This is a genomic window from Meiothermus sp. CFH 77666, assembly GCF_017497985.1.
Lineage (GTDB): Bacteria > Deinococcota > Deinococci > Deinococcales > Thermaceae > Meiothermus.
Genome location: NZ_JAGDFV010000011.1, coordinates 1 through 57,079, shown reverse-complemented (window position 1 = coordinate 57,079; position 57,079 = coordinate 1). Strand labels below are relative to the sequence as shown.

Sequence of the window (57,079 nt, the reverse complement as noted above, 5' to 3'; positions counted from 1 at the left end):
AACTACCACCTGCCCCGAATATTGGGTTATGCAAAAGCCTTCGAGCTATCGGTGCTCTCGCCCCGCCTGAAGGCCGAGGAAGCCCTGGCCCTGGGCCTGGTGAACCGGGTCATGGCCAGCGAGACCTTCTCGGAGGAGGTTGGGAAGCTGGCCCTCGAGCTTGCCCAGGGGCCCACCAAGACCTACGGCCTGATTAAGCGGGCCCTGCGGCGCAGCGCCAGCGCCACCCTGGAAGAGATGCTCGAGTACGAGGCATTGCTACAAGAGGTAGCGGGCCGCACCGAGGACCACCAGGAGGGTGTACAGGCCTTCTACGAAAAACGCCCCGCCCGGTTTCAGGGAAAGTAGACTATCGGCGTGGTTCGCTACCTCAGAGGAACGGTACTCAAAAAGTCCCAGAGCAGCGCCGTGTTGCTGGTAGGGGGTGTGGGTCTGGAGGCCAGTTGCCCGGCCTCCACGCTAGCCCAGCTCAGCGAAGGGCAGGAAGCCACCCTGCACACCAAGCTCGTCGTCCGCGAGGACGACCTCTCGCTCTTTGGCTTCGCCGACGAACGCAGTCTGGAGCTATTTGAGCTACTGCTCACGGTCTCGGGGGTGGGGCCCAGGGTGGCCCTCAACCTGCTCTCCTCGCAAACCCCAGCCCTGCTGGCCAGGGCGCTGGCCGAGGGCGATTTGCGCTTGCTCACGGCGGCCCAGGGCGTGGGCAAGAAGCTGGCCGAGCGGATTGCCCTCGAGCTGCGCGGCAAGGTACCGGCCCACCTGATGGGCGAAGGGGGCGCCATCGTTCGCAGTACCCATACCCAGGAGGCCGAGCTGGCCCTGGTCACGCTGGGTTTCCGCGAGGGTCAGGTGCGCAGTGTGGTGGCCGAAATTGCCCAGAAAAACCCCGAGGCCAGTACCCAGGAACTCATCAAGCTGGCCTTGAAGGCGCTGCGTTAGGGGTCTCTCGAGCAGGTTGGCGGGATATCAAAGTCACTAGAAATAGCGCTCCCGCATCTGGCTCAGGAAATCTTCGCTCAGATGTATACCCGAAGCCGAGCCCAGCACAGCATCCATGCCGCAGTAGGGGCACAGCGCGGTCTGGCCTTCGTCCACCCACTCTTCGATTTCGCCGGGGGGAAAAATACGCAGGCAGTAGAAGCAGCCGCACAGTTCACTCTGCAAAACCTCCGAGCGGTGGTGGGAGGAGTGCCGATAGGCTTCGGGATACGTCATTGCGCCTCCAGCCAGGGGAGCATCTGTAGCAGGTTGGTCACCTCGAGGTCGGCCTTATGTTGGGGGTCTTTGGGCTTGAAGCCGCGCTCCACCCAGACCGATTTCATGCCCGCATTGGCCGCCCCTGCAATATCGCGTTCGGGGTTGTCCCCCACCATCACGCAAGCTGCAGGATCTACCTCGAGCTCCTGGCAGATGTGCTCAAAAATGCCCGGCTGGGGCTTGCCGATGTCCAGCTCACCCGAGACCACAATGGCCTGAAAGCGGTCTTGCAGAAGGGAGCCCTCGAGCTTCTCTCGCTGCAGGTCGGGCACCCCGTTGGTCACAATGCCCAATTTGTAGCCGGTGAGGGCCTTAAGCAGCGCATCTACTTCGGGATAGCGTGGGTACAGTCGCCGCTCGCTCAGGTAGCGGTGGGCCAGGGCTTCGCTGAGAGCGTCGTCGTGTATGTCCTGTTCGGCCAGCGATTCATTCCAGACAGCTACCCGAAAGGCTGGGGCCCAGTCGTGGAGGGTTTTCAGGGCGGGGTGGGTCTGCACTTCGTAGCGGGCCCAGAGCCCCTCCCCCGCACTATGACCGATGCGCTGGGTGTAATCAAATACCGGCGAGGATTTCCACAGGCGCACCGACGTCTGTTCGGCAGTCTGAATCAGGCGGGGAATGTCCAGACTGTACCAGGAAGCCGCATAAAAGGCGCAGCTTCGCAAGGCGTGGAGCGAGACCGGGTGATCGAGGATGAGGGTTTCGTCGAGATCGAACAGAATAGCGCGAACCACGCCTCAATCTTACGGGAAAACCACCCCCCCTGAACCAGCGGCTTTGTGTTCAACGAGCCTGCTCGAGTAGCACCTGCGCCCCTTCCTTAAGCGCCTCTTGCTCGTTCTGGGTCAGTTTGAGCCCTTCCCACAGCGCACTGAAGTAGCTTTCTTGCATGAGGGCGATTTCAATGGCCATGATTTTTTCAAAGGCCGTGATGGCCGCCAGGATATCAGCCCCCCGCAGCGCATTGCGGAGGTGCTCGAGGGTCAGCTCCTGCACGATGCCCACAGCGGGAATGAAGTGCCCAGGGCGCACCCCCACCCGCGCATGCACCAATCCAATCTGAATACGGCGACGGGCATACGCACCATCGTACTGCCCGGAAAAAAGCTCCCGATACCAGACCGCAAACGAACGGTACAGCCGTTCAACCCGGCCCGGCACACTCCACAAAATTTCGTGCATCTCGGGGTCGCGGCCCAGATAATCATAGAAAGCCAGGGCCACCTCGGGGGCCAGGGGGCCTGCAATGGGCTCGAGGCTCCGCAGGGTATGTATATGCTGCTGCGTGAGCCCTGTTCGGCGCACCAGGGTTTGCAGCAGCTCTTCGGCCTTCATCCAAGGGATTCTACTTCAGGGACGCCGGTGGCTCATAGTCAGTAGTCAGTTGTAAGAAGCGGGCTAAAGCCACCGAATGATAAAAAGCACGTTTATCTAGCCCTTGACATTAGACTCTTGACCCCTGACTCACCAGTTCAGTTGGCTTTTCCCAGCATGGCCCGGGCCCCCGCCACCAGGGCTTTCTCCTGGTCGGCAGCCACCCCCAGGCGGTAGCCGTACTCCATGGCCTGCATGTAGCTATCCTGCATCAGGGCCGCCTCAATAGCCATGATCTTCTCGAAGGCTTCCACCGCGCTAAAGATTTCGGGTGAACGAAGGGTATTGCGCAGGTGCTCGAGGGATAACTCCTGCACAATGCCAAAGGCAGGCATGATGAAACTGGGTTTGACCCCGATGGCCGCGTGTACCAGGCCGATGCGGGCACGTCTCTCGGCATACTCAGCATCGTACACGCCACAAAAAAGCCCGCGGTACCAGTCGGCAAAGCTCTGATAAAGCCGCTCGACCCTGCCAGGGGTCTCCCACAGTATGGCTCTCATCTCTTCATCCCGGCCCAGGTAATCGTAGAAGGCAAGAGCGATTTCCGAAGCCATGGGGGCCATCAGGGGTTCAAGCCTGCGAAGCATCTGAACATGTTGCTCCAGCAGTCCGGTACGACCTATTAGCTTACTCAGCAAAGCCTTGGCTTCCATTTGGGACAATTGTACCTTGACATAAAACTATCCAGAAGACCTGCATGAAAAGACTGAATCCTGGTACAGAATAAGTCTTGGACGCATTCCAGTAAACCGATTCAATCACTTCAACTCCAACAACAGAAGGGGCAGCCTGATGGCTACCCCTCTCAATAAGGCGGTTTACTCGGTACTGACTTCCTGTACCACTTGCTGATTGGTGGGCAACACCATACGGAAGTGGGTCGCAGGGTCGGCCAGTAGTTTCATCAGACGCTCGGCCTTGTCTTCGCGTTCGGCATCGCGCAGGGCATCCAGGTACGCGCTCATCAGTTCGCGCACATCGGCAATCCCGCGTTCATCGAGCTTCTGGATCGCCACCTTTGCGCCTTTGGCCAGACGTCGGTGCATGGCCTCTTCGTTGAGGCCCATCTCGGGCCAGAAGCGCAGGTAAACCCGCCCGCCGGTCATACCGGAGCAGATCCAGGGACCTGGGTCACCCAGCACCACCGCCCGCCCGCGGGTCATATACTCAAAGGCAAAGCCTTTGGCCTGAGCACGGGCTGCAATGTTGCCTAGTTCGTCCTGCACGGGGCGATCCGGCTCTCCAGCAAGCACCACATCCGCGCCCGAAAGGCGAATGCAGAAGCGGCTGTCGGCCTGCCCTTCCACAATAAGCAAGCCGCCGATTGCGCCATAGGCGAAAGATTTGCCTACCGAGCCGTCTACGTACTGGCCAAAGGGGTTGCGCCCCTTGAGGATGGCCACCTTGCCGCCGTAGGCGTTCTTGGCGATGCCGTCCTGGGCCCCACCCTCCACCACGATGTCCAGCCCTTCCACGTTGAACGCAGCAATCCCGTTGCCGGCTACGCTCCCCGCATCGAAGCGGAGCTCTACCCTGGCATCCCAGCCTTTTCCATACAGGCGGCGGCGGGCAATCTCCCCGGCCAGGTGGGTTCCCAAAGCCCGGTCGGTCGAGCCTACCGGCCCTTCCTGGAACAATAGCTCACGCCCGCCTTCTGCATACGCGCCGGTGACCACCTCGGTAATCGAGCGGGTGAGCTGGTTCAGGGGTTTCCGCAGCACATGTGCCGAGCGTTCACCCAGCCAGTCGGGCGCCGAAACGGGCTCGAAGAAGTAGCTTAGATCCAGTTCTTCGTGATGACCTTCCTGTACCAGCAGGTCGCTGCGACCCACCAGATCGCGCAGGCTCACAGCGCCCAGGGCTGCCACCATCCGCCGCAGCTCGTCACCCTTTGCACCAAAGAAATGAACCAGTTGTTCAATGGCACGGTCTTGCTCCTGAGGTACGAACCGCTTCAGGCCGTGGGCCTGGGCTTGTTCAACGGTTTCGATCTGGGTGGCAATTCCCACATGGCAGGTGTCCATCTGACACTGGCGGCAGATAGTGCAACCAATCGCCACCATGGCCATGGTGGCCATGCCCACCCGGTCGGCCCCCAGCAGCACCATCCGCAGGGTGTCGTAGGCGGTTTTGAGGCCTCCATCCGCCCAGAGCTCTACCTTGTCGCGCATGCCAGCCCGTACCAGTGCCCGGTGAGCGCGGCGCACGCCGATTTCTACAGGTAGACCCGCATACTTGAGCGCATGCCAGCGGGCTGCGCCGGTGCCGCCCTCGAAGCCGGAGAGGGCGATTACATCGGCCCCGGCCTTGGCGATGCCCACCGCGATGGTGCCGATACCCGGAATAACCGGTACCTTGACCGAGACCTTGGCCTTGGGGTTGACCGTTTTGAGCTCTTCGATGAGCTGGGCCAGGTCTTCGATGGAGTAGAGGTCGTGGTTGTTGGAGGGCGAGATGAGGTCTACCCCCGGCACCGCGTTGCGGGCCGCGGCTACCTTGGCCGTGACTTTTTTGCCTGGCAGGTGACCGCCCTCGCCCGGTTTGGCCCCCTGACCAATTTTGATTTCGATGAAGCCCGCCGAGTTCAGCATATAGGCATGAGCACCAAAGCGACCCGAGGCCACCTGTTGCCCGCGCCAGTGGGTGTACTTGCCCAGCATGTCGGGGATTTCACCGCCCTCCCCGTTGATGCAGACCATGTTGAGCTTTTTGGCGGCCTCGATGTAGGCCCGGAAGCTGGCTTCGCCCTGGGAACCAAAGCTCATGGCGGTAATTACGAAGGGTAGCGAGTGTCCGCCCACGCTCAGATCCACTTCTTCGGGGTTAATAGGGGATTTGCCCACCGACTTGATGCCAAGCAGTTGACGGGCAGCCACTGGCGATTCCTGCTCGAGCCCGCGCACTTTCTCCTGGAAATGCTCGTAGGGGGACTGGCCCGAGGAAACCTCCATGGCCGCCTTGAAAATGCGGGGGTTGAAGCGGAAGTCCTTGGCAGGCAGCACTTTTTCGGCGTTCAGCAGATTGAGGCGCTCCAGGAGGGTGCGCTCGAGTTCCAGCAACCCATAGCCCGCCCGCTCCGAACCCAGGAAGTTGCGGATGCCAAACTCTTGGGCCAGTTCGGGCTTGAGGCCGATGGCGCTGAAGATGCGCCCGTAGCCGCGCACCTCGTGAATGCCCATAGTGGAGATAACCTTCTCTAAACCTTTCTTGAGGCCCTCGAGCAGGTTCTGCAAGCCCAGCGCACCCTTTGCGGCCTGGGCTTTGTGCTGCATCAGCCAGGGCGCTACCGCATCGGCCCCCAGACCCAGGCAGACCGCCACGTCGTGCAGGTTGCGCACCCCGCCCGAGTGCACCAGCAGCGAGGTGCGACGGCGAAGGGATATTCCTTCCTCGTCGCGGGCCTCCTCCAGCGACTTACCAATAGCCGCCAGGGCCAGGTACACATCCAGCCAGACCCCCCCCTCAAAGGCCCCTTTATCGGTGAGCGCCAGCAGTTCGGCCCCATTGCGAACCGCCTCAACCGCGCTTTCCTGGAGTCGTTTGAGCCCTGCTGCAATACCTTCCTCCACCGAGAACTGCAGGGGCAGCAAAACGTGTTTGAAGCGGCGCAGGGCCTCCTCATAGGTCAGGGTTCCCTGGCCCTGCGCGATAGCCTGTACCGTGGCAGAGGTCTCTTCCAGCAGCACGGGCACCACCAGCTCTTCAACATGGCCTGCCCCGCGCCCATCCGGCAGGGGCCGGCGGCCCAGGATGCTGCGGGTAGAGAAATGTTCAATCTCGCGCTCGCGGTCAATGGCCGGGTTGGTTACGACCGCCACGGTCTCCTTGAAGAACTCTGAGAGGTTGGGTTTTTCGGGGTTCAGCGCCGCGATGGGGCCGTCGTAGCCGAGCGAGCCGATGGGCTCGTTGCCGTTTTCGGCCAGAGCCTCGAGGTAGCCTGCGTCCCAGCGATCCCAGCCATAGGCCCGCTCGAGGTTCAGCGAAGGCGGCGCTGGCTTTTCTTCCACCTGGGCTTCACTGCCCCCGGCCACCGGCGGCACCGAGCTATAGCGGGGCCCGGCCAGATGGGCTCGGTAGCCCTCGAGGCTATGGGTTTTGGTCAGGATACGCTCCAATACCTGACGCTGGTGGCGGTCAAAGGGAAAGAGCCGCGTTCCATCGGAGGTTAGACGCAGGTACATCTTCTCCCCTGGGGCAAAGGGGCGCGGCTCTGAAACAAACTCCTCCACCGTGAAAACCCCCCGCTCCGAACTGAAGACGTACTCCGAGTCGGTCTCGACGAACCACAAAGGGCGCAGCCCCATGGCATCGGTGCCAAAAACCGCCTCTTCGCGGTGGCGCGTCACCAGGGCCGCCGGGCCCTGGGCCAGCGGGCCAAAGCGCTGGCGCAGGTTCATGTACAGGTCTTGCAGGGCCGGAGAGTAGTTTTTGATCTCACCCAGAATGGGCGGAAAGACCACATCCATGGCCTCCGGTAGGGAAAGTCCGAAGCGGTAGAGCAGGCCCTCGAGGATGCGGTTCAGGTCCTGCGAATCGGAGCCGCCGGTAAGCGGGATATCCAGAAAACGCCCTTCGCGGCGTAGTCGCTCAATGGTGTTGATCTCGCCGTTGTGGCCCAGCAAGCCAAAGGGCTGTACCGCCTCGAAGGTAGACATGGTGTTGGTGGAGTAGCGGTTGTGGCCCAGGGTGATGGTGGATTTATACTCCGCCCGCGACAGCTCTGGGAAGTAGCGCTTGAGAATCTCGGCGGAGCCGCGCACCTTGTAAACAACGGTAGCCGTGGAGAGCGAGACCACATGCACAGGGAAACGCTGCTCCAGGAGCAAGCCTAGCTCCCACAAGGGGCCGTCGCCATCAGTGGAAAGCCCGGCCACCTGATAAAAGAGCGGCTCGGTGCGCTTGCCCACCGGCCCCAGTACACTGCTGTTGGTCTCCCCTTTGCGCTCCAGAAGCAGCTTGATGCCCCGCTTTGAACCCTCCACCCGGAACAAGTCGAACAGCTCCTGAACCCGGGCGCTTTCGTTTTTGGGTATGAACAGGTGGCCCACAAAAAAACGGGGGTTCTGGGCCAGGTTGCTGTCGAGCCCCGCTTCGTATAGGTAACCCGCCCAAAGCTCGCGCGGGAGGTCGGTCTGGATACCGGTGCCATCGCCCTCCCCCCGGATCAAGCCAGCCCGGTGGGCCATCTTGTAGAGGCTTTCGATGGTACGCTGCACGTTGGCATGGCTTGGGCGTGCGCTCTTTTCGGCGATGGCGATAATGCCGCAAGCATCGCGTCCGTTTGGTATACCAGGGTATGCCTCACTAAATTTCATCTGCCAGACCTCCAGAACTGAGCGAAACGTATGGGGGGAAAATCTTCGCATAACTTTGCGAAGATTTGAAGCAGTATACGAATCACCCCTGCCTGCGTCAATATAATCAAGGTGGTGTAGAAATCCGGCTTTTCGTGGTTTTGGGACAAGAATACCCATCTTGGTTATTCTGCTGCTTCAAGCCATGCCAAGAGGTTAGTAAAGACCCGCCAAGAACGCATTTTCTTGACATTGCTTTACCGTTGCTCCTACAATGCGGTAGGGAGCTTCGCCTAGGGAGGTATCGTGGAAACGCTCCGTGTGTCCGGCAAGTCACGTCCCAACTCCGTCGCAGGAGCTATCGCTGCTCTACTGCGCTCCCAGAGCGAGGTCGAGGTTCAGGCTATTGGCCCCGAGGCGGTTAATCAGGCGGTCAAGGCTATCGCTATCGCCAGGGGATATATTGCCCCCGATAACCTCGATTTAGTTGTGAAACCGGCTTTTGTGAAGCTCGAGCTCGAGAGCGAGGAACGCACCGCCCTTCGCTTCACCGTACGTAGCCAGCCCCTGCAACCCTAGAACCCCTATAGCTTTCATGTTGTTGCAGCACTTCGGATTATTTTGGCAAAGTTTTGAGCCAGAGCAGTGTGCCGAGCAGAGGAAACCTCAGGTTGCGAGCCTAGTTGGTCTGCCCTTTGCGCTTCAGCATTTAGCCCTATGGTCACCCACAAGATTGCCTTCCGTTGTGATCCTTTGCACCCAGTTCGAGCAAGTGACCCAGGACTCAGAGCCCTCATGTGGCGTCTGCTACCTTATACGTGTAGGAGGGAGGAATGACGATAACGTTCTTACTGATGATTGTGGTTTTTGTGGCAACGCTGTTCATACAGTTCTGGCTCCAGCGCACCTATGCCCGCTACAGCCGGGTCGCCAACAGCCGGGGGGTGACGGGGGAGCAGGTAGCCCGCGCCATCCTGGACGCCTATGGGCTTCACAACGTGCGGGTGGAAATGGTACCCGGCGCTTTGACCGACCACTACGACCCGATTGCAAAGGCAGTACGCCTCTCTGAGCCCAACTTCCACTCCCCTTCCGCAGCCGCCCTCGCCGTAGCAGCGCACGAGGTGGGGCATGCCATCCAGGATGCCAAGAGCTTTGCCTGGTTGCGGGTTCGGCATAGCATCCTGCCGGTGGCCAATATCGGCAGCATGTTTGGCCCCTGGATCTTCATTGCCGGGATGTTCATGGGGGCTACCGGCCTGATGAGCATTGGTATCTGGCTCTTTGCCGCTGCAGCTCTGTTCCAGCTCGTAACCCTGCCGGTAGAGTTCGATGCCTCCAACCGGGCCCTGAACATCCTTAAAAAGATGAATTTCCTGGACAACAGCGAGATGGGGGGTGCTCGGGCCGTCCTGACCGCTGCCGCGATGACCTACGTAGCTGCCCTGGCCAACTCGGTGGCCACCATCCTGCACTACGTCGCCATCATGATGTCCAACCGCGAGTGACCTCGAGCCGACCCAGGTTTAGCCCCGCTTGCTGCGGGGCTTTTGTTTGGACCAATCTTGCTTCAAAGAGTCATGTCCTGCGGCTTGCCGTGCAACCAGACTTCCTGGCGCAAAATGCCCTCGAGGGTGAATCCCAGCCGCTCGGGAATGGCGCGGCTTTTGAGGCTTTTGGTGCTGGCCCTGATCTCGAGGCGGTTGAGGCCCATCTCGAAAAATGCATAATTTATCAGCGCCTCCACCCCGCGAGCCATCAACCCTTTACCCTCAAAAGCCGCGCCCAACCAGTAGCCAATCTCGGCAGTACGGTGAGGGGGCTTGATGTCAAACAAGGTAAGTGTTCCGGCCAGCTTTTTCCGATACCAGACCGTCAGGGGCAGTTGTTCGCCCCTGGCGAAGCCATCCAGAGCTCCCTGGATAAAGGCTTTGGTATCTTCCAGTGTGGTATTGGCATCCACCCAAGGTAAAAAGCGCCGCAGATGCTTGCGATTAGCGTTGGTGAGAGCGAACAATGCTTCGGCAAAGTGGGGCAGCAGCAAGCGGAGTTCGCTATGCTCGTCGAGCAGATAGCTGAACATGAATACAAGGATCAGACCTCAACTCTCTCAGTAGCATTCCCGAGTAAGAATTTTTCGGTCTGATGGAACGGTTTCCTCGAAGATGACTCGATCAACTTGAGCTTCGGACGAACCACTCCTGGTCGGTGATGGCGTAGAGGGCGTGGTCGCAGGGCTTGCCGTGAAGTGTACCGTCGTTACGCAGCAATCCTTCTAGTTGCAGGCCCAGCCGCTCCGGTATGGCCCGGCTACGCAGGTTGTCCACATGCACTTTGATCTGAACCCGGTGCAGTCCGACTTCACCAAATGCGTAATCGAGTAGTGCTCTGACGCTACGGGTCATCAGGCCCAGGCCCTCGAATTCCTGGCCCAGCCAGTACCCAATCTCGGCCTTCCGGGCAGCCTGGTCAAGGTCGTACAGACCCACCACTCCGGCTATACCACCTTTATGCCAGATCGAGAGGCTGTAGCCCTGACCAGCAGCCAGCGCCTCCAGGCGGCCACGAATGAAATTCAACATGAACGAGAGATCGTGGGCGCTATCCACCCACGCCAGCCACGCGCGCAGGTGGGTGCGGTTGCGGTCGGCCAGTGCGTAAAGCGCCTCTGCGTGGTGAGCTTGCAGCAAGCGCAATTCGCTGTCCTCATCCAGGCGGTGGGCAAGCATCTACACGTCAACCTTCCATTTGGGGCCTTCGCGGGTGTCCTCAACCACCACCCCCAGTTCGGTCAGGCGATCCCGAATGCGATCCGAAAGGGCAAAATTGCGGTTGCGGCGAGCCTCTTCCCGGATGTCCAGCAGTAACCTGACCAGACCCTCGAGCAAAGCGCCCCCCAACTGGTTTTGTAGCACTCGAGCAGGGAACAGCCCCAACACCCCCTCGCCCAACTCTGCGAAAACCTTCTCGGCTTTTTGCAGGCTCTCCCTGCCGGGCCGCTCGGTCAGGGCTTTATTGAGCTCGGTAACGAAGTTAAACAGCGCAGCAATGGCCTGGGGGGTATTCAGATCGTCGTCCAGAGCTTCTGCAAAAGCCCGATGCACCTCTTCCACCGCGTGCTCCAGGCCTGGGTGTTTGCCACCGGGCGCCGTGTGGACGAGCCGGTGTACCTCCCGGTAGGCATTCAGCAAGCGCAGGTAGCCGTTTTTGGCAGCCTCCAGACCTTCGTCGGTAAAGTCCAGTACGCTGCGGTAGTGGCTGTTGAGCAAGTAGAACCGAATGTACATCGGTTCGTACCGGGCCCGTAGCTCGGCCAGCGAAACCAGGTTGCCGGTACTCTTGGCCATTTTTTGGCCGTTCAGGAGCACGTGATAGTGGTGCATCCAGTAGCGGGCAAAGGGGTGTCCGGCTGCCTCGGCCTGGGCAATTTCGGCCTCGTGGTGGGGGAATTGCAGGTCTACACCCCCTGCGTGAATGTCGAAGCCGTCGCCCAGGTATTTGAGGCTCATGGCCGAGCATTCAATATGCCAGCCCGGAAAGCCCACGCCCCAGGGCGAGTTCCAACGCATAATGTGCTCGGGGTCGGCCCTCTTCCACAGGGCAAAGTCCCGCGGGTCTTCCTTTTCCTCGCGCACCTCGACCCGGGCCCCGGCCTCCTGTTCTTCGATGTCGCGGTTGGAAAGTTTGCCAAACTCGGGCCAGCTCCGAACCCGGAAATACACCGAACCGTTCGCCACGTAGGCATGACCCCGCTGGAGCAGGGTCTCGGTCAGCTCAATCTGCTCGGGAATGTGCCCGGCGGCGCGGGGGGTGATGTCGGGGCGCAGAACGTTTAGAGCCTGCATCTCGTCGAAGTAGCTCCACATGTATTTTTCGGCTACTTCCATGGGCTCCAGGCGCTCGAGTTTGGCTCTGCGCTGGATTTTGTCCTCGCCCTCGTCGGCGTCGTCGGTCAGGTGGCCCACGTCGGTAATGTTGGAGACGAAGCGCACCTTATAGCCCTGGTAGCGCAACCAACGTCGCAGCACGTCGTAGACGATGGGACCGCGGGCATGCCCAAGGTGGGGGTCGGAGTAAACCGTAGGGCCGCAGACGTAGATGCCCACATAGCCGGGGGTAGCCGGCGTGAAGGTCTGTTTGGCCCTGGCGAGGGTGTTATAAATCTGCAAAGGCATTGGACTGCTCCATTCTTAGTCTGGGCGTTGCTGGCCCAGCGCAGGATAAACAAAAGACCGCCTGGCGATGAAAAAAGCCGGGATGGAGGCCCTAGGCACACCACAACCCCGGCAGAAAGGCAGGCTTAACATCGCGGAGCAAACGTCATGGGTAGAGTATAGCACCTCACGCCGCAGTGCAGCGCTCCTTCAGGCCACGCAACAGGTCGTCTATGTTTTCCTGCATGAGCTTTTTGACCAGTTTTTGCAGCAGGCCACCAAAGATAGGAATGTTGAGTTCGTACTCGAGCTTCAATACCGCCTTGGTGCCCTCGCCCTCGGGCAAGAAGATCCAGGAACCCCGGTAGACATCGAAGTCGCCCTCTTTACTATCAAATTCGTTGCGGAACTCGGCATCAAACCAGCGCTCATCCTCAATCCAGTGCACCTTTTTGCCCATCGCAACAGCCACAAACCGGGTGCGCGAGGTGGTTCCGTGGTCTTCCAGTACCTCCAGGGTTTCTACATCCTTGAGGTAGGGTTTGAGGCCCGCAAGATCCCGAGCGGCAGCGTAGACCTCCTGGGGGGGTTTGGGAATGTAGAGTTCGGACATGACTTCCGGCATAGCGCTAGTTTACATGAGGGGCTCGAGGTTCGCCCTGTAGGGTAGGCTGATGGGCATGTCAGCCAGTTTCCAGGAAAAGCTGCGCCGGTTCGCCGAGGTCGCGGTCAAGGTTGGGGTGGGGCTCCAAAAGGGTCAGAAACTGTTTGTGAACGCCAACATCGAGGCGCTGCCGCTCACCCGCCTGGTGGTGGAAGAAGCCTACAAGGCGGGCTCGAGGCTGGTGGTGACCCAACTTTACGACGAGCAGCTCAACCTGGCGCGTTATCGCCATGCGCCACGGGACTCGTTTCAGGAGTACGCAGCTTTCATGGTGGAAGCCCGGCTCAAAGCCCTGGACGAAGGCTACGCCTGGCTGAGCATCCTGGCCGACGACCCCGAAATTCTGCGCGGGCAGGATCCCGAGCTGATTCGCCAGGCCTCGCAGACCACCGCCCGCTTCAGCAAACCCTTCTCGGATCGAATCAGTGGCTTTGCCACCAACTGGTGCATCATCGGGGCTGCCTCGCCGCGCTGGGCCCAACTGGTCTTCCCCAACGACCCCCCCGCCCGGCAGGTGGAACGCCTGTGGGAGGCTATTTTCAAGGTGAGCCGGGTGAACCAGCCCGACCCGGTAGCAGCCTGGATGGCTCATGCCGAGAACCTCGAGCGCCGCGTGCAGCAGCTCAATGCCAAGCGCTACGCTGCGCTGCGCTTCCGAGGACCGGGCACCGACCTGTATGTGGGACTGGCCGAAGGGCATGTGTGGGCGGGGGGAGCTGGACAGGCCCAAAACGGAGCCCGGTGCATTCCCAACATGCCCACCGAAGAGGTGTTCACCACCCCCCACCGCGAGCGGGTAGAGGGCTGGGTGCGAAGTACCAAGCCCCTGAGCCTGCATGGCAATTTACTCGAGGGCATCCGGGTTCGCTTTGAACAGGGCCAGGTGGTCGAGGCCCAGGCCGACAGGGGCCAGGAGATTTTGCAGCACCTGCTCGAGACCGACGAGGGTGCTCGGCGCCTGGGTGAGGTGGCCCTGGTGCCCCATAGCTCGCCCATCTCGCAAACCGGGCTGCTCTTCTACGAAGCCCTCTACGACGAAAACGCCGCCAGTCACATTGCTCTGGGCGCCAGCTACGACGAATGCCTGGAGGGAGGTCATGAACTGACTCCAGAACAAAAACGCGCCGCAGGAGCCAACGACAGCCTGATCCACATAGACTGGATGATCGGCTCAGAACACATAGACGTAGATGGCATCACCCAGAGTGGTCGGGCTGAACCCTTGATGCAGCGGGGGGAATGGGTCGAGTAGCGCCGCCTGAGTTGAGTCTTCTGTAAAGGTCGAGCGAAGTCCGGGGCGAGTATGCTTGAGCCCAAGCCATCATCATGGCCCAAAGATAAAGCAATCCAGATTGCCTGAGCAGCCAATGGTCTGTATAGATTGCTTGATTGGTCTGTGGCTATCTCGTATTGACGTTTTTTTGTGCTCTGGCGAAGGGAGTCATTCACATCGCGAGTCTTGACACTTTCGGCCTTCAGCTCTGGGCATTGGGCAACCGATGCGATGGCCGAAAGCACAAACCTCGCACTTAGGCCTGCTGGAGGCCCGTCAACGCTCTGAATCAAGCACTGATACACTTGGGGCAGAGCGGAGGGATTGTATGAGCTGCCATCGGTCACACCTAGGTGCTTTCGAGTTTCACGTTTCCGCTAGTGCACGCGACTTCTATCAGTTTGACCTCTCACTGTTTTCGTTGAGTGGGAACGTAATTTTTGCCAACTTTCAGGCTGCTCGTCGCTTCGCCGAGGCCATGAACGCCAAGCGCGACCTGGTGCGCCACCCGGAGCAGGCCGTTAGCGCCAGCCAGATCAATGCGATGGGTCTTATAGACGAGATGCTGCACTTTGTGGTGCGGCAATATCTGGAACAGCATCCAGGCGTGATGCAGCAAGCGCTTTCGGCGCTAGAGAAAAGCGTGGGCCCGGAGGCGGTGGAAAAAGCTCTGCGTTCGTTTGCTACCGAGTTCCCCCCCATTCGGGTTTACCGGGGCGAGATGAGCCTCGAGGCCTACCTGGCCGACACCTCCGAGGGCCGCTCGAACCGTGAAATTCTGCTGGAAGAGATGCTGATGCTCTGGATGGCCAACGCCAACCCGGCCTTCGGCCCTTACAGCGAGTTATTTGATGATGGCAACCTCGAGCGAACCACCGCCTACCTGCCCATCATCCAGGGCCTGGAAACCTTCTTCGAGGGCCAGCCTGCTTTTGCCGAAACCGGCCTCTCCCTCTTTAAAACCCTGCGCCTGCCAGCCCTGCAACACCCGAACTCCCTCGAGGCCCAGCTTCAGTTCTTACTCAAGCGCTTTGCGGGAAGCCTGGGGCGCTTCTATTACCGGATGCTCATCAGCCTCGATGTAATCCGCGAGGAGGGGCGCTCCTTTGCGGTGCCCATCCACTTCGACCAACCGGGCGGTGGGGGTGGGGAAAGCGAGCTGCTGGATGTACGGCGGCTAACCCTGGAACCCGAGCCCGAAGCCTTCAGCCCCGACCTGGACTGGATGCCTCGCTGCGTGCTGATTGCCAAAAACACTTTTGTCTGGCTGGATCAGCTCTCCAGGAAGTATCGCCGCGAGATCACCACCCTCGACCAGATTCCCGAGGAAGAGCTCGACCTCCTGCAAAGCTGGGGCGTGACCGGCCTGTGGCTGATTGGGCTGTGGGAGCGCAGCAAGGCTTCCAAACGCATCAAGCAGATGATGGGCAACCCCGACGCGGTGGCTTCGGCCTACTCGCTCTACGACTACGTGATTGCGAAGGATCTGGGCGGCGAAGCGGCGGTCGAAGTACTCCGACAGAAAGCCGCCCGGCGCGGCATCCGCCTGGCCTCGGACATGGTGCCCAACCATGTGGGAATTGATGGGCGCTGGGTGATGGAACACCCGGACTGGTTCATCAGTCTTCCCTACTCTCCCTACCCCAACTACACCTTCAATGGGCCGGATTTGTCGGAGGATGCGCGGGTGGGCATCTTTCTGGAAGACCACTACTACGACAAATCGGACGCGGCAGTGGTATTCAAGCGGGTGGATAGGCAAACAGGCGAGGTTCGCTACATCTACCACGGCAACGATGGCACCGCCATGCCCTGGAACGACACCGCCCAGCTCAACTATCTGCTGCCGGAGGTGCGTGAGGCGGTAATCCAGACCATCCTGCACGTGGCGCGGCAGTTTCCCATCATCCGCTTTGATGCCGCCATGACCCTGGCCAAGCGCCACATCCAGCGGCTGTGGTGGCCCGAGCCGGGCGGCTCGCCCTGGGGGGCTTCCATTCCCAGCCGGGCCGAGCACGCCATGACCAAAGAGCAGTTCGATGCCGCCATGCCGGTGGAGTTCTGGCGCGAGGTGGTGGATCGGGTGGCCCGGGAAGCGCCCGATACGCTCCTCCTGGCCGAGGCCTTCTGGATGATGGAGGGCTACTTTGTGCGTACCCTGGGGATGCACCGGGTCTACAACTCGGCCTTCATGAACATGCTGCGCGACGAGAAGAACGCCGAGTACCGGCAGATTATGAAAAACACCCTCGAGTTCGAGCCGGAAATCCTGAAGCGCTTTGTGAACTTCCTGAATAACCCCGACGAAAAAACCGCCGTCGAACAGTTTGGCAAGGGCGACAAGTACTTTGGGGTGATGACCCTGTGCGCCACCCTACCGGGCCTGCCCATGCTGGGCCACGGGCAGGTGGAGGGCTTCACCGAACGCTACGGGATGGAGTACCGCCGGGCCTACTACGACGAGACCCCCGACCAGGGCCTGGTGGATTACCACTACCAGCAAATCTTCCCCCTCCTCAAGAAGCGCTACCTGTTTGCCGAAGTGGAGAACTTTGTGCTCTATGACGCGCTGGCTGGGGAAGCCGTTAACGAGGATGTGTTTGTCTACTCGAACCGGGCCGGCAGCGAACGGGCGCTGGTGGCCTACCACAACAAAAACGCCCACACCTCGGTCTGGGTGCGGCGCTCGGTGGGGCAACCCTTCAAAACCGGGCAGGGGCGCGAAACCCGGCAGGTGGGCCTGGCGGAGGGGCTGCAACTGAGCTTCGACCAGCGCACCTTCAGCATCTTCCGCGACCTGGTCACGGGCCTCGAGTTCATCCGCAACAACCAGGAACTGCACGAGGCGGGGCTTTACCTCGAGCTCGGCCCCTACCAGCGCAAGGTGCTGCTGGACTGGCGCGAGGTCTACGACCACGACGGCACCTACGCCCGGCTGGCCCAGATGCTGGGGGCAACCGGGGTACCCAGCCTGGACGAAGCCCGCCAGGAGCTATGGCTGGAGCCCATCCTGCGGCCCTTCCGCGAGCTGGTGAACCCCACCCTGTTCCACAAGCTGTTGGAAGGCAACAGCACGCTAAACGAAGCCTTGCGCGAAGAAGTGCAGGGCAAGCTGCTGGCGCTCTACAAGGGGGTTGATCAACATCTGGGTAGCAAACCCGCCCTGCTGCCGGTGCAGCAGGTGCTGGGCCGCCTGGAAGGAGCGCTAAAGGTAGTGGACCGGGGTGACCTGATCACGAGCGGTGCCCTGCTGGGCTGGGTTTTCACCCACGGTCTGGGCAAAGCCGAAGAGAGCCGCGCCCACTTGGACGAGTGGCGCCTGGGGCGGGTTCTGGAGCAGACCTTGAGCGAGTTGGGCCTGGGCGAAGTAGATGCGCGGCGCGCGGTGAGCCTGACCAGGCTACTCTTGGCGCATCCAGAGCTGGCGCAAAACCCAGCCCTACTGGTTCAGCAGATGCCAGGGTTGCTCCAGGAACCCGACGTGCAGGGTTTTTTGAAGGTCAACCGCTTCGACGGCGTGGTGTACTTCAACCGAGAGGCCCACCAGGCCTGGCTCACGGGGCTGAATCAGATGTCCCTGGCATTGGCCGCTTCCGAGGGTGAGCCTCCCGCTCGGGTCGAGAAGGAGCGCAAAGCCTGGGCGGCCCTGGTCGCAAAACTAGAAAAAGCCGCCGAGTCGTCCGGTTATGTGGTCGATCAATACCTGGCGCGAATTGCGCCCAGGAAAGCCACCCCGCGCAAGGCTACAGAGCGCACCAGAGCTCAGGCCTCTGCCAAGTCCGCAGATTCTGGGGCCGCGAAAACCAAAGCGCCTCGAAAGGCTTCGGCCAAAAAGGCTTCTTCCCCAACAAAAGCGGCCAAACCGAAGACGGAAGCCTCCAAAGGTTCGTCCGGTACCAAAGCCGCCAAAACCAAAGGCCCGGCTTCGTCGGCCCGTAAAGCCAGAAGTTCCCCGGCCAAATCCACGCCCGATGACCTGACCCGCATCAAGGGGATTGGGCCGAAAATATCGGCAGCCCTGCAAGCAGCAGGCATCACCACCTTCGCCCAGCTTGCCAGGGCCAAACCAGAAACCCTGAAAGCCGCCCTGGCCGCCGCCAACCTTCGCTTCGCCCCAGGCCTCTCCACCTGGGCCAAACAGGCCGCCTACCTGGCTAAAGGCGACGAGAAAGGCTTTGCCGCCTACATCCAAAAAATCACCGCAGGACGGGAGTAGCGATAGACCCGTTACCCGCTTCAGCCTTCAGCTTTGGGCTTTCGGCTGTAATTCGGTGACCTCCGGCCCCAGGTTCAGTTTCTCGATGTACTCGAGGTAATCCGCTTCGCTCAAGGGGTACTTCCCCGCCACGGCCACAATAAAAGCCTCCATCACGTTGGTGCCGAAACTACGGCCATCCAGCCGGGGGGTGGTGGTGATGAGCTTGGCCACGCCCCGGGCCCGCATGAACTCGAGGTCGTCGGGGGTGGTGGTGTTGGTCAGGATAATCTTGCCCTGCATGTTCTCGGGCATGAGGCGTCGCATAAAGTGCCAGTCGCCCGCAATCACATCGGCCCACTCAAAATAGCGCTGCCGCCAGTCCTTCACCTGTTTCTCCTGTTTTTCACCGGTTGGGTACAGCCACTGAAAGGGCAGTTGGGTGATGATGGGAAGCAACAGGTAGGCAATTTTTTGCAGCAGCGACAGGCGGTAGAGGGGAATGGGCAACCCCAGCCCAAAAATCAGGTCGCCATAGAGCACCTGAGCCCCGGCCTCATCCAGCGCTTCGGCCAGCCCAAAGCGGTCTACCGCGCTCGGAACCAGCACCTTTTTATCGTTCCAGCCAATCTCTTTGTCCAGCAGCCGCACTGCGTGGCGCTCGAGGGTGTGCTTCAGCCCCGAACCATCCAGCATGGGGGTTTTGCGGGCCGCATTGGCCATGCGCTGCGCGTCGCGGAAGGTGTAGCGGCGGTTGCCCGCATACACATACAGGTCGGCGCCCCCCAGGCCAAAGGCATCTACCTTGCCGTCCAGTTCCTTGACCAGTTCAATGGCTTTCTCCCAGCTCCCATCGGTGCCGATGCGCTCGAGCACGAAGGTCTCGCCCAGGCTCTCCACATAGATTTCGGCCCTGGAGTTGCGCTTGGAGGAACCGATGGAAACGCTCACCACGTGTTTGGGCATGGCTCACAGTCTACTACTGCGCCCGGTGACGTCCAGAGGCTCGTGCAAACCCTCAACGCATCGCCGAGCCGCCCTAATACCAGATCTGCTCAGAAGTGACCCAAAAGCGATATACAAGTCCCTCGAACGCGCCCCCTGGCGCGGCAAGTGAGGGGCGCGTTTGCGCTGCTCACGCGCAGAGCTGGTGTGAGACCCCGGCTTCCAACCAGGAGTTGCCCTGCAAAACGACCCCTACGGCCCGGCAATCGCCCGAACAAAACCAATCAGTGCCAGCACCACGGCCAGGCCCCACAGGTACTGTGCGGTTCGCTTGCTGGCCGCTCCCTGCAGGGCCAAAGCCCAGACCAGCAAGCCCAGGAGGGCCGCCCCCAGGGATAGGGTGAAAAGCATCGCGGGCAGGTTGGCGAAAATAGTTTGGATCATCTAGACCCCCAGCAAGGCCTTAACTTCGGCGGCCACCCGTTCCCTGGTGAAGCCGAGTTTGCTGTACACATCGGCAAAAGGAGCGCTGGCCCCAAACCGATCCAAACCCACCACCCGGTGGGCGTAGCGTTCCCAGCCCAGGGTAGTGCCGGCCTCGAGGGCCAGCGTGGGCAGGCTTCGGGGCAAAATCCCCTCGCGGTAGGTATCGGGCTGGGCCTCGAAGGCTTCCCAGCACGGGAGCGAGACCACCCGTACCCCAATGCCCTCGCCGGCCAAAAGCTTCTGGGCCTCGAGTGCCAGCGAGACTTCCGAGCCGGTGGCCACAATCGCGGCTTTTGCCTCGGGCACATTGGCCAGGATGTAGCCCCCGCGCTCGACCCCCTTAGGCCGCACCCCGTCCAGCACCGGCAGGGCCTGGCGGGTCAGGATCAGGGCGGTGGGGCCGTCGGTGCGCTCGAGGGCCATCTTCCAGGCCACAGCGGTTTCGTTCGCATCGGCGGGCCGGATCACCCACAGGTTGGGAATGGCCCGCAGGCTCATCACATGCTCGATGGGCTGGTGGGTGGGGCCGTCCTCCCCTACCCCAATGGAGTCGTGGGTAAACACAAAAATGGTGGGGGTGCCCATCAGGGCCGCCATGCGAATGGCCGGACGCATGTAGTCCGAGAACACCAGAAAGGTGCCCCCATAAGGCCGCAAGGCCCGGCTCAGGGCCAGGCCGTTCATGATGGCCCCCATGGCGTGCTCACGCACCCCATAGCGCAGGTAGCGACCCGCCGGGTTATCGCGGCTGAAGTCGGTCATGTCCGGGGTGCGGGTGTTGTTGGAGGGGGTCAGGTCGGCAGAACCCCCTATCAGTTCCGGCAGCACCGGCACCAGTTTTTCCAGCACCTTGCCGGAAGCGGCGCGGGTGGCCAGTTTTTCACCAGCGGTAAAGCTGGGCAGGTGTGTTTCCCAGCCCTGGGGCAGCCGCCGCTCTATTCTGCGCCGGAACTCTGCGGCTTTATCGGGGTTTGCTTGGGCCAGGGCTTCCAGTCTGGCTTCCCACTCCGCTTGGGCCTGCGCGCCCTTCTCCAGCGCACGGCGGTAGTCGGCGTACACTTCCTCGGGAATCACAAAAGGCTCGTAGGGCCAGCCCAAAGCCTGACGGGTAGCGGCGACCTTTTCAGGCCCCATCGCATCGGAGTGGGCTTTGTGGTGGCCCGCCAGGGGCGAACCAAACCCAATAATCGAGCGCACCGAGATTAGGCTTGGACGGGGGTCGGCCTGGGCTTCACGCAGCGCCGCGCGGATGGCTCCCAGGTCTTCCCCCTCTACCCCCGGCACCACATGCCAGCCGTAGGCTTCATACCGCTTCAGGCGATCCTCGGTAAAAGCCAGCTCGGTACGACCATCAATCGAGATGTCGTTGTCGTCGTAGAGCACAATCAGCTTGCCGAGGCCCAGATGCCCGGCCAGTGAAGAAGCCTCGCCGCTCACCCCTTCCATCAGGTCGCCATCAGAGGCAATCACGTAGGTGAAGTGCTCGGCAATTTCGCCAAACTCGGCCACCAGTTTGCGCTCAGCAATGGCCATCCCCACCGCCGTTGAGATACCCTGGCCCAAAGGCCCCGTGGTCACCTCTACCCCCGGCGTATGACCATACTCGGGGTGTCCTGGGGTCTTGGAATCCCACTGGCGAAAGCGCTTGAGCTCTTCTATGGGCAGGTCGTAGCCGGTCAGGTGCAGCAGCGCATACAGCAGCATCGAGCCGTGGCCCGCCGACAGCACAAACCGATCCCGGCCCGGCCACTGGGGGTTTTTAGGGTTGTGCTTGAGAAACTCCGTCCAGAGTATATAGGCCGCCGGGGCCATGCCCATGGGCATTCCAGGGTGGCCCGACTTGGCCTGCTCGACGGCGTCCAAAGCTAGCATCCGAATAGCATCAATCGAGGCTTTGACAATAGGGGGGGTCTGGGTCATACCTCGCAATCATAACGCCTGCGCATGCCGGGATATCTACTAGCACACCACTTTGGAACGGTTTTGGTTCAAAGTTCAGTCAAAACAGCCCGAACAAAGCAAACTGCCAGTACGCTCGAGCGCATGAGTCAAGCTCTACAGCATTCGCCTATGTATAGGGACATTTTTCCCTAGGACACATGTACTCTCACCACCTTCTTAGACTCCCCTTCAAGGGGGAACTTGTGATGGAAGAAAAAGAACAACGACCCATAGGCGCACTCTTGGTGGTTGGGGTAGTGACGGTGTTTATCCTGACCTTCTGGTTTTTCCACTTTTTCATGCACCTTGCGAGGGGCTGAGCTATGGAGCAACACGAACACATCATCGAACGCTACGAACGGGCCTGGATTTTTTTCGGCCTGGCTATGATTACGGTCTTCATCATTTTGATTGGCTACATGATGCTGACCATGGGCAACACGAACCCGGTGGGTGCTGGCCGCATTGATGCCACCAAGGTGCGCACCGAGGGGGATTTTGCCAACCCCAGGATTGAGCAGGTAGGCAATGAGTATGTAGCTTACGTGCAGGCTTTCTCATTCGGATACCTGCCTATGGAGATGAAGCTGAAGGCTGGTAAAAAGGTAACCTTTTACATTACCTCACCGGACGTTCACCATGGTTTCCAGGTAGAAAATACCAACATCAATGTTCAGGTGATTCCAGGTGAGATCGCCAAGGTCAGCTATACGTTTGCGAAACCTGGTGAATACCGCATCATCTGCAACGAATACTGTGGCATCGGCCACGCCAACATGATCAGCAAGCTGATCGTAGAACCATAAAAGGAGCGTTGGATGGCAGTCAAATCCTTTCCCAAGATCGATGTATACGCGGGGGCTCCCGAAAAGAAGTACGCCCTATTTATGCTGATGCTGGGCTTTGTAGCCCTGATGGTCGGCACCCTGTTTGGCCCCTTGCAGGCTTTCAACTACGGTGGGCTGGATTTATACCCTTTCCTCAAGCCGGTATTCCAAAACTACTACCAGGGTCTGACCCTGCATGGGGTTTTGAACGCAATCATTTTCACGCAATTATTTGGCCAGGCCATCATGGTCTATCTGCCCGCTCGAGAGCTAGGCCTCAAGCCCAATATGACCCTGGCCTGGGTCTCGTTCTGGATGGCTCTGATTGGGCTTCTGGTTGCCGCCCTGCCGTTGCTGGGCAATGCGGCCAGCGTGCTTTACACGTTTTATCCTCCCCTCAAGGCCCACTGGGCTTTTTATGTAGGCGCTGCTCTTTTTGTGCTTTCCAGCTACGTGAGCATTTATCTGGTTCTGGATATGTGGTCGCGCTGGAAAAAGGCCAACCCAGGCAAGATTACCCCGCTGGCCACCTACATGTCGGTTACTTACTGGCTAATGTGGTTCCTGGCCAGCCTGGGTCTGGTGGTGGAAGCCCTGTTTCTGATTGCCTGGTCGGTGGGCCTGGTGGCAGGGGTAGATCCGCTGCTGATGCGTACCCTGTTCTGGTACACCGGTCACCCAATTGTGTATTTCTGGCTCCTGCCAGCGTACACCCTGGCCTACATTACGCTACCCAAACTGGCGGGCGGTAAACTTATCTCCGACCCCCTATCCCGGCTGGTGTTCGTATTGTTCCTGATTTTCTCCGTACCTGTGGGATTCCACCACCAGTTCGCCGACCCCGGCATCGCCCCGTATTGGAAGATGATTCACACCATCCTAACCATGTTTGTGGCGGTTCCAAGCCTGATTACCGCCTTCACCATTGCGGCTTCTTTAGAAGTAGCAGGCCGGGCAAATGGCGGCAAAGGTCTTTTTGGCTGGATTGGAGCCCTTCCCTGGAACAACCCTACCGTGCTGGCCTTCCTGCTGGGCTTCCTGGCCTTCATTCCAGGAGGCGCGGGGGGCATGGTCAATGCCAGCTTCAACCTCAACCAGAACATCCACAACACGGTCTGGATTCCCGGTCACTTTCATTTGCAGGTGGGCACCCTGGTCACCATGGCGGCCATGGGTACGGCTTTCTGGCTGATTCCCCACCTGACCGGCAAACCACTGGTGGCCCGTGGCATGGCCCTGGCCTCGCAGTGGCTGTGGTTCCTGGGTATGTTCATCATGACCTTTGCCCTGCATTGGATGGGCTTCTTGTATGCCGTTCCTCGTCGAGCCCACATCTCGGGTAGCCCCATCGCCATGGAAGCCTTCAAGGAGAGCTCTGCCTGGATGGTTTTGAACATCGTGGCGGGGGTCATCCTCCTCATCGCAGCCATTCTGTTCTTCTACGTCATCTACGCGACCGCCTTGCAAAGCCGTCGTGACCCCAACCAGGTGATGGCCGAGGTGCCCTTTACCGAGGTCATCTCCAAGCCGGAAGGCAGCAGCCTGGCCTTGCTGACCGAGCGGGTCTGGTTCTGGTTTGGCATCGCTGTAGTGCTGGTGGTGCTGGCCTACGGTCCAGTACTCTTCCAGATGTTTACCAATATGAATCCGGTTCCAGGGCAACGGCTCTGGTAACTTCCCCCTCGAGGAATGCCCCTGGCAAGGCCCAGGGGCGTTTCTCGTGTAAAAACCCTCTATTTCAAGCGAGCTATGCCTGCATTGTGAGATTTAGTGCACAGTCGTATAAATACCCGTACAAAGTGTCCATTGCGGCACGAACTATGCAGTACGCTCTTGCAAAAGCCGTAGCAGAAACCTTTTCGTTCCTCCCCTACCGTGTGGGGGAGGTTAGGTGGGGTTGCTGAGCAGCGACTTTGCGTAACCTGGTGGTTGGGGGCCTCACCCAATACCCTCCCCCACCCTCCCTACGTGGTAGGGAGGGGGCTCTATGTCAATCCCTCCCGGAAACCCGGAGGTGTACGGACATCTCTACGACGATGTATTTAGTTCGTTCAACGCCGAGCGGTGACAAGCCAACCCGTTGTTTTTGCGAGCTGCCTTTTTGGTGCAAATCGTCTTCATCGCAGTGGTGGCCGCTCATTCTGGCGGCCACTGTTCTGTCTCGGGCACAATTTTCCCGAATTCAGATGGCTCGAATGTGAAGAACGCTCTATCAGGCAGTAGATTGAACGCCATGAAGAAGTTACCCCGTGAAGTTTACATTCTGGGTGCGGTCAGCCTCTTTACTGACATTGCCTCGGAGATGGTTTATCCGCTCCTGCCGCTATTCCTGACCGGGGTACTGGGGGCTTCAACGACGGTGGTGGGCCTGGTAGAGGGCATTGCAGAAGCCACGGCCAGTCTGTTCAAAGTGATCGGGGGGCGTATCTCAGATCGTATGGCGGCCCGAAAGCCACTAATTTTGCTAGGATATGGCTTTCCGGCTTTGCTCAGACCCGTGCTGGCTCTGGCGGTAGCCCCCTGGCAGGTTTTGGCTTACCGGTTTCTGGATCGGGTTGGCAAGGGGCTTCGTACTGCACCCAGGGACGCCCTTATTGCAGAGGTAGCCCACCAGGACAGCTACGGACGGGCCTACGGGCTCCACCGGGCTATGGATAGCCTGGGAGCTACCCTTGGGCCGCTCCTGGCCTTCTTGCTTTTGCCCTTGCTGGACTTTCGCGGGGTGTTCTGGGTCTCGGCTATTCCTGCAATCCTGGCTACCCTGATCATCCTCCTCTTTTTGCGGGAAAAGCGCGGCCTGGCCAAACCTCTGCCTCCCCTTCGCATATCGGCATTTTCGTCTCAATACCGCTGGTTCTTGCTGGTAACGGGGGTTGCTACGCTGGGGTTGTCTTCAAACGCTTTTTTGATTCTGCGCCTGACTGACCTGGGGTTGGGAGCTGCACAGGCCACGCTAGTCTACACAGGCTATAACCTGCTCTATGCCCTGATGTCTTATCCACTGGGATCTTTGGCAGACCGGGTAGGCGCGCGGCGTCTGGTGCTCTTGGGATTTGCCACCTACGCAATGGTTTACCTGGGGTTCGGACTCAGCGCTGCGGCCTGGCAGGGAATTGTCTTGTTTTTGCTGTATGCGCTTTACAGTGCTGCTTTCGAGGGCAGCAGCCGGGCTTATCTGGCACAAATCATCCCGGCTACCGAAAAAGCCAGTGCCATTGGGCTGTACCACACACTGGTTGGGCTGCTCCTGTTTCCGGCCAGCGCACTTTTTGGCTTTTTGTGGCAGCATTTTGGCGCCAGCACAGCTTTTTTTACGGGGGCAGCTTTGGCCTTAATGGCGCTATTCCTGCTTTCGCTTGACCCCACGCAGAAGCGTAGCTATACTCCTTAGTTGGCCTCGTACGGCCATGAGGAAGCCCCGGTCAGCGTACTGCGGCTCACCCGACAAGGAGAACCAAATGCCCTTTACCAAAGAAGAAAAAGCCAGCGTAATCGAGAAGCACGCCCATAAAGCCGGTGACACCGGCTCCACCGAGGTGCAAGTAGCCCTTCTAACCGAGCGCATCAACCGCCTTTCTTCCCATCTGAACGTTAACAACAAAGACGTTGCAGCCAAGCGCGGTCTGCTGGGCCTGGTTGGGCAGCGCAAGCGATTGCTGAGCTATCTGGAAAAAAAGGACAAGGCCCGCTACAAGGCTTTGATTGAAAAGCTTGGGCTGCGCAAATAACGAAACGTTTCCGGGGGCAACCCCGGATATTCTCTATCGTGTACAATATATTTGACTCGGTAGGCGGGGCCGGGGTTGGCTCCGCTGATAACTTGAGGCTAGACCCTTTGCCATTGTGAGGCGCATCATCCCCAGTATGTCTCGACCCACAGTCTGCCTCTTTTACACCCACAGTGAGCGCTTCGCGCCTCACTCCGCCCCCCTGTAAGGTTGCGGTGGGAGTGCTGCGATTTTTCCCAGCCCTAAAGCGTACCCAGCGCTATAACTGGGCCATCAGGAGCTAATATGAACGAGGAAAACCCAATACCCCAAGGAAAGCGCTACAGCGTGGACGTGGGGGGTCGCACCCTGACCATTGAGACCGGGAAGTATGCCAAGCATGTGTCCGGCTCGGTCTGGGTCAGCTATGGCGAGACGGTAGTAATGGCCACAGCCCAGGCCTCCGATGCCCCCATCCAAGCCGACTTCTTGCCTCTAACCGTGGAGTTCGAAGAGCGGCACTATGCAGTCGGGCGCATTCCCGGCAGCTTCATGCGACGCGAGGGGCGGCCTGGCGAGAAGGCCATTCTCTCGGCCCGCCTTACAGACCGACCCATCCGCCCCCTCTTCCCCAAGGGGTTTCGGCATGAGGTGCAGGTACTCATAACCGTGCTCTCCGCTGACCAGGAAAATACCCCCGATATTCTGGGGCCCATTGCCGCCAGCGCAGCCCTGATGCTCTCGGACATCCCCTGGGAAGGCCCGATTGCCTCGGTACGGGTGGGCTTGCAGGAAGGCCGCCTGGTTCTGAACCCCATAGCCCAGGAGGACAGCCAGCTTGACCTGGTAGTGGCAGGCTCCAAGGATGCCATCATCATGGTAGAGGCCGGAGCCAAAGAGGTCTCAGAGGATCAGCTGGTGCAGGCCCTCGAGTTCGCCCACCGGGCCATGCAGCCCATCCTGGAGCTTCAGGAACGGATGCGGGCCGAGCTGGGCAAGGAAAAGTTTGCCCATGTGCCCCCTGCCAAACTCGATGCCGAAACCCAGGCTGCCCTTTACCAGCGGGCCCTGGAGAAAGGGCTCTCGAGCGTCCTGCAAACCGCCTCCAAGGGTGAACGCTCGGCAGCCCTGGAAGCCTTCAGCGAGGCTCTACTGGACGAGTTTGTGCCCAGCAAGGAAGACGGCACAGTAGATCTGGAGCGGCGCAAGCTGGTGGCAGAGGCTTTCGACGAGGTGGTCAGGCAGGAGCTGCGCCGCCTGGTGTTGCAGGAAAACAAGCGGGCCGACGGACGCACCCCCCAGCAGGTGCGGCCCATCTGGATCGAGAGCAATGTGCTGCCCAAACCTCACGGCTCGGCCATTTTTAGCCGGGGCGAGACCCAGGTGCTGGGCGTGGTCACCCTGGGCACCGGGCGGGACGCCCAGCTCGTAGACGACCTGGGCATCGAGACCGAAGACCCCTTTCTGGTACACTACAACTTTCCACCCTACTCCACCGGCGAGGTCAAGCGCCTGCGCGGGGTGAGCCGCCGTGAGGTGGGCCACGGCAACCTGGCCAAACGGGGGCTTCGGGCCGTGCTGCCCTCTCAGGAGGAGTTTCCCTATACCATCCGGGTGGTGGGGGATGTGCTCGAGTCCAACGGCTCCTCCAGCATGGCTACGGTGTGTGCGGGCTGTCTGGCCCTGCTGGATGCGGGCGTACCGCTCAAAAAGCACGTGGCCGGGGTAGCCATGGGCCTGGTCAAGGAGGGCGACCAGGCGGTGGTGCTGACCGATATTCTGGGCCTCGAGGATGCCCTGGGGGATATGGACTTCAAGGTAACCGGCACCCGTGACGGGGTGACCGCCCTGCAAATGGACATCAAGATCAAAGGGCTCACCCCCGAAATCATGCGGGCCGCGCTGTATCAGGCCCGCGAGGCCCGGCTGCACATCCTGAGCCTGATGGAGCAGGCCGTGCCCACCCACCGCGCCGAGATGAAACCCCAGGTACCGCGCATCCTGACCTTGAAGATTAATCCTGAAAAGATTGGCGGCATCATTGGACCGGGGGGTAAGAACATCCGTGCCCTCGAGGAGCTCGGGGTGGAGATTGACATCGAGCAGGACGGCACCATCCGCCTCTACAGCACCAACGCCGCCGCTGCCGAGGAGGCCAAAGCCCGCATCCTGGGACAGACTGCCGAGGCCAAAGTGGGCGAAATTTACGAGGGCACCGTCACGCGCATCACCAACTTTGGCGCCTTCATCGAGATTCTGCCGGGCAAGGACGGGCTATTGCACATCAGCCAGCTCGCCCAGGGGCGGGTCGGGAAGGTCGAAGACGTGCTCAAGCTCGGCGATAAGCTCAAGGTCAAGGTCAACAGCATCGATGAGCAAGGCCGGGTGGATCTGGTTCGCCCGGAGCTCGAGGGCCTGGTGGCTCCCCGCAAGCCGCCGGTCAAGCGCTAGTCTCGCCGATATTTCCGGTGTTGGGCAACCTGCATCGTCCGCTGGTCTTACTGACAGCTTGCGTTATGGCGCGTAGTCGGTCTGAGGCCGTACCACCGCAGCCCACATCAATCGGTCGTGTTTGTTTGTTGGAGTAACCATGAATAACAACCCACCCTTTAGCCGTCCCAGGGGGCCGCGCAGGCGGCAAGAACGGCCCAAACCCAGGGGGCCGGTCATCCTGGGCAAACCCAATGGCGCCGTCGAAATTGTTTTTTTAGGCGGCACGGGTGAGATAGGCAAGAACATCACCGCCATTCGCTACGAAGATGAGATGTTCATCATTGACGGGGGCCTGGCTTTTCCGGACGCCCGCATGTTGGGCGTGGATATTGTAATTCCGCGCATTGACTACCTGATTCAAAACAAAAACCTGATCAAGGGCTGGGTGCTCACCCACGGCCACGAAGACCACATTGGCGCCCTCCCCTACCTATTCCCCCAGTTACCGCGGGTGCCAGTGTACGGAGCCAAGCTCACCCTGGGGCTGGTCAAGGGCAAGCTCGAGGAGTTCGGCATCAACCCCGGCGAGTACCACTTCAAAGAGGTCTCCCCGGATGACCGCATCTCCATGGGGCGCTATTTCCAGCTCGATTTATTCCGCATGACCCACTCCATTCCGGACAACTTTGGCATGGTAATCCACACCCCCATCGGCAAAATCGTGCATACCGGCGATTTCAAGCTCGATGAGCGCCCCATTGACGGTAAGACCTCTCATCTGGAAAAAATCGCCCAGGCCGGTGATGAGGGCGTATTATGCCTGATTGCCGACTCCACCAACGGCGAGCGCCCCGGCATCACCCCCAGTGAATCCGAGGTGGCCGAGGAACTCGATAAGGTTATTGGAGCCGCCAAGGGCCGCATCTTTGTGACCACCTTTGCTTCGCACATTCACCGCATTCAGTCGGTGGTTACGGCTGGCGAGAAGTATGGGCGCAAGATTGCGGTGGAAGGGCGCTCGATGCTCAAATACGCCCGGATTGCCCTCGAGCTGGGCTACTTTCAGCAAAAAGACCGCTTCTATACCCTCGACGAAATCAAGGATCTGCCCGACGAGCAGGTGCTGGTCATCACCACCGGTTCGCAGGGCCAACCTGAAGCCGTACTGGCCCGCCTGGCGGCTGGCAACCATACCAAAATGGCCATCCAGGAGGGCGATACTGTTATCCTGAGCAGCAGCCCCATCCCCGGCAACGAAGAGGCGGTCAACACCGTCATCAACCAGCTCTATGCCCTGGGGGCCTATGTTTTCTACCCCCCCCGTTACCGCGTGCATGCTTCGGGCCATGCCAGCCACGAGGAACTTAAAACCGTGCTCAACCTGGCCCGGCCCAAGTTCTTGCTACCCTGGCACGGTGAAATCCGTCACCAGATTAACTTCAAATGGCTGGCCCAGAGCATCCCTCAGCCACCCGAAAAAATCCTGATTCCCGAGAACGGGCGTCTGATCAAGCTCACGACCGACAACATCGAGTTCGACGGTAAGGTACCCCACGGCCAGCTCTACGTGGACGGCCTGGGCGTGGGCGACATCACCGATGAAATCCTGGAGGATCGCAACCACATGGCCGCCGAAGGGGTGGTCATCATCACCGCGCTGGTGAGTCGCGATCCGCTGGTCGAGGTGATTTCCAAGGGCTTCGTGAAGGCGGGCGAGCGCTTGCTGGGCGAGGTACGCAAGATGGCCCTGGACTCCCTGTACAAAGGGGTGCGCGAGAAGAAGCGGCTCGAGGAAATCCGCGATGACATCTACTACCCGGTCAAGAAATTCATCGCCAAGAACACCGGGCGTAACCCGGTTATTCTGCCCATCGTGATTGAAGGCTAGCGGGCCTTTAGCCTAATGCTGAAAGCCGAAAGCATTGTAGTTTTTGGCATAGGAGTTCTACCAACTCTGCGCGTGAGCGGCGCAAAACGCGCCCCTCCCTTGCCGCGCCAGGGGGCGCGTCCGAGGGACTTGTATATCGCTTTTGGGTCACTTCTGAGCAGATTCGGTATTCCAAGAAGCGGTGCCGACGATCAAACAAAGCTAAGGGTCACAAGAGACAGTCAATAACCCTCGAGCCGCTCCAGCACCCGCAGAACCGCCCTGCCTCGAGTCTGGTCGCGCACCTGTTCCTGGAATAGGGGCAGTTGGTTCTCGTCGAGCGTGAAAACCACCGACAGCCCGGCTTGGTTGTAGGTCTCGGATTCACGGTGGAGTCCTTCCAGCAGGTGAAACAGGGTGTTGCTGAACTCGAAGGGGGCTTGCAGCGCACAGCGCACCCTGGGCACCATGACCCGCTTGGGGGCTTGCCGCAGACACTCCGAGGCCGCGCTCCCGTAAGCCCGCACCAATCCACCAGCGCCCAGCTTGATGCCCCCAAAGTAGCGGGTCACCACCACCACGACCCCATCCAGCCCCTGCCCCTCGATGGCGCTCAGGATGGGGCGGCCTGCCGTTCCAGAGGGTTCGCCGTCGTCGGAAAAGCGGTACTGCGGCCCCGCCCTGTAGGCCCAGCAATTGTGGGTGGCTTGGGGGTCTCGCACGGTCTGCACATACGCCAGGGCCTCTTCGGGGCTGGCGACCGGGGCCGCCCATGCCACAAAGTGCGAGTGCTTGACCTCGAGTTCATGGCTCCACGGGCACTCCAGGGTAAGCCTTGTATGCAGACTGCTCATGTTTGTAGGGCTTCACCCAGGCGAGCGCGAGCCGCTTCGTACATGACTCGGACGTCTGGTTTGACTCCCGTCCAGAGTTCAAAGGCCAGCGCTCCCTGCCAGACCAGCATCGGCAATCCCCCCAAGGTAGGCAGGCCGGCTTTCTGCGCCTCCTGCATCAAGCGGGTTACGGGTGGGTTGTAAATGATGTCTACCACAGCCCCTTCACGCGGCAACAAGCCCTCCGGCAGGGGCGAACTCTGGGGGTCTTGCAAGCCCACGCTGGTGGTGTTGATGAGCAGGTCACAGCTACGAATCGCCGCCTCCAGCAAGGGCTCCGTGACCAGGTGCAGGCCCAGGGCTTCGCACAGGGCCTGGGCCCGCTCGAGGGTGCGGTTGTAGATGGCTACATGGGTCCCTTCTTCCTTGAGAGCATAGGCGATGGCTCTGGCAGCCCCCCCGGCCCCCAGTATCAGGGCTTTTTTGTGGCGGTAGGAGATACCCGCCTCGTCCAGACCGGAAATAAACCCCGGAGCATCGGTATTGTAGCCGATCAGCCGATGCTGGTCGCACACAATCGTGTTAACCGCGCCAATGGTGCTGGCTTCCGGACTCAGCTCGTCCAGGTAGGGCAGCACGCTCTCTTTGTGGGGAATGGTGATATTGACCCCGCTGTAGTCTCGCCGAATTTCTTGCAAGCGGGCCCGCAAAACCGGGGGTGGGGTCTCGAGGACCCGATAGGAACCTTCCAGCCCTGCCGCTTTCAGGGCCGCTTCTTGCATGTAGGGTGAAAGGGAATGTTCGACTGGAAATCCTATTAAGCCGAGCTTCACGACTGGATTCTACGCTCCCCAAGGCCATTTGCCAAAAGCGAAGGAGCATTTTCGATACGGCTCAGTGTTCGTAGCCAGGCCACCCCCCCTCACATTACACTCCCCCAGGCCTGGCTTGCTAAGATAACCTTGGTGAGAACCTTACTTTTCGCCTTCCTGTTGGTTACCTCTTTGGCGCAGGCCAAAACCTATATCATCCCTATTGAGGGAACGATAGACGGGCCGCTGGCTACCTTCGTAGAGCAATCCCTCGAGCAAGCCGAGCGCGAAGGGGCCAGCGGGGTGGTTTTCCGGGTTAATACCCCCGGTGGGCGGGTGGATGCCGCCATCCGCATCACCGACCGCATCCTGGCCTCCACCGTGCCCACCCTGGCGGTCATCGAGAATGCCTTCTCGGCAGGGGCCCTTATCTCCCTGGCAGCCCAGCAGATCATGATGCTGCCTGGATCTAACATCGGCGCAGCCCTGCCCATCACGGTCACCCCGGTAGTGGGCAACGCCACCGCTGCCGACCGCAAGGTAATCTCGGCCCTGAAGGGCAAGTTCCGGGCGGTGGCCGAGGCCCGCAACCGCCCCGCCAACATCGCCGAGGCCATGGTAGACCCCGAAGTGGAGGTACGCGGCATTACCACCAAGGGCGAACCCCTCACCCTCTCGGCCCGTAAAGCGGTGGAGCTGAAGGTGGCCGACGCCGAGGTAGCCAGCCTGCGAGCAGCCCTCGAGAAGGCCGGTTTCAACACCGATACCCAGGAAGTGCAGCCCGGCCCTCAGGTGCGGGTGGCCCGCTTCCTTACCGACCCCACCATCGCCGCCATTCTGCTCGCGGTCGGGGTATTGGGGCTCATTCTGGAGTTCTTCACCCCCGGCACTTTTATCCCCGCCATCATTGGCCTGACGGCGCTGGGCCTGTTCTTCCTGGGCGGTTATCTGGCGGGTCTGTCCAGTGCGCTTACCATCATCCTGCTCTTTGGGGGCCTGTTGCTGGTGGTGTTTGAGCTTTTCGTAACCCCCGGCTTTGGCATACCCGGTCTGGTGGGGCTTGGGCTGATTGGCGCCTCGATCTACTTCACCTTTGGCGATGAGGCCTTGCAGGTGGGCTCCTTTGCCATCATCGGGCTGGCGGTGGGGTTGTTCCTGATCTTTCGCTACCTTCCCCGTGGACGGGTCGCCCGGCCTTTTGTGCTGAGCAGCGCCGTGGAGGAAGTAGCGCCCCCTAAAAACGAACTCGAGTCGCTGCTGGGGGCCATCGGCAGTGCCCTAACCGACCTGCGCCCTGCGGGTACCGCCCAGTTCGGGGATCGCCGTGTGGATGTGGTGACCTCAGGGGAGTTCATTGAACGCGGCCAAACCATCCGGGTCGTTCAGGTCGAGGGGCCCCGGGTGGTTGTTCGCAAGGTGGATAGCTGACCCTATGGGGTTTGAAAGGCGTTCCGGGAGAGGTTTGTGGGATCATGCCCTGTAGCACGGCCCCACCTGGCATCTTTGCGATAATGTACCCTGGGTTAGTAAAGTTTGACAGGATAAGCCCGATCAGGAGGAATACATGGAGTTTGGAGCTTTGATCATCGCAGGTATCGCGTTACTGGCTGTTTTTCTGTTCTTTTATCTGGTTCCCGTGCCGCTGTGGATTACGGCGCTCTTTTCGGGGGTGAACGTACCCCTCACCGCGCTGGTGGGTATGCGTTTCCGACGCATCCCACCCGCCAAGATTGTCAACCCCATGATCAAGGCGTTCAAGGCCGGTATTCCGGTGGAAACTGCCAAGCTCGAGGCCCAGTACCTGGCCGGTGGCAACGTAGACCGGGTAGTAGACGCCCTCATTGCCGCCGACAAGGCCGGCATCAAGCTCAACTTCGACCGCGCCGCCGCCATTGACCTGGCAGGCCGCGACGTGCTGGATGCCGTGCGGCTTTCGGTCAACCCCAAGGTGATTACCAGCCCCATGGTGGCGGGTATGGCCAAAGACGGTATCCAGCTCCTGGCTACCGCCCGGATCACCGTGCGGGCCAACATTGACCGCCTGGTGGGGGGTGCAGGGGAGGAAACCATCGTAGCCCGGGTTGGCGAGGGTATTGTGGCCTCCATCGGCCAGTCGGAAGACCACAAGCAGGTGCTCGAGCAGCCCGACCGCATCTCCAAAACCGTGCTGGCCAAGGGTCTGGACGCCGGCACCGCTTTTGAGATTCTTTCGGTAGACATCGCCGAGGTGGACGTGGGCAAAAACATCGGGGCTCAGCTTCGCACCGACCAGGCCGAAGCCGACAAGAAAATCGCCCAGGCCAAGGCCGAGGAGCGTCGGGCCATGGCGGTCGCGGTAGAACAGGAAAATGCGGCTCTGGTCGAGGCCATGCGGGCCAAGCTGGTCGAGGCCCAGGCCGCCGTTCCGATGGCGCTGGCCGAGGCGCTCCGGAGTGGACGCATGGGAGTAATGGACTACTACCAGCTCAAGAACATCGAGGCCGACACCGATATGCGCGAATCCATCAGCAAGGCCAGCGGCGGTGGCACCCCTGAGGGCGGGCCAAGCGGTGCCCAGCGCTGAAGAACGTAATGGGGTCGTCGTGATGCGCAGGAAGCTAAGGAGCACTGCGCTCCGCGTCAGGGAGCAGGGGGGTTGGGGGCGCCCAGCATATATGGAATCATCGCCTCCCCTTTCCCCTTTTCCTCTGCCCCGTTACTTCCCCACCCCTGCCTGGAGGGTCTCATGGGTTTAGACGATCTCTTAGGTCTGTTGTTCTTGTTTTTCTTTATTGTTTTGCCCGCCTTGCAGGGCTTATTGCGGCGAGGACAGCAAATGCCGCCCGATTTTGAGCCCGATGAGATTCCCTTGCCAGGTGAAGAGCGTCGTCCGCCGGTGCAGCCTCGGCAGGCTCAGCCCACCCAGTCGAGCGCTCCTGCACGTCCACCTACTCCCACTCGCCCCCCCGCCAGCAGTACCCCGCCCCCCCGGCCCCTGGTCAGCCAGCCTCCCCAGCCGCCCAGGCCCAAAGCACCGGCAGCCCAGCGCGGCAAGACCCTCGAGGAGATCGAGCGCGAACGCCTGGCCCGCACAGGCTCACGTCCGGCACAGGAGCCTGCTCGGCCTGCCCCCGCAAGGTCAGCCCCGCCAGCCGCCAAGCCCAAAGCCAAACCCTCTGAGCAGTGGGAGTTCTCCACTACGCCGCGTGCTATTCTGAACGGTGTGGTTTGGCATCAGGTGCTGGCCGAACCCAGGAGCAAATATTGGAGAAGAGTACGCAAACCAAAGCGATAATCCCCTTACGCTCACCGCAAGAGGCCCTGGCCTTGCTGGGCCACGGCGACAAACATCTCAAAACCTTGCGCAAGCTCCTCCCGGCTCAGTTGGTGGTGCGCGGGCAGGAAGTGCAAATCACGGGCGACCCCGACGACGTACGGCTGGCCGAGCGGGTAATGCGGGATCTGGTCACCCTGGTGCGCCAGGGAGCTGAGATTGACGCAGGAACCCTCGAGCAGGTCATCCTGGTTGCCGAAAACGGCCAGTCGCTGCCGGTCGAGACCGCTACCCCCAGCCTGGGCAACGAGATTACCCTGCCCGGAAGGCTCAAACCCAAAACCCCCGGACAGCGGCAGTACGTGGAGGCCATCAGCAGCCACGACATCACCTTTGGCATCGGCCCTGCCGGAACCGGCAAAACCTACCTGGCTGTTGCCATGGCCGTGGCCTTCTTGAAAGCCAAGAAAATCAAGCGCATCATCCTGACCCGCCCCGCCGTAGAGGCCGGCGAACGGCTGGGTTTTTTGCCCGGCGACCTGCAGGCCAAAATTGACCCCTACCTGCGTCCGCTCTACGATGCCCTCTTCGATATGATTGATGCCGAGCGCTTTGATCAGTACATCCAGTCAGGGGTGATTGAGGTAGCCCCGCTGGCCTTCATGCGCGGGCGTACCCTCAACGATGCTTTTATCATCCTGGACGAGGCGCAAAACACCACTCCCGAGCAGATGAAGATGTTCCTGACCCGCATGGGCTTCAACAGCCGGGTGGTCATCACCGGCGATATTACCCAGATTGACCTGCCCAAAGCCCAGAAAAGCGGCCTGGTAGAAGCCCTGCGGATTCTCAAGGGCATCCAGGGGATTGCCCAGCAGCGCTTTTTGGAGTCCGACGTGGTGCGGCACCCGCTGGTCGCCCGCATCATCAAGGCCTACGAGTTCCACGAGCACGAAAGCGAGCGCCCCGCGGAGCGTTGAGTTTTGGCGATGGCACAGGTAAATCTGGTAGTCCATACCCCCGCACCCAGGGGCCTGGGCTCACAGCTACGCAAGGCCGTGCAAGGTCTGCTGGCCGACCTGGGCCATCCCGATAAAACCCTCACCATCGTTCTAACCGATGACCAGGAAATTCGCGCCCTCAAGCGGCAGCACTGGGGGGAGGATGCCCCCACCGATGTGCTTTCGTTTCCCACTTACGAACCCGGCGACCCCTTTATGCCTGCCCACCTGGGCGATATTGTGATCAGCCTGGATACCGCCCGTCGTCAGGCGGCGGAACAGGGCCACAGCCTTGTCCAGGAGGTCAAGGTACTGGCCGCTCACTCCTTGTGGCATCTACTCGGGCACGATCACGACTCCGAGGCGGATTGGGAGGGGTTTCAGCGGGTGCAAGCCCGCATCCTCGAGCTCTAGCAGTCGGGTAAGCTGTTGTGGTTGAGAGTCGCTCGTAACATCCATTCAGCACACCCCTGCCAAGCCCCATGCCCACCCTGACCCCTCCCCCCAAACCCGGCTCTGACCCCCTACCCCTGCGGGGCCTGCGCGCCTCTTTTGCCTATGCCTGGGCGGGAGTTCAACTGGCCTGGAAAAGCCAGCGCAACTTTCGCCTCGAGGTTTACATCGGCGCTATTGCGCTGGGTCTGGCCCTGTGGCTGCAGGTCAGCCTGGTGCCGGTGTTGCTGCTGATTGCCCTGGTGCTGGGCCTGGAGTTGCTCAACACCGCCCTCGAGGCGGTGGTGGATCTGGTCTCACCCAACTTTCATCCCCTGGCCAAGGCTGCCAAGGACGTCGCGGCGGCCAGCGTGCTGATCGTCAGTGGAATTGCCGCTCTGATCGGGGTTCTCCTATTTTTACCGCCGCTTGTGAGCCGGCTAGGGCTGTGGTAAACTTCCGCCTAGTAGCGTATGGACTCCCCTTCCAAACGTAGCCCTGGCATTGCCCTGGAACGCTCCGGGGCGAGTTAGTTTCTGGATGGGTCGAACGCGAACCCTATGGAAAGTATCCCTGGCAGTTTTGGAATCATCGTCCTGCTCATCCTGATCAATGCTTTTTTTGTCGCCGCCGAGTTCTCCCTGGTGGCGATCCGGCGCAGCCGGGTCGAACAAATGGCCGACTCTGGCTCCTGGCAGGGCGGTCTGCTCAAGCAGGCCATGGCCCGGCTCGACACCTACATCGCCACCACCCAGCTCGGTATCACCGCCACCAACCTGATTCTGGGTGCATTTGGCGAACCTTACGTTACCCGGCTGATTGTGGCGGGCATTGCGGCCCTCTTTGGCCAGACCGAAGCCTCTGTGGCTGCCGAGAGCAGCCTGCTCTCCACCATCAGTTTTGCCATCTCGGTCATCATCATTACGTTTGTGACGGTGCTTTTTGGGGAGCTGATTCCCAAAGGCATCGCGCTTCAACGTACCGAGCAGGTTGCAGGCTTCACCATCCTGCCGCTCAATGTTTTTCAGCGCCTGACTGCTCCTCTGGTATGGCTATTCAATCGCAGCGGCAACTTCTTCCTGAAGCTTATGGGGCTGAGGGAAGCGCCTTCTCATTCCATGGTGGGGAGCGCCGAAGAGCTCAAGCTGATTGTCGAGGCTTCTTCGAAAGAAGGCGTGCTGGACGAGAGCGAAGGCGAGATTATCAGCCAGATTCTGGATCTGGAAGAGACCCCGGTGCGCTCGATTATGGTGCCACGGGTGGAGATGGTCGCTATCTCGGCAGAGGCTTCGCTGCGAGAGTTCTGGAATACCGCCCGCGAACACCGCTACTCGAGGGTTCCGGTTTACCAGGACACCATAGACAACATCATTGGGGTAGCCTACGCCAAGGATTTGCTCGAGTACAGTGGAGCCGTACTGGACAGCACCAAGGTAGGCAGCATCTGCCACCCCGCCTACTTTGTGCCCGAGACCATGGGAGCGCGGGAACTCCTGCGCGAGATGCGCCGCCGCAAAACCCACATGGCCATTGTGGTGGATGAGTTCAAGGGCACCGCCGGCCTGATTACCCTCGAGGACATCATCGAAGAGATCATCGGAGAGATTTACGACGAGTCCGACGAAGAGGAAGCCGCCCCGGTGCAGGAGGTGTCCGAAGGGGTCTACATGCTGGATGCCTCCATCCCCCTGGAGGACGCCTCGGAGAAACTGGGCATCGAGCTACCCGAGGGCGAGTACGATACCCTGTCGGGCTTCCTGATGAACGAGTTTGGGCGCATCCCCGAGGTGGGGGAAAAGCTCGAGTACGGCGGCTTTGAGTTCATAGTAGAAATGGCCGACCCCAGGGGCATCGAACGGGTACGAGCCCAGAAGAAAACCCCCCAGCCCAGCGACGACGAGACCCTGAGCGAGTCGGTAACCCCTGAGGAAGCCTAGGGGTAGGTGCAGTATGCTGGAAGCGTGCCCAAAACACCCAAGAAGGTACTGGAACAATTGCACCTGCTTCTAACCCGCTCCTACGCCCCTTACTCTGGCTTTGCTGTTGCGGCAGTCATCAAATCCAGATCGGGCCGATTATACGGCGGCGTGAACGTAGAAAACGCAGCCTATCCCCTATCGCGCTGCGCCGAACAGTCGGCGACTTTGCAAATGGTCTCGGCGGGCGAGCGAGAGATTGCCGAGGTTTGGGTAATGAGTCGGGGCAAACAGCCCGCGACCCCTTGCGGTGGATGTCGACAGGTGCTGAGCGAGTTTGCCCACCCCGAGACCCCGGTGCACTGCCTCAGCGCCGACGGCCCCGAGTTTCATACCACTCTCGGCGAGCTTCTGCCCCACGCCTTTTCCAAGCAGTACCTGGATGGGCCGGAGAGCGGGTAGGTGCTCTTCATGCCAAATCTTACTCATGGTGACACCAAAGTGGAATGGAGCAATGGGCCGAAGGACTGCCCTAGTTGCTTGGCGTGAAAGCCTGAATCAACTGAGGGTGTCTCCCCGTTTCAACCAGCGTCCCAGCTCATGGTCAATAGTCAATAGTCAATAGTCAATAGTCAATGGACTATAGACCATAGACTATAGACCATATCAACTGGGGCTTTATGCATCATTTTATTGTAGAGCTGTAACCCTGCTCAGCCCCGCAAGCGCTCTTGAAGATACTGGGCTAGCTCCTTGACGGACACCCTTTCCTGCTGCATGGTATCGCGGTCGCGCACCGTTACGGTGTCTTGCAGGGTGGTACTGCCGTCCTGGCTCTTGCCGATGGTGTCGTAGTCAACCGTTATGCAGAAGGGCGTACCCACCTCGTCGTGGCGGCGGTAGGCCTTGCCGATGTTGCCGGTGTCCTCGTAGAGCACCCGCCCAAAGCCCAGCGCCTGTAGCTCGGCCTTGAGACGGCGGGCATAGCTAGTAATTTCCTCCTTGTTTTTGGCCAGGGGAATGACCGCTACCTTAATGGGGGCCAGGTGCGGTTTGAGCCTCAACACCACACGTTCTTCCCCATTTTCCAGCTTTTCTTTGGTGTAGGCTTCGGCCAGAATCGCCAGAACCCCCCGATCCACCCCCGCCGAGGGCTCAATCACAAAGGGCACGAACCACTGCTTGGTTTCCGGATCCTGGACGGCCAGTTTGGCGGTGGAGTCGTGGTTTTCCAGCACCCGGGCCTGGATGCCCAGCTCGGCCTGGCCCTTGGTGTGGCTGCCCAGGTCGTAGTCGCTGCGGTTGGCAATGCCCTCGATTTCCTCAAAGCCCAGGGTGGGGTAGTTGTACATCAGGTCGAAGGTGCGCTTGGAGTAGTGCGAGAGGTCTTCTTTGGGCACGTCCAGCACCCGGATTTGCTGGCGGGGGATTCCCTGGGCCTCCCACCACTGCAGACGGGTCTCGAGCCAGCGTTCATGCCACTCTTCGTCGGTGCCGGGTTTGACGAAGTACTCAATTTCCATCTGCTCGAACTCGCGCACCCGGAAGATGAAGTTGCGGGGGGTGATTTCGTTGCGGAAGGCCTTGCCAATCTGGGCGATGCCAAATGGCAGCCGGCGGGACGTGGAGTCCAGCACGTTTTTGAAGTTGACGAAGATGCCCTGTGCGGTCTCGGGGCGCAGGTAGCCGTAGGAGTCTTCGTCGGCCACCGGGCCAATGCTGGTCTTGAACATCATGTTGAAGGGGCGGGGGGGCGTCCAGTCGCCCGGCGCACCGTCGGCGGGGTCCACTACCCGAGTGGAGTTCATGGCCAGGGCGGCCTTTTCCGGCTCGGCCAGCAGGCGCGAGACCAGCGCCGCCAGGTTGTCGCTCTCGTGCAAGCCCATGGCCTGCGACAGCGCTGCCAGCACCTCGGGTTTTTGCTCCTTGAGCAGGTGATCCAGGCGGTAGCGCTTTTTGGAGACCCGGTTATCTACCAGGGGGTCGGAAAAGGTGGCCTCGTGGCCGGAATAAAAGAGCACCAGCCGGTGGGTGAGGATGCTGGCGTCCAGCCCCTCCATATCGTCGCGCTCGTAAACCATGGCTTTCCACCAGGCCGCCTTAAGGTTGTTTTTCAGCTCGACCCCCAGCGGGCCGTAGTCGTAGGTGCCCTGGAGCCCCCCGTAAATGTCCGAGCCGGGAAAAATGAACCCCCGGCGCTTGCACAAACTCACCAGTTCTTCCATCGTTTCAGCAGGCATATTGCTCCCTTCGTTCGCCTCGAGGTTCGGGAGTCTAGGCCCTTTCTTCCTCTTAGCGGTAAGCCGCGCCGCAGAATAAAAAAATCCCCGGCACGAATGCCTGGGGACGAAAGTTCAAGACTGAAGCCTCCGCGGTTCCACCCCAGTTCCTCGAGGGGGGGTTCCCTCGAGGCCCTTTGAGCTGCGCTGAAGTATGGCCCGCTGCCCTTCACCCGGTTCTTGGCTGCCTGGCTCACACCCTCCCAGGCTCGCTGTAGCGGAACGCCGGGCTACTCCTGCGGTTCGGCGCAAGTTTTAGGCTAACACATAGCGCCGCGCCTAGCAAGGATTTTGCTATCCTGAAGCCATGCCCCGGCTCGAGCCCCCGGTCAGAATAGGCCTCACAGTGGAGGAGTTTCTCCACTTTGAGCTTGGTTCGCAGGAAAAGCACGAGTTCGTCCAGGGTCAAATTTTCCTGGTGGCTGGCGGAACCCGGCGTCACAACCGCATTACTGTTCGACCGGGTAGCTTGCTCGAGAATCAGAGCCAGAATAGCCATTGTCTGGTAGCGATTGCCGATACGCTGGTGCAGGCTGCAGATGCCCTGTATTACCCCGATGTCATGCTTTACTGCGAGCAAGAGGAAGATGCCAGGGTCGTAAAAAAACCCCTGTCTGATTGTAGAAGTCCTGTCCGACCGCACTGCCGAGACAGACCGGGGAGAGAAATGGCTCAACTACCAAACTCTAAGCAGTCTGCAAATGTATGTCTTGCTCGAGCAAACCACCCCTCGAGCCGAGGTATTCAGGCGGGTGGAGGGCGGCTGGTTTTACGAAAAAATCGAGAGCGGCATGCTGCGGCTATCCTGCATAGACCTCGAGGTTACGCTCGAGGACATCTATTCCCGGCTGGATTAGCCCAGGTCAAACCAGCCTGGTGCATTCCCCGTGCAACACCTTCGGTTATGGCACTACAAAAAAAATGAACCGGGTAAAGCAAAATCCTAAAATGATTACGAACCTGCTAACGCCCTAACAATCGAGCTAGACCGGCCAGAACAAACGTCGTCTGGAGCCTTTAGCGAAGTCAGGCCAACCTTTCTTTTAGGTTCAGTAAGCGGCTTTAGCAACGCTTCGTAACGTGTGGCGCAAACACCTAAAAGGAGCGAGGCATACTGTATTATTGAGGTAGGGAAAAAGCGGCGCCATGAACACTTGCACTACATACCAGGAGGTTTGCGCTTGAACAGGTACGACGATCGCGCCAGGTTGGTATTTCACTATGCCAGGGAGGAAGGGAGCCGACTGGGTCATAGCATGATCGGGCCGGAGCACCTGCTTCTGGGCCTGATGCGCGAAGGGGGTACAGCCGCACGCATCCTGATGGAGTATGGTGCGAGCCTCGAGGCCATGCGCCGCATGGTCGAAGAACTGGTGGGCCGGGGCGAGGGCAGCCGCACCGGCGAACCCCCCGCCATCACCCCCCGCGCCCGGCGGGTCATGGAGCTGGCCGGAGCCGAGGCCCGCAACATGTCCAGCCAGGTAATCGGCACCGAGCACATCCTGCTGGGCATCATCCGCGAGGGCGACGGCATCGCTTATCGCATCATGACCCACTACGCCAAGGATGTGGACACCATCCGCTGGCGGGTGCTGTCACAAGCGGGTGAGCAAACCAAGGAAAAAGCGGTGGCCACACCTTTCCTGGACGAGTACGGGCGCGACCTGACCCGCGAGGCCCGCGAGGGCAAACTCGACCCGGTGATTGGCCGGGCCGAAGAGATTAACCGGGTCATCCAGATTCTGGCCCGCCGCACCAAGAACAACCCGGTGCTGGTCGGCGACCCCGGCGTGGGCAAGACCGCTATTGTGGAGGGGCTGGCCCAGGCCATTGTGGAAGGGCGCGTTCCACCGGTGCTGCGCGGGGCCCGCATCGTCTCGGTTGACCTGGCCGGAGTGGTGGCGGGTACCAAGTACCGGGGCGAGTTTGAAGAACGCCTGCGGCAGATTATCGAAGAACTCAAAAATGCCAAAGTGGTGGCTTTCATAGACGAGCTGCACACCCTGATTGGGGCCGGGGGCGCCGAGGGCACCCTGGACGCCGCGAACATCCTTAAGCCGCCTCTGAGCCGGGGGGAGATACAGGTTATCGGGGCTACCACCACCGGCGAGTACCATCGCTACATCGAAAAGGACGCGGCCCTCGAGCGCCGCTTCCAGCCTGTGATTGTGCTCGAGCCCACCCCCGAGGAGACCCTGGAAATCCTCAAAGGTCTGCGTCCGCGCTACGAGGCCCACCACGGGGTGGTGATTCCCGATGAAATCCTGGGCCTCTCGGTCAAGATTGGCATTCGCAGCCTGCCCGGGCGCAACTTCCCCGACAAGGCCATTGACCTGATTGACGAGGCCGCCAGCCGGGTGCGCCTGAACGACTCGCTGGGCCTGCCGGTGGCCATGGACGAGGACGGCACCCCTCTGGTGGCCCGCGAGGACGTCGAGAGCGTGGTGGACTCCTGGGGCGGGGTCTACGTGGACGACAAGGACGACAGCAAGCTCTTTGGCCTGGAAGAAGAGCTCAACAAGCGGGTCATCGGCCAGAAAGAGGCCGTCGAGGCGCTGGCCGCAGCCCTGCGGCGCAGCCGGGTGGGCCTGGGCGGGCGTACCCGGGTCTCGGCCAGTTTCCTGTTTGTTGGCTCTTCGGGGGTGGGCAAAACCCACCTGGCCAAAGCCCTAGCCGAGGTGCTGTTTGGCAGTGAGCGGGCCCTGATCCGCTTCGACATGAGCGAGTTCCAGGAACCCCACTCCATCTCCAAGCTCATCGGGGCCCCGCCGGGCTACGTGGGCTACGAGCAGGGGGGCCGCCTGACCGAGGCAGTGCGCCGCCAGCCCTTCAGCGTGGTGCTGCTCGACGAAATCGAGAAAGCTCACCCCGACATCTACAACACCTTCTTGCAGGTGCTCGACGAGGGCCGCCTCACCGACGGCCTGGGCCGCACGGTGGACTTCCGCCGGGTTATCTTGATCATGACCTCCAACACCGGTTTCAACGTAGGGCCCGCCATCGGCTTCACCAACCGGGAGGTGGACACCGAAAGCCCGCTCAAGGCCCTCTTTACGCCGGAGTTCCTAGACCGCCTGGACGAGGTGATTCGCTTCCGCAACCTGAATGAGGCCGAACTGGTGCAGGTGGCGCAAATTATGCTCGAGGACATCGCCAAAGAGCTCGAGTCCCGCGAGAAAACCGTCCGCTTCGACCCCGCCGTGGCCTCCTGGCTGGTCGAGCAGGCCCCCAAGCAGGGCAGCACTCGAGTCCTGCGTAACCTGATCCGCGAAAAGATCGAAGACCCCCTCTCGCTCGAGCTGCTCTCCCGCCCGGGCCGCACCCTCTTCGTAACCCTCAAGGACGGCGGCATCACCTTCGAGGAACAGGAGCTGAGTATGGGCCTGGCATAAGCAAAACCCCCTGGCAACCTCCCCGCGCATGGGGAGGTTTTTAGCTGCGCCACGCCGCTTGCTGGCGTTGTAAGTGGCCCGGTCTGCGATACCCAGCAAGCCTACCACAGGCTATGAAAAAACGCCTCGATAGACTTGCGGAAGCGTCAGCATAGCATCCAGGCACGGCAGCGGAATTTCCCCATCTCCGGCCAGGTTCTGGTGCTGCCAGGCTCCCTCTGCGTTACGCCAGAAGTGCCGAACAAAGTAGCTCTCGGGGTCTACGATCAGGTAGGTTTGCAGACTGGGCAGGCGACTGTATTGCAAGCGTTTCTCGCGCAGGTCTATCGCTGCCGTGGCGGGCGAAAGCACCTCCACCAGAATGCAGGGTTCGGTCTCGTAGTAGGGATCGGGCTCGGGTTTGTTGCATACCACCATTACGTCGGGGTAGTAGAAAAGCTTCTCGGCATCGCTGCCAGCATCCACCCCAATGTGCAGCTTCATGCCCTCCTGATAAACCCGACAGGGCTTCCCTTGGGCCAGTTGCCAGAAATGCACGTAGATATTCCCCGCCACCCGATTGTGACGACTGCTTCCGCCTGCCATCGCGTAGACCTGCCCGCCCACATATTCATGGCGGACTTGGCTGGAAAGCTCACCCTCCAGATATTCCTTAGTACTAATGGTTTCTACGGATCGAACCATGCGTAGATTGTAACTCCCAAGACGGTAGGGAATGGTAGGGCTCGAGCTCACAGGCTCTTATCATAATCACAACGGTTTCCTGATCTCGGCTCAACCCAATCCACAAGGCTCTACCCAAGCCCCCGTATGGGTAATCGGTGTGCGCTGGAAGGTCAGTGCTGCTATTGCAATCTGCATCCAGAGGGGTTGCACAACGAGTTGGGATTGGTGTTGACGCTGGTTGAAACAGGGACACACCCGGTATCCCCTTACTTCTTATTGCCCACCTGGTCACTCAAAATGCTGTCGAGCGAACCCGCGCTAAACTTCTCGATCTTCTCCGAGATGCGCTCGAGGTCCACGTAGGTAAACGAAAAAGCGTGACGCTCGTCGGCAGGGTGAAATTCTCGATAAATTTCACGCCAGTCCTGGTCGTTCCACGCAGGAAAAAAAGTGTCTGCATCCGGTACTAAGGTATCCACCAAGGTCAGATACATGTGCGTAGCAAGGGGCAGGCAGAGGGCGTAAATTTCCCCACCCCCAATGACCATCAGCTCCTCGTCGAGCTTCAGGGCTTCTTCTAAAGAATGCACGACCTCTACCCCATCAGCCCTGAAGCTGGGGTCGTGGGTAAGCACCACGTTGCGCCGCTGGGGGAGCGGGCGGCCAATGCTCTGGTAGGTCTTGCGCCCCATCAACACGGTTTTGCCCAGGGTGAGCGCCCTGAAGCGCTTGAGGTCATCGGGCAGGTGCCAGGGCAGAGCGCCCGCGCGCCCAATGGCGCGGTTCTGATCCATGGCGGCCACCAGGGCTATCTTTCGGGCCATAACTCAGACCGCCACCGGGGCCGCAATGCGCGGGTGCGGGTGGTAGCCCTCCAGCACGATATCCTCAAACCTAAAGGCGAACAAATCCTTCACGTTCGGGTTGAGCCGCACCGTGGGCAAAGGCCGGGGCTCGCGGGAAAGCTGCAGGCGGGCCTGCTCAAAGTGGTTCTGGTAGAGGTGCGCGTCGCCCAGGGTGTGGATGAACTCGCCCGGCTGCAGGCCCGTAACCTGGGCCAGCATCAGCGTGAGCAGCGAGTACGAGGCGATGTTGAAGGGCACCCCCAGGAAGATGTCGGCGCTGCGCTGGTAGAGCTGGCAGGAGAGCCGCCCCTGGGCCACATAGAACTGAAACAGAATATGGCAGGGGGCCAGAGCCATGCGGGGCAGGTCGGCTACGTTCCAGGCGCTCACCACCAGCCGGCGTGAGTCGGGGTTGCGCTTGATCTCCTCCACTACCCAGGCCATCTGGTCTATGGTCTGGCCGTTCGCCCCTTCCCAGCTCCGCCACTGCTTGCCGTACACCGGCCCCAGCTCGCCGTCCTGGTCAGCCCACTCGTCCCAGATGGTCACCCCGTTTTCGCGCAAATAGCGGATGTTGGTCTCGCCCCGCAAGAACCACAAAAGCTCGTACACCACGCTCTTCCAGTGAACTTTTTTGGTGGTGACCAGCGGGAAGCCCGCCGACAGGTCGAAGCGCATCTGGTAGCCAAACACCGAGCGGGTGCCCACCCCGGTGCGGTCGGGCTTGTCCACCCCGCGCTCGAGCACGTATTTCATCAGCTCGTGGTACTGCCGCATGGTGGTCAGTCTATCAGGATTTCCCCTGGATGCGCTTCAGGAGCCGATAGGCATAGAGCGGAGCGTAAAAATACGCCGCCGATCCAAAGCCGGTGAGGGCATAGCCGCCGGGAATTTCTTTCAGGTAGTGCGGGTCAAGCCGGTAGCGCACCCCGGCCCAGGACGAACTATAAGCAGGCCGGTAGCCCAGCAGTTTTTCGGCCTCGGATAGCAGCCACTCGATTTCGTGGGGCTCGGTCTGGTGCGGGGTGTAGGTCTGCCGATGCGGCAGGTAGCTACCCCCCAGGCTGTGACCCGCCACGTACACGCCATACGAACGGGCCTGCTTGAAATGCTCCTGGGTCTGAAGCACCGAACCCGGCGTGAACCGCCCCCCCAGGCCCACCAGATGCGCCCCGCTGGCCCCTCCGGCGTACACCACCAGACCTGCCTGCAGGGTGCGGGGTTCGGGGGTTCGCAGATACAGGGTGTTGTGCTCGAGCCTTTCCACCTCGGCGTAGAGGATGTCCAGGCCCTCGGCCAGGCGGTGCAGCAGGGGGGTGGTCTCGAGCCAGCCCGCGTTTTCCAGGTACAGCCCTTCTTCCAGCCACTGATGGGGAATCCGGCGGCCCTCGAGCTTGCCCTTCCACCCCCCCCGATCCGCCTCGGGCACGGGCCTGAGAATGCCCCGGCGCACCGGCCCAAAGCGGGGGTAAAAGTCCCACAGGGCTTCCAGCGCTTCCTCGGCCTCAGGGGCCACCACACCGCGCTTGCCCCGCACCGGGTTCAAAAGCGCATCCGGCACCCGGCTGGCCTCGCCCAGCTCGCGGGTAACCACCCGCACCTCTTTTCCAGCCTCGTGCAAAAGACGCGCCGCCGCCAACCCGGCAATGCCGGCGCCAATAACCACTACTTCGGCCCCGGTCTTCACGCCATCAGCAGGGGAATGGTAGCAGGTTCCTGGGCCCCCACCACCTCCCCAAACAGCATGTGCGGGGTGGCCTGCTTGACCACCACCTGGTAAAGCCCCGGACGAGGGGCCTGGACTGCCGGGAGCAGAGTAGGGTGGTTGCCCCGGGTGTGGCCCTCCACGTAGCTCTCGTCCTTGGCCGCACCGCGTACCAAGACCTCTACGGTCTGGCCCACCCAGCGCTGGTTCTGCCGGTAGCTCCAGTCCTTTTGTTTTTCGATGAGCCGCTGAAGCCGCTCCACCTTCAGCTCGCGGGGCAGATCCTGGAAGTGTTTGTAGCTCGGCGTGCCGGGGCGGGGGGAGTAGATGAACATATAGGCCGAGTCGTAGCCCACCTGGTCGTAGAGCGAGAGGGTTTCCTGGAAGTCTTCCTCGGTCTCGCCCGGAAAGCCCACAATCAGGTCGGTAGAAAGAACCACATCGGGCATGGCTTCGCGGATGGCCCGGATGCGATCCAGATACCACTCGCGCCGGTACTCCCGGCCCATGCGGCGCAAAACGCGGTTCGAGCCCGACTGCACCGGCAGGTGGATGTAGCGGCAGACCGAGGGGGTCTCGGCGATGGCGGCAATCACGTCGTCGGTGAAGTTGACCGGGTGGGAGGTGGTGAACTTGATGCGGGGAAGGCCCATCTGGCCCACCATCCGCAAGAGCTCGGCAAAGCTTGGGAAGCCGGGCTGATCCTTGCCGTAGGAGTTGACGTTCTGGCCCAGCAGGGTAACCTCCACCACCCCGGCGGCCTTGAGCTGTTCGATCTCGCGCAGGATGAGGTCAGGGTGGCGGGAGACCTCGGGGCCCCGCGTGGTGGGCACAATGCAGTAGGTGCAGTGGTGGTTGCAGCCGCGGATGATGCTCACAAACGCCGATAGGGCGCCCTGGGGCGCAGGGGGCAGGTGGTGGGTGAGTTCTTCGCGGAAGCTCAAGTCCCAGAACTTGTGTTTGGACTCTATGGCCTTGCCAATCTCGGTAAGCGCCCCCGGCCCCAGCAGCACATCCACTTCAAACTTGCGGGCCATCTGCTGGCCCTCCTCGAGCTGGGCCAGGCAGCCCATCATGCCCACCAACAGGGGCCGATTTTCCTTGGCCTTGCGCAGCTCACCCAGCAGAGAGCGCACCTTCTCGACAGGCTTGCCGCGCACCGCGCAGGTGTTGACCAGCACAAAGTCGGCTTCCTGCCAGGTGTCTACAAATTCCGCGCCCAACGATACCAGCTCGCTTTTCACGAGGTGGGTATCGTACTCGTTCATCTGACAGCCGTAGGTAATGATGTTGGTTTTCATGCGAACCTCGAGGCTGACCGGAGGGATTCCGGGGCCACACAGACCTTCAGTGTAACAGAGTTATTCGGAGGGTTCACCCTGCATCAGGCCCTCTTCTATCAGTTGCATCAGGCGGGGCTCCTCGGCGGGAATGTTGTCGCGCAGGCGGGCCGCCGCCACAATGGGCATCCAGGACTTTAGCTCGGCCAGGTCGAGGCCCGAGAAGGTCTGGTAGTGCTCGAGGTAGGTCTGGTAAAAAAGCTCGCGCTGCTGCATGATTTCTTCGCGCCCCGGCAGGTCGGGCGGGAGTTCGCTATACAGCACCAGCAGGGTGGTGCGGGCCATATCGGCCAGGGGGTTGCCGCGCATGGCGCCGGGCCAGTCCACCACATACACCCCGTCATCCCCTACCAGCACGTTCTCGGGGTGAAAGTCGCCGTGGCACAGCGCGGTTCCGTCGGGCAAGCGCTCCAGATGGCTGAGCAGGGCCGAGCGCAGCTCGAGCGGTAGTCGGCTGGCCTCGATGCGGCGAATGAGGTGCAGGCGCTGGGACGGCAAATGTCCAGCCGCTTTGTTGTGAAGCTGGCGGTGCAGGGCCCCCAGCATCTGGGCTGCAAAGCGCAGGCGGGTGGGGTCGGTCTGGATGTAATCGGTAAGCGGCACCCCTTTGATCCACTGCAAAACCAGGCCCCAGCGACCCTCAAACTCCAGTACGTCTTCTACCCTGGCGGAGGGCACCCCCATCAGCCAGACCTGCTGGGTCAGGCGCGCTTCTAGCTCGGCGTCGGCCTGAGAAAACTCCGGCCAGAGCAGCTTCAGCACGTAGCCGTCGGCCCAGGCATATACCTCGGCTTCGCGCCCCTGTCCCAGCCGCGTGAGCAGCATCCTGGCTGTAGGATACCCGCTTCCAGGGCCACACACCAAGGTAAGCATGGCAGGCGCTACGGTGAACTGCCACAAGGCTTGACGTTTGGTATACCAAACTTTATACTCCTGGCAATGACGAATCCCTTCGCGCAGCGCCTACTACGCCCCGCTCGAGGGGTCTAGTTTGCCGTCGTCACAGGCCCCAGAGCAAAACGTCTCTGGGGTTTTTGCTCAAGGTATCGGATAAAGGAGGCACAAAGCAATCATGGGAAAAAGCCTGTATGAAAAAGTCTGGGAGAGCCACGCGGTACGTACCCTGCCCAACGGGCAAACGCAGCTCTTCATCGACACCCACCTGATCCACGAGGTCACCAGCCCCCAGGCCTTCGGGATGCTGCGCGACCTCGGCCTCAAGGTGCGCTTCCCCGAGCGCACCTTCGCCACGGTAGACCACATCGTGCCCACCCACAGCCTGCAAGAGCCCTTCGCCGACCCCCAGGCCGACGAGATGATCCGTCAGCTCCGCAAGAACGTGCAGGAGTTTGGCATCACCTTTTTCGATGTGAGCTCGGGTAAGCAGGGAATTGTGCATGTGATTGGCCCGGAAAACGGCATCACCCAGCCCGGCATGACCATCGCCTGCGGCGACTCCCACACCTCCACCCACGGGGCCTTTGGGGCCATTGCCTTTGGTATCGGCACCACCCAGGTACGCGACGTGCTGGCCACCCAGACCATGGCGGTGAGCAAACTCAAGGTGCGCCGGATTAACGTGAACGGCAAGCTGCGCCCCGGCGTCTACGCCAAGGACGTGATCCTGCACATCATCAAGGTGCTGGGGGTGAACGGGGGCATCGGCTACGCCTACGAGTACGGCGGCGAGGTGTTCGATAACTTCAGCATGGAAGAGCGCATGACGGTCTGCAACATGAGCATCGAGGGGGGGGCCCGCATCGGCTACGTCAACCCCGACCAGACCACCTTCGACTACCTGAAGGGCCGCCCCTACGCCCCCAAAGGCGCTGAGTGGGACAAAGCCGTCGAGCGCTGGAAGGCGCTGGCTTCTGACAAGGACGCCACCTACGACGACGTGGTGAACATCCGCGCCGAGGACATCGCCCCTACCGTGACCTGGGGCATCAACCCCGGCCAGGGCTGCGCCATTACCGACCGCGTCCCCGACCCCGCCCTCTACCCCGAGGCCGAGCGGGCCGGCCTCGAGGAAGCCCTCAAGCACATGAAGTTAAAGCCCGGCCAGCCCATCAAGGGGGTGAAGGTGGATGTGGCCTTTTTGGGCAGTTGCACCAACGGTCGGCTCTCGGACTTCCGCGAAGCCGCCAAGTACCTCAAGGGCCGCAAGGTAGCCCCCGGCGTGCGGGCCATTGCGGTACCGGGCTCCCAGCAGGTAGCCAAAGCCTGCGAAGAGGAGGGGATTGACCGGATCTTCATCGAGGCCGGGTTTGAGTGGCGGGGTGCCGGGTGCAGCATGTGCCTGGCCATGAACCCCGACAAGCTGATAGGGGACGAACTCTGCGCCTCCTCCTCCAACCGCAACTTCAAGGGCCGCCAGGGCAGCGCCACCGGGCGCACCGTGCTGATGTCGCCGGTGATGGTGGTGGCCGCCGCCGTGACCGGTGAGGTAAGCGACGCACGGGAAGTGTTTGGGGTGGGCGAGCTGGTGGGCGCGTAGTGCTAACCTAAAGCTATGGTGCAAGACCGCAAACCCACCTCCGAGCCCCCCCGGCTGCACCGCTTCACCCTCGAGCAGTGGCACCGGATGCGGGAAGCAGGCATCCTGACGGAGGACGAGCGGCTGGAGTTTGTAGATGGTCAGGTTGTGGAAATGAGTCCGGTCAACCGCCCTCACGCCTCTTGCGTGAAACGCCTCTTGCAGGCTTTTTCACTCCAGCTTGGGGATCGCGTCATCGTCTCGGTGCAAGACCCTCTTCTGGTGGGCACAGACGAGTTCTACCCGGATGTAGTGCTGCTTAAACCCCGGCCCGACTTCTACCACGACAAAGACGCCAGCGCCGAGGATGCCCTACTGGTGGTGGAGGTGGCCGACACCAGCCTTGCAACCGACCAGGGCCTTAAGGCGTCCAAATACGCCGCAGGCGGGGTGGTGGAGTACTGGGTGGTGGATCTGAATGGCGCACGGGTCTGGGTCTATCGGGAGCCCAAAAACGGGGTCTACACCCGGATTCAAGCCCTGGAAGGCAGCGCCTACCTGACCCCGCTGGCCCTGCCTTCGGTTCAGCTGACCGTAGAGCAAGTGCTGGGAAGAACAACCCCATGAGCCGTATCCTGCTCGGACTTAGCCTGGTGGCTGCCTCGGTGCTGCTCTCCATCGCCACCCTGGTACTGTGGCTTCAGAGCCTGAGCAACAACCCCGCCGGAGCCTGGGCCGTCTTTGTACTGGGCTTTGCCCTGGTTTCAGCCGCCGCGCTGCTGGGGGTATGGAACATCTCAAGGGGTATCAAAACCGACCACGACGACGAAAGCAAAACCTGACCCGTTTTGCTCAAAGCATCCGCACAAGGAACCAAAGGAGTACACATGGCCTTAGAACCCATCAAACAAGTCATCGGACGCGCGGTTTATGTTCCCGGTAACGACATCGACACCGACCGCATCACCCCCGCACGGTATCTGAAGGTAGTCACCTTCGACGGGCTGGGCGAGGCGCTCTTCTACGACGAGCGCTTCAATCCAGACGGCTCCGAGAAACCCCACCCCCTGAACGACCCCCGTTTCAAGGGCGCCTCGATCATGCTGGTCGGGGCCAACTTTGGCTGCGGCAGCAGCCGCGAACACTCCCCACAGGCCATCTACCGGGCCGGGTTCCGCGCCCTCGTGGGCGAGAGCTTTGCCGAAATTTTCTTTGGCAACTCCACAGCCCTTTCGATGCCGTGCGTGACGGCGGATAAATCCGAGATTGCGGCGCTGGCTGAGGCCATCGAGCAAGACCCCGGTTTGCAGGTGACGGTGGATGTGGAGAACCTCGAGGTGCGCTACGCCGACAAAGCCTTCAAGGTAAACCTGCCTGCCACGGCCCAGAAGGCCCTGGTAGAAGGGCGCTGGGATCCGATTGCCGACCTGCTCGAGGCCGGCGATTTACTCGAGCAAGCCTCGGCCCGCCTGCCCAAAGCTGTGCTGAGCTAAAAGAAAGGATTTGCATGCCCAAGATTGCCCTGCTTCCCGGAGACGGCATCGGCCCCGAAGTGACCTATGCTGCGGTAGATGTGCTCAAGGCTGCCGACCAGGCTTTTGGTCTGGGCCTCGAGTTTGAAGCCTTCCCCTTTGGCGGCAATGCCATAGACGCTCATGGCGAGCCCTTCCCCGAGGTGACCCGCCAGGGCTGTCTGGCCGCCGACGCCATCCTGCTGGGGGCCATCGGCGGCCCCAAGTGGGACAACGTGCCCCGCCACCTGCGGGCCGAGACCGGCCTGCTGGCCCTGCGCAAGGCCCACGGCCTCTTTGCCAACCTGCGCCCCGCCAAAGTGCTGCCGGGCCTCGAGCACCTCTCCCCCCTCAAGCCCGAAATTGCCCGGGGCGTGGACGTGCTGGTCATCCGCGAGCTAACCGGCGGCATCTACTTTGGTGAGCCCCGTGGCATGAGCGAGGCCGAGGGCTGGAACACCGAGCGCTACAGCAAGCCCGAGGTGGAGCGCATCGCCCGGGTGGCCTTCGAGGCGGCCCGCAAACGGCGGGGCCAGGTGTGCAGTGTGGACAAGGCCAACGTACTCGAGGTCGGCGAGTTCTGGCGCAAGACCGTGGACGAGGTGCACCAAAGCTACCCCGATGTGGCCCTGGAGCACCAGTACGTGGACGCCATGGCCATGCACCTGGTCACCCGGCCCAGCCGCTTCGATGTGGTAGTAACCGGCAACATCTTTGGCGACATTCTGTCCGACCTGGCCAGCGTGCTGCCGGGTTCGCTGGGCCTGCTGCCCTCGGCCAGCCTGGGCGAGCAAACGCCTCTATTTGAACCCGTCCACGGCTCGGCCCCGGACATCGCCGGCAAGGGCATCGCCAACCCCACCGCGGCCATCCTTTCGGCGGCCATGCTGCTGACCCATGCCCTGAACCGCCCGGACGTCGCCAAACGGGTGGAAGATGCCGTAACCGCAGCCCTCTCGACCAACCCCACCCCCGACCTGGGGGGCAAGGCCAGCACCCAGGAGTTCACGCGGCAGGTGGTGGAAAGCTTCCACAAGGTGCTGGCCTGAGACCCATGCCAGATTCTCCTGCGATGCGAAGGGTTCAACCATCACACCCCCTCAAAGCCCAGCTTCCAGCGCATGGAGGGTCTGGCCACGCAGCATTTGACCTGCATTGGGTCAGGTGTCCTCTAGCACTTCTAACCGATTGGACATATACACATAAACATGAAACTCAAAAGCCAGACCTTCATCATCACCGGGGCCAGCCGGGGCATTGGCGAGGCGTTGGCCCTCGAGCTCGCCAGGGCCGGGGCCAACCTGGTAATCGGAGCCCGCAACCAGACCGCCCTCGAGTTCGTCCGCGACGAGGTGCGCAACCTGGGGGTGCGCTGCGAGTCGGTGGCCGGGAGCGCCGCCGATAGCGCCGTAGCCGAAGCCCTGGTCGCCCAGGCGTTGCAAATCGGCCACTTTGTGGGCTTCATTCACAATGCGGGCATCCTGAATGCGGGGCCGCTGGCCTACGAACTGATCGAGTCGCAGTACGACGAAATTATGGATTCAAACGTCAAGGGGGGTTATCAGCTCGCCCGCTTCGCCTATCCCCACCTGATCCGCCAGCCCGGCAGCATCGCGGTGTTTCTGGGCTCGGGTGTGGCCGAGCACAACATCCCGGGAATGGGCATCTATGCCATTGCCAAAGCTGCCGAAGAACACCTGGCCCGGCAACTGGCCATAGAGGCCCCCGAGGTCACCTGCTTCACCTACCGCCCCGGCATTGTCGAGACCGACATGCAAAAACAACTGCGCGAGGCCCAGGGCGGGGGCAGCGAGACCCTGCGCCCTCTGTTCAGGGGCTATAAGGCGCAGGGCCGGGTGCTTACCCCAGAGCAGTCGGCCCGGGCCCTGGTGCGTATCCTGGAAGGCAACCCGCGTAAGTTCCACGGCAAAATTGCCACCCAGAACGATGGTTGATGGAAATTCGAAACCAGACTCTGATTCTGACCCATGCCAGCCACTCGAGGCCTGCCAGGCTTTTGAATAGCGCTGCTATTTGACGGTAAGATGACGAAAAGAACAGCCGAAAGCTAGCGGCCAAAAGCGAAAACATAATCTGAGGTTTGCCTATGCGAAGCGACATCATCAAACAAGGCCCCCAACAAGCCCCCGCCCGCGCCATGCTCCGCGCGGTGGGCATCGGCGATGAGGAGTTCAAGATTCCCTGGGTGGGCATCGTGAACACCTGGACCGAAGGGATGCCCTGCAACTACCACCTGCGCGACCTGGCCGCCGACCTCAAGATCGGGGCCAAGGAGGCCGGTTTTCAGACCTTCGAGTTCGGCGCTCCGGCCATCTCCGACGGCATCAGCATGGGCACAGTGGGGATGCGGGCCTCACTGGTCTCGCGCGAGGTAATCGCCGACTCCATCGAGCTGATTGCCCAGGGCTACCTTTACGACGGCATGGTGGCGCTGGTGGCCTGCGACAAGACCAACCCCGGCAGCATGATGGGGGTGATCCGGGCCAATGTGCCCAGCCTGGTGCTTTATGGCGGCTCCATTGCCCCCGGCTACCTGAACGGCAAGGCCCAGACCGTGGTGAGCGTGTTCGAGGCGGTGGGCCAGTACGCGGCGGGCAAAATTGATGAAAAGCAGCTCGAGGCCGTCGAGCGCACCGCCATCCCCGGTGCGGGGGCTTGCGGCGGGCAGTACACCGCCAACACCATGGCCATGGTGCTCGAGGTGATGGGCTTCTCCCCCATCGGTTACAATGCCATCCCTGCCGTGCACCCCGAGAAAAAGCCCGCCGGACGCCGGGCCATGCAGATACTGGCGGATGCCATCAAGCACAACCGCACCCCCAAGAGCTTCCTGACCAAGAAGAGCTTCACCAACGCCATTGCCGCCGTGGCCGCTACGGGCGGCTCCACCAACGCGGTGCTGCACCTGCTGGCGGTGGCCAAGGAAGCCGGTATCAAGCTGACCTTGGAGGAGTTCGACAAAATCTCCCGCAAAACCCCGGTGATTGCCGACATGCGCCCCTGGGGCCAGTACACCGCCTGGGAGCTCTACGAAGCGGGCGGTATTCCGCTCATTATCCGCCGCTTGATTGAAGGCGGCCTAATTGACGGCGACCAGATGACCGTGAGCGGCAAGACCCTCTGGCAAGAGACCAAAAACGCCAGGGAAACCAGGGGCCAGAAGGTGGTGACCAAAGCCAGCAAGCCCTTCAAGCTCGAGGGCGGGCTGCGGGTGCTCAAGGGCTCGCTGGCCCCGGACGGCGCGGTGCTCAAGCTGGCCGGCACCGAGACCAAAGTACACCGGGGCCCGGCCCGCGTCTTCGACGGTGAGCAGAGCGCCATGAAGGCCGTCCTCAAGAAGCAGATCAAGCCCGGCGACGTGGTGGTGATCCGCTACGAAGGCCCCAAAGGGGCCCCCGGTATGCCCGAGATGCTCTCGGTGACCTCGGCCCTGGTGGGCGAGGGGCTGGGCCCCCACGTGGCCCTGGTGACCGACGGACGCTTCAGTGGCGGCACCAAGGGCCTGATGATTGGCCACGTGGCCCCGGAAGCCTTTGTGGGCGGCCCCATTGCGCTGGTCAAGGAAGGCGACATCATCTCGATTGACTGCGATAAGGGCATTCTGAACCTGGAGGTCTCGGAAAAGGAGCTGGCCAAGCGGGCCAAAGCCTGGAAGCCCCCCAAGCCGCACTACAAAAGCGGCCTGTTCGCCCGGTACGCCGCGCTGGTGAGCAGCGCACGGGAAGGGGCGGTTTTGCAGAAGCCCGAGTAGGCGGGTAGCTATTGATAACTCAACCTACGCAAGCCTCAAGCAGCCGTGTCCAGGAAGGCATACAGGTCACTCCTGTCCAGGGTCAACTTGCGAGCAATGAGCCTGCGACGCAGTACATAAACACCAGAACGGGTCTGTACTTTGAGCCTTTGCAGGTAGAGGTAGGCCAGCAGACCCAAGGTCAGATGCTGGGTGTAGGTCTTGATCTGGCGTTGCTGCACCCCCTGCCAGCCACACGCCTGCTTGAGGATGCGAAAGACCTCCTCAATCGCAGCACGGATGCTGTAGAGCTTCCTGACCCCCCTCCACTCCAGGCTGGGGTCGCTCGTGGCATAAAACTTCCTACCTCTGCGATAGACCCTGACCTCGATGCCTCCCCTGAGCCTGCCCCCCGTCTGCCAGTGGGGGTGACGATAGCGGGTTTGC

Annotated in this window: 52 protein-coding genes and 1 pseudogene (1 of these 53 cut by a window edge); 31 read left to right on the top strand and 22 right to left on the bottom strand. The window is 60.9% G+C overall.

Annotated elements, in window-relative coordinates:
• Both J3L12_RS07720 and ruvA read left to right on the top strand, forming a co-directional pair.
• A protein-coding gene (locus tag J3L12_RS07720) for an enoyl-CoA hydratase-related protein (RefSeq protein WP_208014469.1) crosses the window boundary here: on the top strand, window positions 1-348 show its end. Its footprint begins 423 nt before the window's first position; the window shows 348 of its 771 coding nt (coding positions 424-771); its start codon lies beyond the left edge, outside the window; its stop codon occupies window positions 346-348.
• A gap of 9 nt (window positions 349-357) precedes the next feature.
• Window positions 358-939 (top strand): Holliday junction branch migration protein RuvA, encoded by a 582-nt coding sequence (gene ruvA, locus J3L12_RS07715; protein WP_208014468.1) that lies wholly within the window; start codon window positions 358-360, stop codon window positions 937-939.
• Between the two features lie 36 nt (window positions 940-975).
• On the opposite strand, the gene J3L12_RS07710 is transcribed toward ruvA, so the two are convergent.
• From J3L12_RS07710 to J3L12_RS07690, 5 genes are all read right to left on the bottom strand, one after another.
• On the bottom strand, window positions 976-1,215 hold the full coding sequence (locus J3L12_RS07710; protein ID WP_208014467.1) for a cytoplasmic protein: 240 nt from the start codon (window positions 1,213-1,215) through the stop codon (window positions 976-978).
• On the bottom strand, window positions 1,212-1,991 hold the full coding sequence (locus J3L12_RS07705) for an HAD family hydrolase (RefSeq protein WP_208014466.1): 780 nt from the start codon (window positions 1,989-1,991) through the stop codon (window positions 1,212-1,214). The genes J3L12_RS07710 and J3L12_RS07705 overlap by 4 nt, the downstream gene beginning before the upstream one ends.
• A 49-nt stretch (window positions 1,992-2,040) precedes the next feature.
• Complete coding sequence (locus J3L12_RS07700; RefSeq protein WP_208014465.1) at window positions 2,041-2,592, bottom strand: protoglobin domain-containing protein; 552 nt, start codon at window positions 2,590-2,592, stop codon at window positions 2,041-2,043.
• Between the two features lie 137 nt (window positions 2,593-2,729).
• Window positions 2,730-3,287 (bottom strand): protoglobin domain-containing protein, encoded by a 558-nt coding sequence (locus tag J3L12_RS07695; RefSeq protein WP_208014464.1) that lies wholly within the window; start codon window positions 3,285-3,287, stop codon window positions 2,730-2,732.
• 165 nt (window positions 3,288-3,452) lie between these two features.
• On the bottom strand, window positions 3,453-7,949 hold the full coding sequence (locus J3L12_RS07690; RefSeq protein ID WP_208014463.1) for a glutamate synthase-related protein: 4,497 nt from the start codon (window positions 7,947-7,949) through the stop codon (window positions 3,453-3,455).
• A gap of 285 nt (window positions 7,950-8,234) precedes the next feature.
• Here J3L12_RS07690 and J3L12_RS07685 point away from each other — a divergent pair, with 285 nt between their 5' ends.
• Both J3L12_RS07685 and J3L12_RS07680 read left to right on the top strand, forming a co-directional pair.
• A complete protein-coding gene (locus J3L12_RS07685; RefSeq protein ID WP_208014462.1) occupies window positions 8,235-8,507 on the top strand; it encodes a stage V sporulation protein S in 273 nt (90 codons plus the stop codon).
• Window positions 8,508-8,761: 254 nt separating this feature from the next.
• Window positions 8,762-9,436 carry a zinc metallopeptidase gene (locus J3L12_RS07680; RefSeq protein WP_208014461.1) on the top strand — a complete coding sequence of 225 codons (675 nt, stop codon included), beginning with the start codon at window positions 8,762-8,764 and terminating at the stop codon, window positions 9,434-9,436.
• 62 nt (window positions 9,437-9,498) lie between these two features.
• Here J3L12_RS07680 and J3L12_RS07675 read toward each other — a convergent pair whose 3' ends face one another.
• The 4 genes from J3L12_RS07675 to J3L12_RS07660 all read right to left on the bottom strand — a co-directional run bounded on the left by J3L12_RS07675 (window position 9,499) and on the right by J3L12_RS07660 (window position 12,707).
• On the bottom strand, window positions 9,499-10,011 hold the full coding sequence (locus J3L12_RS07675; protein WP_208014460.1) for a GNAT family N-acetyltransferase: 513 nt from the start codon (window positions 10,009-10,011) through the stop codon (window positions 9,499-9,501).
• Between the two features lie 91 nt (window positions 10,012-10,102).
• A complete protein-coding gene (locus J3L12_RS07670) occupies window positions 10,103-10,657 on the bottom strand; it encodes a GNAT family protein (RefSeq protein ID WP_208014459.1) in 555 nt (184 codons plus the stop codon).
• Window positions 10,658-12,103: a cysteine--tRNA ligase gene (cysS, locus tag J3L12_RS07665; protein WP_208014458.1), complete on the bottom strand. Its 1,446-nt coding sequence runs from the start codon at window positions 12,101-12,103 to the stop codon at window positions 10,658-10,660. It lies immediately after the preceding gene.
• A 166-nt stretch (window positions 12,104-12,269) separates the two neighbouring features.
• Window positions 12,270-12,707 carry an SRPBCC family protein gene (locus tag J3L12_RS07660; RefSeq protein WP_208014457.1) on the bottom strand — a complete coding sequence of 146 codons (438 nt, stop codon included), beginning with the start codon at window positions 12,705-12,707 and terminating at the stop codon, window positions 12,270-12,272.
• Between the two features lie 55 nt (window positions 12,708-12,762).
• Between J3L12_RS07660 and J3L12_RS07655 the strand changes: the two genes are divergently transcribed.
• Window positions 12,763-13,998, top strand: coding sequence for an aminopeptidase (locus J3L12_RS07655; protein ID WP_208014456.1), 1,236 nt, complete (start codon window positions 12,763-12,765; stop codon window positions 13,996-13,998).
• A gap of 442 nt (window positions 13,999-14,440) precedes the next feature.
• The gene (locus J3L12_RS07650; RefSeq protein ID WP_243455048.1) at window positions 14,441-18,235 is read left to right on the top strand and encodes a DUF4332 domain-containing protein; all 3,795 of its coding nucleotides are present in this window, start codon (window positions 14,441-14,443) and stop codon (window positions 18,233-18,235) included.
• A 27-nt stretch (window positions 18,236-18,262) separates the two neighbouring features.
• Here J3L12_RS07650 and J3L12_RS07645 read toward each other — a convergent pair whose 3' ends face one another.
• The 3 genes from J3L12_RS07645 to tkt form a co-directional block, all read right to left on the bottom strand.
• Window positions 18,263-19,180, bottom strand: coding sequence for a quinate 5-dehydrogenase (locus tag J3L12_RS07645; protein WP_208014454.1), 918 nt, complete (start codon window positions 19,178-19,180; stop codon window positions 18,263-18,265).
• A 231-nt stretch (window positions 19,181-19,411) separates the two neighbouring features.
• Entirely contained in the window at window positions 19,412-19,603 is a 192-nt protein-coding gene (locus J3L12_RS07640) for a hypothetical protein (protein ID WP_208014453.1), read from the bottom strand.
• Window positions 19,604-21,565, bottom strand: coding sequence for a transketolase (tkt, locus tag J3L12_RS07635; protein ID WP_208014452.1), 1,962 nt, complete (start codon window positions 21,563-21,565; stop codon window positions 19,604-19,606).
• Between the two features lie 179 nt (window positions 21,566-21,744).
• Here tkt and J3L12_RS16945 point away from each other — a divergent pair, with 179 nt between their 5' ends.
• From J3L12_RS16945 to J3L12_RS07600, 7 genes are all read left to right on the top strand, one after another.
• Window positions 21,745-21,906 (top strand): cytochrome c oxidase subunit 2A, encoded by a 162-nt coding sequence (locus J3L12_RS16945; RefSeq protein ID WP_347708859.1) that lies wholly within the window; start codon window positions 21,745-21,747, stop codon window positions 21,904-21,906.
• A 3-nt stretch (window positions 21,907-21,909) separates the two neighbouring features.
• Window positions 21,910-22,392, top strand: coding sequence for a cupredoxin domain-containing protein (locus J3L12_RS07625; RefSeq protein WP_208014451.1), 483 nt, complete (start codon window positions 21,910-21,912; stop codon window positions 22,390-22,392).
• A gap of 12 nt (window positions 22,393-22,404) precedes the next feature.
• Window positions 22,405-24,087: a cbb3-type cytochrome c oxidase subunit I gene (locus J3L12_RS07620; protein WP_208014450.1), complete on the top strand. Its 1,683-nt coding sequence runs from the start codon at window positions 22,405-22,407 to the stop codon at window positions 24,085-24,087.
• A 559-nt stretch (window positions 24,088-24,646) separates the two neighbouring features.
• A complete protein-coding gene (locus J3L12_RS07615) occupies window positions 24,647-25,804 on the top strand; it encodes an MFS transporter (protein WP_208014449.1) in 1,158 nt (385 codons plus the stop codon).
• Window positions 25,805-25,871: 67 nt separating this feature from the next.
• On the top strand, window positions 25,872-26,141 hold the full coding sequence (gene rpsO / locus J3L12_RS07610; protein WP_208014448.1) for a 30S ribosomal protein S15: 270 nt from the start codon (window positions 25,872-25,874) through the stop codon (window positions 26,139-26,141).
• Window positions 26,142-26,426: 285 nt separating this feature from the next.
• Window positions 26,427-28,571, top strand: a complete 2,145-nt coding sequence (pnp, locus tag J3L12_RS07605; protein ID WP_208014447.1) for a polyribonucleotide nucleotidyltransferase — start codon at window positions 26,427-26,429, stop codon at window positions 28,569-28,571.
• A gap of 139 nt (window positions 28,572-28,710) precedes the next feature.
• Window positions 28,711-30,441: a ribonuclease J gene (locus J3L12_RS07600; protein WP_208014446.1), complete on the top strand. Its 1,731-nt coding sequence runs from the start codon at window positions 28,711-28,713 to the stop codon at window positions 30,439-30,441.
• 221 nt (window positions 30,442-30,662) lie between these two features.
• On the opposite strand, the gene J3L12_RS07595 is transcribed toward J3L12_RS07600, so the two are convergent.
• Together J3L12_RS07595 and J3L12_RS07590 are read right to left on the bottom strand one after the other, a co-directional pair.
• Entirely contained in the window at window positions 30,663-31,274 is a 612-nt protein-coding gene (locus tag J3L12_RS07595; RefSeq protein ID WP_208014445.1) for a YigZ family protein, read from the bottom strand.
• Window positions 31,271-32,086, bottom strand: coding sequence for a shikimate dehydrogenase (locus J3L12_RS07590; RefSeq protein WP_208014444.1), 816 nt, complete (start codon window positions 32,084-32,086; stop codon window positions 31,271-31,273). Before J3L12_RS07590 ends, J3L12_RS07595 begins: the two co-directional genes overlap by 4 nt.
• Window positions 32,087-32,218: 132 nt before the next feature.
• Here J3L12_RS07590 and J3L12_RS07585 point away from each other — a divergent pair, with 132 nt between their 5' ends.
• The 8 genes from J3L12_RS07585 to cdd all read left to right on the top strand — a co-directional run bounded on the left by J3L12_RS07585 (window position 32,219) and on the right by cdd (window position 39,129).
• Window positions 32,219-33,493: an NfeD family protein gene (locus tag J3L12_RS07585; RefSeq protein ID WP_208014443.1), complete on the top strand. Its 1,275-nt coding sequence runs from the start codon at window positions 32,219-32,221 to the stop codon at window positions 33,491-33,493.
• A 136-nt stretch (window positions 33,494-33,629) separates the two neighbouring features.
• Window positions 33,630-34,628 (top strand): flotillin-like protein FloA, encoded by a 999-nt coding sequence (gene floA, locus J3L12_RS07580; protein ID WP_208014442.1) that lies wholly within the window; start codon window positions 33,630-33,632, stop codon window positions 34,626-34,628.
• Between the two features lie 162 nt (window positions 34,629-34,790).
• Window positions 34,791-35,339, top strand: a complete 549-nt coding sequence (locus J3L12_RS07575) for a hypothetical protein (protein ID WP_208014441.1) — start codon at window positions 34,791-34,793, stop codon at window positions 35,337-35,339.
• Window positions 35,309-36,298, top strand: coding sequence for a PhoH family protein (locus J3L12_RS07570; RefSeq protein ID WP_208014440.1), 990 nt, complete (start codon window positions 35,309-35,311; stop codon window positions 36,296-36,298). The genes J3L12_RS07575 and J3L12_RS07570 overlap by 31 nt, the downstream gene beginning before the upstream one ends.
• Before the next feature lie 9 nt (window positions 36,299-36,307).
• Window positions 36,308-36,733, top strand: coding sequence for an rRNA maturation RNase YbeY (gene ybeY, locus J3L12_RS07565; protein WP_208014439.1), 426 nt, complete (start codon window positions 36,308-36,310; stop codon window positions 36,731-36,733).
• Between the two features lie 68 nt (window positions 36,734-36,801).
• Window positions 36,802-37,206, top strand: coding sequence for a diacylglycerol kinase family protein (locus J3L12_RS07560; protein ID WP_208014438.1), 405 nt, complete (start codon window positions 36,802-36,804; stop codon window positions 37,204-37,206).
• A gap of 105 nt (window positions 37,207-37,311) precedes the next feature.
• Window positions 37,312-38,688, top strand: a complete 1,377-nt coding sequence (locus J3L12_RS07555) for a hemolysin family protein (RefSeq protein ID WP_208014437.1) — start codon at window positions 37,312-37,314, stop codon at window positions 38,686-38,688.
• A gap of 24 nt (window positions 38,689-38,712) precedes the next feature.
• A complete protein-coding gene (gene cdd / locus J3L12_RS07550; RefSeq protein ID WP_208014436.1) occupies window positions 38,713-39,129 on the top strand; it encodes a cytidine deaminase in 417 nt (138 codons plus the stop codon).
• A gap of 251 nt (window positions 39,130-39,380) precedes the next feature.
• Here the strand turns inward: cdd and J3L12_RS07545 are convergent, their stop codons facing one another.
• Complete coding sequence (locus J3L12_RS07545; protein WP_208014435.1) at window positions 39,381-40,907, bottom strand: glycine--tRNA ligase; 1,527 nt, start codon at window positions 40,905-40,907, stop codon at window positions 39,381-39,383.
• Between the two features lie 346 nt (window positions 40,908-41,253).
• Between J3L12_RS07545 and J3L12_RS16940 the strand changes: the two are divergent.
• From J3L12_RS16940 to J3L12_RS07535, 3 genes and pseudogenes are all read left to right on the top strand, one after another.
• Window positions 41,254-41,481, top strand: a pseudogene (locus J3L12_RS16940) (Uma2 family endonuclease); the annotation flags it as partial.
• 79 nt (window positions 41,482-41,560) lie between these two features.
• The gene (locus J3L12_RS16935) at window positions 41,561-41,803 is read left to right on the top strand and encodes a Uma2 family endonuclease (RefSeq protein WP_347708865.1); all 243 of its coding nucleotides are present in this window, start codon (window positions 41,561-41,563) and stop codon (window positions 41,801-41,803) included.
• A 324-nt stretch (window positions 41,804-42,127) separates the two neighbouring features.
• Window positions 42,128-44,338: an ATP-dependent Clp protease ATP-binding subunit gene (locus J3L12_RS07535; protein WP_208014434.1), complete on the top strand. Its 2,211-nt coding sequence runs from the start codon at window positions 42,128-42,130 to the stop codon at window positions 44,336-44,338.
• 111 nt (window positions 44,339-44,449) lie between these two features.
• Here J3L12_RS07535 and J3L12_RS07530 read toward each other — a convergent pair whose 3' ends face one another.
• The 6 genes from J3L12_RS07530 to J3L12_RS07505 form a co-directional block, all read right to left on the bottom strand.
• On the bottom strand, window positions 44,450-45,022 hold the full coding sequence (locus J3L12_RS07530; protein ID WP_208014433.1) for a Uma2 family endonuclease: 573 nt from the start codon (window positions 45,020-45,022) through the stop codon (window positions 44,450-44,452).
• 248 nt (window positions 45,023-45,270) lie between these two features.
• Window positions 45,271-45,828 (bottom strand): dihydrofolate reductase, encoded by a 558-nt coding sequence (locus tag J3L12_RS07525; RefSeq protein ID WP_208014432.1) that lies wholly within the window; start codon window positions 45,826-45,828, stop codon window positions 45,271-45,273.
• Between the two features lie 3 nt (window positions 45,829-45,831).
• Entirely contained in the window at window positions 45,832-46,626 is a 795-nt protein-coding gene (locus tag J3L12_RS07520) for a thymidylate synthase (RefSeq protein ID WP_208014431.1), read from the bottom strand.
• A 13-nt stretch (window positions 46,627-46,639) separates the two neighbouring features.
• On the bottom strand, window positions 46,640-47,536 hold the full coding sequence (locus J3L12_RS07515) for an FAD-dependent oxidoreductase (protein WP_208014430.1): 897 nt from the start codon (window positions 47,534-47,536) through the stop codon (window positions 46,640-46,642).
• Entirely contained in the window at window positions 47,533-48,855 is a 1,323-nt protein-coding gene (miaB, locus tag J3L12_RS07510) for a tRNA (N6-isopentenyl adenosine(37)-C2)-methylthiotransferase MiaB (RefSeq protein WP_208014429.1), read from the bottom strand. Before miaB ends, J3L12_RS07515 begins: the two co-directional genes overlap by 4 nt.
• A 60-nt stretch (window positions 48,856-48,915) precedes the next feature.
• Window positions 48,916-49,767 carry an aminoglycoside phosphotransferase family protein gene (locus tag J3L12_RS07505; RefSeq protein ID WP_243455046.1) on the bottom strand — a complete coding sequence of 284 codons (852 nt, stop codon included), beginning with the start codon at window positions 49,765-49,767 and terminating at the stop codon, window positions 48,916-48,918.
• A gap of 199 nt (window positions 49,768-49,966) precedes the next feature.
• Here J3L12_RS07505 and leuC point away from each other — a divergent pair, with 199 nt between their 5' ends.
• The 7 genes from leuC (at window position 49,967) to ilvD (ending at window position 56,653) form a co-directional block, all read left to right on the top strand.
• A complete protein-coding gene (gene leuC, locus J3L12_RS07500) occupies window positions 49,967-51,391 on the top strand; it encodes a 3-isopropylmalate dehydratase large subunit (RefSeq protein ID WP_208014428.1) in 1,425 nt (474 codons plus the stop codon).
• Between the two features lie 15 nt (window positions 51,392-51,406).
• Entirely contained in the window at window positions 51,407-51,997 is a 591-nt protein-coding gene (locus J3L12_RS07495) for a Uma2 family endonuclease (protein WP_208014427.1), read from the top strand.
• Entirely contained in the window at window positions 51,994-52,212 is a 219-nt protein-coding gene (locus J3L12_RS07490) for a hypothetical protein (RefSeq protein WP_208014426.1), read from the top strand. Before J3L12_RS07495 ends, J3L12_RS07490 begins: the two co-directional genes overlap by 4 nt.
• A 45-nt stretch (window positions 52,213-52,257) precedes the next feature.
• Window positions 52,258-52,863 carry a 3-isopropylmalate dehydratase small subunit gene (gene leuD, locus J3L12_RS07485; RefSeq protein ID WP_208014425.1) on the top strand — a complete coding sequence of 202 codons (606 nt, stop codon included), beginning with the start codon at window positions 52,258-52,260 and terminating at the stop codon, window positions 52,861-52,863.
• Window positions 52,864-52,877: 14 nt separating this feature from the next.
• Entirely contained in the window at window positions 52,878-53,930 is a 1,053-nt protein-coding gene (gene leuB / locus J3L12_RS07480; RefSeq protein ID WP_208014424.1) for a 3-isopropylmalate dehydrogenase, read from the top strand.
• A gap of 159 nt (window positions 53,931-54,089) precedes the next feature.
• Window positions 54,090-54,836 carry an SDR family oxidoreductase gene (locus J3L12_RS07475; RefSeq protein ID WP_208014423.1) on the top strand — a complete coding sequence of 249 codons (747 nt, stop codon included), beginning with the start codon at window positions 54,090-54,092 and terminating at the stop codon, window positions 54,834-54,836.
• A gap of 152 nt (window positions 54,837-54,988) precedes the next feature.
• Window positions 54,989-56,653, top strand: coding sequence for a dihydroxy-acid dehydratase (ilvD, locus tag J3L12_RS07470; protein WP_208014422.1), 1,665 nt, complete (start codon window positions 54,989-54,991; stop codon window positions 56,651-56,653).
• 35 nt (window positions 56,654-56,688) lie between these two features.
• On the opposite strand, the gene J3L12_RS07465 is transcribed toward ilvD, so the two are convergent.
• Window positions 56,689-57,079: transposase (locus J3L12_RS07465; protein WP_243455045.1), on the bottom strand; the 391-nt coding region annotated here is incomplete at its 5' end.

What these genes read in the sequence shown, in the direction of transcription:
- J3L12_RS07710 (WP_208014467.1), bottom strand. Translation starts at nt 1,215, where the DNA reads ATGACGTATCCCGAAGCCTATCGGCACTCCTCCCACCACCGCTCGGAG.
- J3L12_RS07700 (WP_208014465.1), bottom strand. Translation starts at nt 2,592, where the DNA reads ATGAAGGCCGAAGAGCTGCTGCAAACCCTGGTGCGCCGAACAGGGCTC.
- J3L12_RS07695 (WP_208014464.1), bottom strand. Translation starts at nt 3,287, where the DNA reads ATGGAAGCCAAGGCTTTGCTGAGTAAGCTAATAGGTCGTACCGGACTG.
- J3L12_RS07690 (WP_208014463.1), bottom strand. Translation starts at nt 7,949, where the DNA reads ATGAAATTTAGTGAGGCATACCCTGGTATACCAAACGGACGCGATGCT.
- J3L12_RS07680 (WP_208014461.1), top strand. Translation starts at nt 8,762, where the DNA reads ATGACGATAACGTTCTTACTGATGATTGTGGTTTTTGTGGCAACGCTG.
- J3L12_RS07675 (WP_208014460.1), bottom strand. Translation starts at nt 10,011, where the DNA reads ATGTTCAGCTATCTGCTCGACGAGCATAGCGAACTCCGCTTGCTGCTG.
- J3L12_RS07670 (WP_208014459.1), bottom strand. Translation starts at nt 10,657, where the DNA reads ATGCTTGCCCACCGCCTGGATGAGGACAGCGAATTGCGCTTGCTGCAA.
- cysS (WP_208014458.1), bottom strand. Translation starts at nt 12,103, where the DNA reads ATGCCTTTGCAGATTTATAACACCCTCGCCAGGGCCAAACAGACCTTC.
- J3L12_RS07660 (WP_208014457.1), bottom strand. Translation starts at nt 12,707, where the DNA reads ATGCCGGAAGTCATGTCCGAACTCTACATTCCCAAACCCCCCCAGGAG.
- J3L12_RS07655 (WP_208014456.1), top strand. Translation starts at nt 12,763, where the DNA reads ATGTCAGCCAGTTTCCAGGAAAAGCTGCGCCGGTTCGCCGAGGTCGCG.
- J3L12_RS07645 (WP_208014454.1), bottom strand. Translation starts at nt 19,180, where the DNA reads ATGCCCAAACACGTGGTGAGCGTTTCCATCGGTTCCTCCAAGCGCAAC.
- J3L12_RS07640 (WP_208014453.1), bottom strand. Translation starts at nt 19,603, where the DNA reads ATGATCCAAACTATTTTCGCCAACCTGCCCGCGATGCTTTTCACCCTA.
- tkt (WP_208014452.1), bottom strand. Translation starts at nt 21,565, where the DNA reads ATGACCCAGACCCCCCCTATTGTCAAAGCCTCGATTGATGCTATTCGG.
- J3L12_RS16945 (WP_347708859.1), top strand. Translation starts at nt 21,745, where the DNA reads ATGTACTCTCACCACCTTCTTAGACTCCCCTTCAAGGGGGAACTTGTG.
- J3L12_RS07625 (WP_208014451.1), top strand. Translation starts at nt 21,910, where the DNA reads ATGGAGCAACACGAACACATCATCGAACGCTACGAACGGGCCTGGATT.
- J3L12_RS07620 (WP_208014450.1), top strand. Translation starts at nt 22,405, where the DNA reads ATGGCAGTCAAATCCTTTCCCAAGATCGATGTATACGCGGGGGCTCCC.
- J3L12_RS07615 (WP_208014449.1), top strand. Translation starts at nt 24,647, where the DNA reads ATGAAGAAGTTACCCCGTGAAGTTTACATTCTGGGTGCGGTCAGCCTC.
- rpsO (WP_208014448.1), top strand. Translation starts at nt 25,872, where the DNA reads ATGCCCTTTACCAAAGAAGAAAAAGCCAGCGTAATCGAGAAGCACGCC.
- pnp (WP_208014447.1), top strand. Translation starts at nt 26,427, where the DNA reads ATGAACGAGGAAAACCCAATACCCCAAGGAAAGCGCTACAGCGTGGAC.
- J3L12_RS07600 (WP_208014446.1), top strand. Translation starts at nt 28,711, where the DNA reads ATGAATAACAACCCACCCTTTAGCCGTCCCAGGGGGCCGCGCAGGCGG.
- J3L12_RS07595 (WP_208014445.1), bottom strand. Translation starts at nt 31,274, where the DNA reads ATGAGCAGTCTGCATACAAGGCTTACCCTGGAGTGCCCGTGGAGCCAT.
- floA (WP_208014442.1), top strand. Translation starts at nt 33,630, where the DNA reads ATGGAGTTTGGAGCTTTGATCATCGCAGGTATCGCGTTACTGGCTGTT.
- J3L12_RS07575 (WP_208014441.1), top strand. Translation starts at nt 34,791, where the DNA reads ATGGGTTTAGACGATCTCTTAGGTCTGTTGTTCTTGTTTTTCTTTATT.
- ybeY (WP_208014439.1), top strand. Translation starts at nt 36,308, where the DNA reads ATGGCACAGGTAAATCTGGTAGTCCATACCCCCGCACCCAGGGGCCTG.
- J3L12_RS07560 (WP_208014438.1), top strand. Translation starts at nt 36,802, where the DNA reads ATGCCCACCCTGACCCCTCCCCCCAAACCCGGCTCTGACCCCCTACCC.
- J3L12_RS07555 (WP_208014437.1), top strand. Translation starts at nt 37,312, where the DNA reads ATGGAAAGTATCCCTGGCAGTTTTGGAATCATCGTCCTGCTCATCCTG.
- J3L12_RS07545 (WP_208014435.1), bottom strand. Translation starts at nt 40,907, where the DNA reads ATGCCTGCTGAAACGATGGAAGAACTGGTGAGTTTGTGCAAGCGCCGG.
- J3L12_RS07530 (WP_208014433.1), bottom strand. Translation starts at nt 45,022, where the DNA reads ATGGTTCGATCCGTAGAAACCATTAGTACTAAGGAATATCTGGAGGGT.
- J3L12_RS07525 (WP_208014432.1), bottom strand. Translation starts at nt 45,828, where the DNA reads ATGGCCCGAAAGATAGCCCTGGTGGCCGCCATGGATCAGAACCGCGCC.
- J3L12_RS07520 (WP_208014431.1), bottom strand. Translation starts at nt 46,626, where the DNA reads ATGCGGCAGTACCACGAGCTGATGAAATACGTGCTCGAGCGCGGGGTG.
- miaB (WP_208014429.1), bottom strand. Translation starts at nt 48,855, where the DNA reads ATGAAAACCAACATCATTACCTACGGCTGTCAGATGAACGAGTACGAT.
- J3L12_RS07505 (WP_243455046.1), bottom strand. Translation starts at nt 49,767, where the DNA reads ATGCTTACCTTGGTGTGTGGCCCTGGAAGCGGGTATCCTACAGCCAGG.
- leuC (WP_208014428.1), top strand. Translation starts at nt 49,967, where the DNA reads ATGGGAAAAAGCCTGTATGAAAAAGTCTGGGAGAGCCACGCGGTACGT.
- J3L12_RS07495 (WP_208014427.1), top strand. Translation starts at nt 51,407, where the DNA reads ATGGTGCAAGACCGCAAACCCACCTCCGAGCCCCCCCGGCTGCACCGC.
- J3L12_RS07490 (WP_208014426.1), top strand. Translation starts at nt 51,994, where the DNA reads ATGAGCCGTATCCTGCTCGGACTTAGCCTGGTGGCTGCCTCGGTGCTG.
- leuD (WP_208014425.1), top strand. Translation starts at nt 52,258, where the DNA reads ATGGCCTTAGAACCCATCAAACAAGTCATCGGACGCGCGGTTTATGTT.
- leuB (WP_208014424.1), top strand. Translation starts at nt 52,878, where the DNA reads ATGCCCAAGATTGCCCTGCTTCCCGGAGACGGCATCGGCCCCGAAGTG.
- J3L12_RS07475 (WP_208014423.1), top strand. Translation starts at nt 54,090, where the DNA reads ATGAAACTCAAAAGCCAGACCTTCATCATCACCGGGGCCAGCCGGGGC.
- ilvD (WP_208014422.1), top strand. Translation starts at nt 54,989, where the DNA reads ATGCGAAGCGACATCATCAAACAAGGCCCCCAACAAGCCCCCGCCCGC.